The sequence below is a fragment of the Microbacterium sp. ZW T5_56 genome (assembly GCF_044987425.1).
Taxonomy (GTDB): Bacteria; Actinomycetota; Actinomycetes; order Actinomycetales; family Microbacteriaceae; genus Microbacterium.
The window spans coordinates 1-57,671 of the sequence record NZ_JBJDRI010000003.1; the positions used below are offsets into that span (position 1 = coordinate 1).

At 66.9% G+C, this 57,671-nt stretch carries 47 protein-coding genes (1 of these 47 running past the window's edge); 33 read left to right on the forward strand and 14 right to left on the reverse strand.

All coding sequences use genetic code 11. The features are described from left to right. Both ACI3KU_RS02200 and ACI3KU_RS02205 read left to right on the forward strand, forming a co-directional pair. Nucleotides 1-1,217, forward strand: a 1,217-nt coding sequence (locus ACI3KU_RS02200; RefSeq protein ID WP_404920649.1) for a VaFE repeat-containing surface-anchored protein, incomplete at its 5' end; no start/stop codon positions are given. A 540-nt stretch (nt 1,218-1,757) separates the two neighbouring features. After that, a complete protein-coding gene (locus ACI3KU_RS02205) occupies nt 1,758-2,942 on the forward strand; it encodes a hypothetical protein (protein WP_404920650.1) in 1,185 nt (394 codons plus the stop codon). A gap of 302 nt (nt 2,943-3,244) precedes the next feature. On the opposite strand, the gene ACI3KU_RS02210 is transcribed toward ACI3KU_RS02205, so the two are convergent. Continuing rightward, entirely contained in the window at nt 3,245-3,688 is a 444-nt protein-coding gene (locus ACI3KU_RS02210; RefSeq protein ID WP_404920651.1) for a cyclase, read from the reverse strand. A gap of 203 nt (nt 3,689-3,891) precedes the next feature. Between ACI3KU_RS02210 and ACI3KU_RS02215 the strand changes: the two genes are divergently transcribed. Next, nucleotides 3,892-6,753, forward strand: coding sequence for a PIG-L family deacetylase (locus ACI3KU_RS02215; protein WP_404920652.1), 2,862 nt, complete (start codon nt 3,892-3,894; stop codon nt 6,751-6,753). Between the two features lie 48 nt (nt 6,754-6,801). Here ACI3KU_RS02215 and ACI3KU_RS02220 read toward each other — a convergent pair whose 3' ends face one another. Next, the gene (locus ACI3KU_RS02220) at nt 6,802-7,593 is read right to left on the reverse strand and encodes an ABC transporter permease (protein ID WP_404920653.1); all 792 of its coding nucleotides are present in this window, start codon (nt 7,591-7,593) and stop codon (nt 6,802-6,804) included. Then, on the reverse strand, nt 7,590-8,468 hold the full coding sequence (locus tag ACI3KU_RS02225) for an ABC transporter ATP-binding protein (protein WP_404920654.1): 879 nt from the start codon (nt 8,466-8,468) through the stop codon (nt 7,590-7,592). The genes ACI3KU_RS02220 and ACI3KU_RS02225 overlap by 4 nt, the downstream gene beginning before the upstream one ends. 103 nt (nt 8,469-8,571) lie before the next feature. Between ACI3KU_RS02225 and ACI3KU_RS02230 the strand changes: the two genes are divergently transcribed. Then, nucleotides 8,572-9,522, forward strand: coding sequence for a TetR/AcrR family transcriptional regulator (locus tag ACI3KU_RS02230; protein WP_404920655.1), 951 nt, complete (start codon nt 8,572-8,574; stop codon nt 9,520-9,522). Nucleotides 9,523-9,831: 309 nt separating this feature from the next. Here the strand turns inward: ACI3KU_RS02230 and ACI3KU_RS02235 are convergent, their stop codons facing one another. Continuing rightward, on the reverse strand, nt 9,832-10,488 hold the full coding sequence (locus tag ACI3KU_RS02235; RefSeq protein WP_404920656.1) for a response regulator: 657 nt from the start codon (nt 10,486-10,488) through the stop codon (nt 9,832-9,834). A gap of 370 nt (nt 10,489-10,858) precedes the next feature. Between ACI3KU_RS02235 and ACI3KU_RS02240 the strand changes: the two genes are divergently transcribed. The 8 genes from ACI3KU_RS02240 (at nt 10,859) to ACI3KU_RS02275 (ending at nt 22,137) form a co-directional block, all read left to right on the forward strand. Next, nucleotides 10,859-11,929, forward strand: coding sequence for a sensor histidine kinase (locus ACI3KU_RS02240; protein WP_404920657.1), 1,071 nt, complete (start codon nt 10,859-10,861; stop codon nt 11,927-11,929). A gap of 218 nt (nt 11,930-12,147) precedes the next feature. Then, nucleotides 12,148-12,327: a plantaricin C family lantibiotic gene (locus tag ACI3KU_RS02245; protein WP_404920658.1), complete on the forward strand. Its 180-nt coding sequence runs from the start codon at nt 12,148-12,150 to the stop codon at nt 12,325-12,327. A 52-nt stretch (nt 12,328-12,379) separates the two neighbouring features. Continuing rightward, nucleotides 12,380-15,277: a type 2 lanthipeptide synthetase LanM gene (lanM, locus tag ACI3KU_RS02250; protein ID WP_404920659.1), complete on the forward strand. Its 2,898-nt coding sequence runs from the start codon at nt 12,380-12,382 to the stop codon at nt 15,275-15,277. 2 nt (nt 15,278-15,279) lie between these two features. Next, nucleotides 15,280-15,471 carry a class II lanthipeptide, LchA2/BrtA2 family gene (locus ACI3KU_RS02255; RefSeq protein ID WP_404920660.1) on the forward strand — a complete coding sequence of 64 codons (192 nt, stop codon included), beginning with the start codon at nt 15,280-15,282 and terminating at the stop codon, nt 15,469-15,471. 57 nt (nt 15,472-15,528) lie between these two features. Further along, a complete protein-coding gene (locus ACI3KU_RS02260; RefSeq protein WP_404920661.1) occupies nt 15,529-18,270 on the forward strand; it encodes a DUF4135 domain-containing protein in 2,742 nt (913 codons plus the stop codon). Next, entirely contained in the window at nt 18,267-20,450 is a 2,184-nt protein-coding gene (locus ACI3KU_RS02265; protein WP_404920662.1) for a peptidase domain-containing ABC transporter, read from the forward strand. The genes ACI3KU_RS02260 and ACI3KU_RS02265 overlap by 4 nt, the downstream gene beginning before the upstream one ends. After that, nucleotides 20,447-21,352 carry an ATP-binding cassette domain-containing protein gene (locus ACI3KU_RS02270; RefSeq protein ID WP_404920663.1) on the forward strand — a complete coding sequence of 302 codons (906 nt, stop codon included), beginning with the start codon at nt 20,447-20,449 and terminating at the stop codon, nt 21,350-21,352. Before ACI3KU_RS02265 ends, ACI3KU_RS02270 begins: the two co-directional genes overlap by 4 nt. Continuing rightward, entirely contained in the window at nt 21,349-22,137 is a 789-nt protein-coding gene (locus tag ACI3KU_RS02275) for a hypothetical protein (RefSeq protein ID WP_404920664.1), read from the forward strand. Before ACI3KU_RS02270 ends, ACI3KU_RS02275 begins: the two co-directional genes overlap by 4 nt. Nucleotides 22,138-22,500: 363 nt before the next feature. On the opposite strand, the gene ACI3KU_RS02280 is transcribed toward ACI3KU_RS02275, so the two are convergent. From ACI3KU_RS02280 to ACI3KU_RS02295, 4 genes are read right to left on the reverse strand one after another with little or no spacing between them, the layout of a single operon-like run. Next, on the reverse strand, nt 22,501-23,310 hold the full coding sequence (locus ACI3KU_RS02280) for an SDR family NAD(P)-dependent oxidoreductase (RefSeq protein WP_404920665.1): 810 nt from the start codon (nt 23,308-23,310) through the stop codon (nt 22,501-22,503). Further along, nucleotides 23,307-24,536 (reverse strand): glycoside hydrolase family 1 protein, encoded by a 1,230-nt coding sequence (locus ACI3KU_RS02285; protein WP_404920666.1) that lies wholly within the window; start codon nt 24,534-24,536, stop codon nt 23,307-23,309. The genes ACI3KU_RS02280 and ACI3KU_RS02285 overlap by 4 nt, the downstream gene beginning before the upstream one ends. 11 nt (nt 24,537-24,547) lie before the next feature. Then, on the reverse strand, nt 24,548-27,196 hold the full coding sequence (locus tag ACI3KU_RS02290; protein ID WP_404920667.1) for a family 78 glycoside hydrolase catalytic domain: 2,649 nt from the start codon (nt 27,194-27,196) through the stop codon (nt 24,548-24,550). Next, nucleotides 27,193-28,512, reverse strand: coding sequence for an MFS transporter (locus ACI3KU_RS02295; RefSeq protein ID WP_404920668.1), 1,320 nt, complete (start codon nt 28,510-28,512; stop codon nt 27,193-27,195). Before ACI3KU_RS02295 ends, ACI3KU_RS02290 begins: the two co-directional genes overlap by 4 nt. A gap of 150 nt (nt 28,513-28,662) precedes the next feature. Between ACI3KU_RS02295 and ACI3KU_RS02300 the strand changes: the two genes are divergently transcribed. Continuing rightward, nucleotides 28,663-29,265 (forward strand): TetR/AcrR family transcriptional regulator, encoded by a 603-nt coding sequence (locus tag ACI3KU_RS02300; protein ID WP_404920669.1) that lies wholly within the window; start codon nt 28,663-28,665, stop codon nt 29,263-29,265. Nucleotides 29,266-29,271: 6 nt separating this feature from the next. Then, entirely contained in the window at nt 29,272-30,126 is an 855-nt protein-coding gene (locus tag ACI3KU_RS02305; protein WP_404920775.1) for a sugar phosphate isomerase/epimerase family protein, read from the forward strand. Nucleotides 30,127-30,140: 14 nt separating this feature from the next. Here ACI3KU_RS02305 and ACI3KU_RS02310 read toward each other — a convergent pair whose 3' ends face one another. Next, nucleotides 30,141-31,757 (reverse strand): DUF5597 domain-containing protein, encoded by a 1,617-nt coding sequence (locus ACI3KU_RS02310; protein ID WP_404920670.1) that lies wholly within the window; start codon nt 31,755-31,757, stop codon nt 30,141-30,143. Nucleotides 31,758-31,910: 153 nt separating this feature from the next. Here ACI3KU_RS02310 and ACI3KU_RS02315 point away from each other — a divergent pair, with 153 nt between their 5' ends. From ACI3KU_RS02315 to ACI3KU_RS02355, 9 genes are all read left to right on the forward strand, one after another. Beyond that, complete coding sequence (locus ACI3KU_RS02315) at nt 31,911-33,743, forward strand: family 43 glycosylhydrolase (protein WP_404920671.1); 1,833 nt, start codon at nt 31,911-31,913, stop codon at nt 33,741-33,743. A gap of 140 nt (nt 33,744-33,883) precedes the next feature. After that, complete coding sequence (locus tag ACI3KU_RS02320) at nt 33,884-35,458, forward strand: ABC transporter substrate-binding protein (protein ID WP_404920672.1); 1,575 nt, start codon at nt 33,884-33,886, stop codon at nt 35,456-35,458. A gap of 49 nt (nt 35,459-35,507) precedes the next feature. Further along, nucleotides 35,508-36,449 (forward strand): ABC transporter permease, encoded by a 942-nt coding sequence (locus ACI3KU_RS02325; protein WP_404920673.1) that lies wholly within the window; start codon nt 35,508-35,510, stop codon nt 36,447-36,449. Further along, nucleotides 36,446-38,269, forward strand: coding sequence for an ATP-binding cassette domain-containing protein (locus ACI3KU_RS02330; RefSeq protein ID WP_404920674.1), 1,824 nt, complete (start codon nt 36,446-36,448; stop codon nt 38,267-38,269). Before ACI3KU_RS02325 ends, ACI3KU_RS02330 begins: the two co-directional genes overlap by 4 nt. After that, nucleotides 38,266-39,090, forward strand: a complete 825-nt coding sequence (locus ACI3KU_RS02335) for an ATP-binding cassette domain-containing protein (RefSeq protein WP_404920675.1) — start codon at nt 38,266-38,268, stop codon at nt 39,088-39,090. Before ACI3KU_RS02330 ends, ACI3KU_RS02335 begins: the two co-directional genes overlap by 4 nt. Continuing rightward, a complete protein-coding gene (locus tag ACI3KU_RS02340; protein ID WP_404920676.1) occupies nt 39,087-40,541 on the forward strand; it encodes a family 43 glycosylhydrolase in 1,455 nt (484 codons plus the stop codon). The genes ACI3KU_RS02335 and ACI3KU_RS02340 overlap by 4 nt, the downstream gene beginning before the upstream one ends. Nucleotides 40,542-40,609: 68 nt before the next feature. Next, nucleotides 40,610-42,403, forward strand: coding sequence for a beta-glucuronidase (gene uidA / locus ACI3KU_RS02345; RefSeq protein WP_404920677.1), 1,794 nt, complete (start codon nt 40,610-40,612; stop codon nt 42,401-42,403). Between the two features lie 14 nt (nt 42,404-42,417). Further along, entirely contained in the window at nt 42,418-43,473 is a 1,056-nt protein-coding gene (locus ACI3KU_RS02350) for a LacI family DNA-binding transcriptional regulator (RefSeq protein WP_404920678.1), read from the forward strand. Between the two features lie 23 nt (nt 43,474-43,496). Beyond that, the gene (locus tag ACI3KU_RS02355) at nt 43,497-44,453 is read left to right on the forward strand and encodes a Gfo/Idh/MocA family protein (protein WP_404920679.1); all 957 of its coding nucleotides are present in this window, start codon (nt 43,497-43,499) and stop codon (nt 44,451-44,453) included. A gap of 9 nt (nt 44,454-44,462) precedes the next feature. Here ACI3KU_RS02355 and ACI3KU_RS02360 read toward each other — a convergent pair whose 3' ends face one another. The 3 genes from ACI3KU_RS02360 to ACI3KU_RS02370 all read right to left on the reverse strand — a co-directional run bounded on the left by ACI3KU_RS02360 (nt 44,463) and on the right by ACI3KU_RS02370 (nt 47,374). Beyond that, nucleotides 44,463-45,497 carry a LacI family DNA-binding transcriptional regulator gene (locus tag ACI3KU_RS02360; RefSeq protein WP_404920680.1) on the reverse strand — a complete coding sequence of 345 codons (1,035 nt, stop codon included), beginning with the start codon at nt 45,495-45,497 and terminating at the stop codon, nt 44,463-44,465. 141 nt (nt 45,498-45,638) lie between these two features. Beyond that, nucleotides 45,639-46,316 carry an ABC transporter ATP-binding protein gene (locus ACI3KU_RS02365; RefSeq protein WP_404920681.1) on the reverse strand — a complete coding sequence of 226 codons (678 nt, stop codon included), beginning with the start codon at nt 46,314-46,316 and terminating at the stop codon, nt 45,639-45,641. After that, entirely contained in the window at nt 46,313-47,374 is a 1,062-nt protein-coding gene (locus ACI3KU_RS02370; RefSeq protein ID WP_404920682.1) for an ABC transporter permease, read from the reverse strand. Before ACI3KU_RS02370 ends, ACI3KU_RS02365 begins: the two co-directional genes overlap by 4 nt. A gap of 155 nt (nt 47,375-47,529) precedes the next feature. Between ACI3KU_RS02370 and ACI3KU_RS02375 the strand changes: the two genes are divergently transcribed. Both ACI3KU_RS02375 and ACI3KU_RS02380 read left to right on the forward strand, forming a co-directional pair. Beyond that, nucleotides 47,530-48,705 carry a sensor histidine kinase gene (locus ACI3KU_RS02375; RefSeq protein WP_404920776.1) on the forward strand — a complete coding sequence of 392 codons (1,176 nt, stop codon included), beginning with the start codon at nt 47,530-47,532 and terminating at the stop codon, nt 48,703-48,705. Next, nucleotides 48,702-49,325: a response regulator gene (locus ACI3KU_RS02380; RefSeq protein ID WP_404920683.1), complete on the forward strand. Its 624-nt coding sequence runs from the start codon at nt 48,702-48,704 to the stop codon at nt 49,323-49,325. The genes ACI3KU_RS02375 and ACI3KU_RS02380 overlap by 4 nt, the downstream gene beginning before the upstream one ends. 4 nt (nt 49,326-49,329) lie before the next feature. Here the strand turns inward: ACI3KU_RS02380 and ACI3KU_RS02385 are convergent, their stop codons facing one another. Next, a complete protein-coding gene (locus tag ACI3KU_RS02385) occupies nt 49,330-49,812 on the reverse strand; it encodes a MarR family winged helix-turn-helix transcriptional regulator (protein ID WP_404920684.1) in 483 nt (160 codons plus the stop codon). 82 nt (nt 49,813-49,894) lie between these two features. Here ACI3KU_RS02385 and ACI3KU_RS02390 point away from each other — a divergent pair, with 82 nt between their 5' ends. Continuing rightward, a complete protein-coding gene (locus ACI3KU_RS02390) occupies nt 49,895-50,518 on the forward strand; it encodes an NADPH-dependent F420 reductase (protein WP_404920685.1) in 624 nt (207 codons plus the stop codon). A 17-nt stretch (nt 50,519-50,535) separates the two neighbouring features. Further along, nucleotides 50,536-51,444 carry a VOC family protein gene (locus ACI3KU_RS02395; RefSeq protein ID WP_404920686.1) on the forward strand — a complete coding sequence of 303 codons (909 nt, stop codon included), beginning with the start codon at nt 50,536-50,538 and terminating at the stop codon, nt 51,442-51,444. A 60-nt stretch (nt 51,445-51,504) separates the two neighbouring features. On the opposite strand, the gene ACI3KU_RS02400 is transcribed toward ACI3KU_RS02395, so the two are convergent. Beyond that, a complete protein-coding gene (locus ACI3KU_RS02400) occupies nt 51,505-52,224 on the reverse strand; it encodes a GntR family transcriptional regulator (protein ID WP_404920687.1) in 720 nt (239 codons plus the stop codon). Nucleotides 52,225-52,384: 160 nt separating this feature from the next. Between ACI3KU_RS02400 and ACI3KU_RS02405 the strand changes: the two genes are divergently transcribed. The 6 genes in view from ACI3KU_RS02405 to ACI3KU_RS02430 are tightly spaced (at most 39 nt apart) and all read left to right on the forward strand, a layout consistent with a single transcriptional unit that may run on beyond the window. Then, nucleotides 52,385-53,734 (forward strand): ABC transporter substrate-binding protein, encoded by a 1,350-nt coding sequence (locus ACI3KU_RS02405; protein ID WP_404920688.1) that lies wholly within the window; start codon nt 52,385-52,387, stop codon nt 53,732-53,734. Between the two features lie 4 nt (nt 53,735-53,738). Then, a complete protein-coding gene (locus ACI3KU_RS02410) occupies nt 53,739-54,710 on the forward strand; it encodes a carbohydrate ABC transporter permease (protein WP_404920689.1) in 972 nt (323 codons plus the stop codon). Between the two features lie 2 nt (nt 54,711-54,712). Continuing rightward, nucleotides 54,713-55,519 carry a carbohydrate ABC transporter permease gene (locus ACI3KU_RS02415; protein ID WP_404920690.1) on the forward strand — a complete coding sequence of 269 codons (807 nt, stop codon included), beginning with the start codon at nt 54,713-54,715 and terminating at the stop codon, nt 55,517-55,519. Nucleotides 55,520-55,558: 39 nt separating this feature from the next. After that, nucleotides 55,559-56,347 (forward strand): 6-phosphogluconolactonase, encoded by a 789-nt coding sequence (locus ACI3KU_RS02420; protein ID WP_404920691.1) that lies wholly within the window; start codon nt 55,559-55,561, stop codon nt 56,345-56,347. Continuing rightward, nucleotides 56,344-57,264, forward strand: coding sequence for a BadF/BadG/BcrA/BcrD ATPase family protein (locus tag ACI3KU_RS02425; protein ID WP_404920692.1), 921 nt, complete (start codon nt 56,344-56,346; stop codon nt 57,262-57,264). The genes ACI3KU_RS02420 and ACI3KU_RS02425 overlap by 4 nt, the downstream gene beginning before the upstream one ends. Then, a protein-coding gene (locus tag ACI3KU_RS02430) for a hypothetical protein (RefSeq protein WP_404920693.1) crosses the window boundary here: on the forward strand, nt 57,261-57,671 show its beginning. The gene runs 948 nt beyond the window's last position; 411 of the gene's 1,359 nt are visible here — the first part of the coding sequence; it begins with the start codon at nt 57,261-57,263; its stop codon lies off the right edge, out of view. The genes ACI3KU_RS02425 and ACI3KU_RS02430 overlap by 4 nt, the downstream gene beginning before the upstream one ends.

Sequence of the window (57,671 nt, forward strand, 5' to 3'; positions counted from 1 at the left end):
AGTACACCGTGACCGGTGAGCTGATGCTCAAGGGTGACGGCACCGCGACGGGAATCACCGGCACGACCACGTTCACCCCGACCGCGGCGGACGGCACCACAACGGTGACGTTCACGGTTCCGGTTGGCTTCGGTGGCGAGGTGCTTGTGGCCTACGAGACGCTGTTCGAGTCTGCTGACATGGGCACGCCGATCGCTGAGCATAAGGACATCAACGACGCGGCTCAGACCGTGACGGTTGACACGCCTCCGACGGTGGAGGAGCCGGCGATCGGCACGTCCCTCGTGGACTCTGCCGATAGCGACCATGTGCTCGGTTGGAATGGTGGCACGGTGATCGACACGATCGCGTACCAGAACCTCACGCCCGGTACTGAGTACACCGTGACCGGTGAGCTGATGCTCAAGGGTGACGGCACCGCGACGGGAATCACCGGCACGACCACGTTCACCCCGACCGCGGCGGACGGCACCACAACGGTGACGTTCACGGTTCCGGTTGGCTTCGGTGGCGAGGTGCTTGTGGCCTACGAGACGCTGTTCGAGTCCTCTGACCTGAGCACGCCGATCGCTGAGCACAAGGACATCAACGACGCGGCTCAGACCGTGACGGTTGACACGCCTCCGACGGTGGAGGAGCCGGCGATCGGCACGTCCCTCGTGGACTCTGCCGATAGCGACCACGTATTGCCCGTTGCGGGTGGTGCGGTGGTTGACACCGTGGCGTACCGGAACCTGACGGTGGGCACGGAGTACACGATCACGGGTGAGCTGATGCTGAAGGGCACCGGCTCTGCGACGGGAATCACCGGCACCGTGACGTTTACGCCGTTGACGGCTGATGGTTCGGTGGAGGTTGTGTTCACGGTTCCTGCCGGGTTTGCTGGTGAGGCTCTGGTGGCGTACGAGAGGCTGTTCGAGTCTGCGGATCTGACCACTCCGGTGGCGGTGCACGAGGACATCAACGACGCGGCTCAGACCGTGACGGTGGAGCAGCCGACGACCACCCCGACCCCGACTCCGACGGCCACCCCGACTCCCACGACGACGCCGAGCACGCCGGGTATTCCGACCGTGCCGGTGAAGCCGACGGGTCCGACGGGTCTGCCGACCACGGGTATGAACGTGGGTCCGGCGCCGCTGATCGGTGCGGTTGCTCTGCTGGGTATCGGTGCGTTCATCCTGATCGCACGACGCCGGGCGAACAGCCAGCGCTAACCGACACAAGACATGACGGGCGTGCTCCTCTCGAAAGGAGCACGCCCGTCATTGTTGTGCTGGACGATAAGAACCGTCCGTGGGTGATCCACCTCAGCGCTGTCGGAGCCTACGTGAGCTTGCGTAGACCAGCGAGCGTGGCGAGGTCGATCAGACCACTGAGCTCGGCATCGTCGACCGGGCCGGTCTCGACATAGGTGATGCTCATCGCCCCACGATACTGATCAGTTCGAGAACGCCAGGCTGACGTTGGTGCCGAAGCACTCTGTTGCTGGGGGCGTCACAGGCATACAGTGTGGTCCAGCTGTTTCACAGGTCGCATAAGGGGTGTGTGATCGCTGGGGAGAAGAAGGCAGCATGGGATCACTGCTGGAGCGTCTCCGCGCGAGGTTGACTCGGGCGGAGCGTCGCATAAGCGGCAATCGTGGACGTGGGGTCGGGTTGATCGGAGTTGCCGCGATCATTGGCATCGTGGCGACGCTGTCGTCGACAAGCGCAGCGATGGCAGCGTCGGAGCCGTCGTCGAAGGTCTGGGTCGAAATGAGCGCCTTGCCCGCGACGGGAACGGTCGTACAGTCGATGGACTTCATTCAGTATTCGATCAACATCTTCAACGGCGACGAGGTCGACGGGGCGGTGGATTACACCGTCGTTTTGTCGGACGTCATCGATGACGCGTCGCTGTCGATGCCGATCACCGCCCCCGTTCCGTCTCTTGCCATCTCGACCAGCGATGACGGCAAGGTCCGTATCACGGGAACGGCCGCGCCGCGCCATATCACCACGGTTGTCATCAACGTCGGTGTGAACTCGGACGACGAGCGAGGCAACAGCGTCTTGCGGGCACTTGTCGCACGCGCCGACGCCGTGAACCCGCAGTGTGGAGACGCTGGTGTCGCTTGTACGGAGTACATCGCGGGGGCGGTGCAATCTGAGATCACGGTCGATCCGCCTTCGGGCTCGACCGTGAATGCCGGAGGTGAGGCGACGTACACCGTGACATTCCGCAACACGGGAGCGGTCCCCGGAAAGGTGAATTCTGACGTAGTGCTGACGGGTGTATTGGACGACGGGGACGTCACCGAGCTTCCCCACGCGTCGTCAGATGTGCTTGCTGTGTCGGGAATCATCGAGCAATCGTTCGAGGGCCTCGACCAGCGGGTCTACATCACGGGGATGCTGCCGCCCGGTGAGACGGTGACTGTGCAGTTCCGGGTGGCAGCGAAACCTGACGGAGAACGCGGCGATGATCGTCTGGACGCATTCGTCGTCTCGAGATACTCAATGCCGTCCACGCCGTGCGATGGAGAGTCGCGTTGGCCCTGCACAGTGACGTACGTCGAAGCGACGCCGACGCCGACGCCGACCCCGACGCCGACGCCGACCCCGACCCCGTCCGCCACGCCCACGCCTACGCCGTCCGCCACGCCCACGCCGACCCCGTCCGCCACGCCGACCCCGTCCGCCACGCCTACGCCGACCGCCACCGCCTCTCCGGAGCCGACCGCCACAGTCTCGCCGGAGCCGACCGTGACGTCGCCAGCAGTGACGTCATCCGCGACGCCCAGCGCACCGAGAACCTCGGTTGCGGCATCGTTCTCGGTGAACTTGCCTCGAACCGGTGCCGAAGTTGGCTTGGCGCCGGTCGCGGGTGCGCTCGCCCTGCTGGCCATGGGCACGGTGATTCTGATCGCTAGTCGGAGGGTGAACAACCAGCGCCAGTGACGTGCGCTGAGTGGCGGCACGTCAGCGGCCCGCTCGTGGCGGTGCCTCAGCGGGCTCGGCTGATCCTTGTCGCGAGGAGCGCGGCCGCTGTTGCGGCTGCGAGCAGGGTGATGACCTGCCAGCCTCCGGAGACGTCAAAGCCGACGTCTCCGGGCGACTCATGATCAATGCCATGAGCCCAGCGGCGTACGCCGAACTGCTCACGACCCCCGACATGGCAGCCATCAACCGCCCCGTCACAGCCTGACCCGCAGCCGTCGACACTCTCCTGGAAAGGAACAGCAAGCGAGACGACGCGCGGCTCACCGCACCGCGTGCAGCAGAGTGGCGTTGCGGCTGCGGATGAGACGGCGGAGGTACGGGACCAGCACCAGGCGTTCCGCGAGGATCCCGAACACGGGTGACGCGAGAGTGATCGTGTCGGTCATCCGGCAGCCGTCCGCGGTGTCCTCGAACAGGTGCTCGTGCACGAAGGAGCGGAACGGACCCGCTGCCTGCTGATCCACGAACCGGTGGGGTTCGTCGAGGGCTGTGATCTGAGAGGTCATCCGGAACCAGATCCCGAAGTGGCGTGCCCGCCAGGTGACCGTTTCGCCCAGTCCGATGCGCCCCGAGCGCACGCCGGCGATCGCGGTCTCCCCGGAATCGCGCATCGACTCGAGGTGCAGATCGATGTCCAGCGACGCCGCGAACATCGTGCGTGCGGGTACCGGACACTCGGTGACGAGCGTGAAGGCGGAGACCATTCATCTATTCTGCGGGGCCGGTGATGCGATGTTCGCGGCGCGGAGCGAGGACTTATTTTCCGGCGTTGACGAACGTGGGTGCCGCCGATGGAATGGAAGCGGCCCCGATATTTTCCGAAGGAACGAAAGTCGGAGGGTCTTTCTCGCAGCCACTACGAGGGCGCCACATTGTCGTGCGCCCAGACGGAAGGATGGTCACGTCCATGGAGGTCAATGCTTCCCCCGGAGCAACGGATTCGCCGGGAGTCTCACCCAGCGACTCACCGCAGCGGCGGGGCGTCACCCGGCGCACGGTGCTGATGTCGGTCGGTGCGATCGGAATCGCGGGTGCCGCCTTCGGGCTCGGCACCTTTGTCGGCCGCACGCCGGCGTCGGCCGGGAGCACGCTCACGCCGGAGGAGGCCGCGCTGGCAGCGCCGGGCGGTGCTCACAAGCTCAACGTGCTGTTTATCGGCGCCCACCCCGACGACGAGGCAGGCAACCTCGGTGTCTTCGGCCAGTGGAACGAGTTCCACGGCATGCAGATCGGCGTCATCACGGTGACCCGCGGTGAGGGTGGCGGAAACGCGGTCGGTCTGGAAGAGGGGCCGCCGCTGGGTCTCATGCGCGAGGCCGAGGAACGCAAGGCCGTCGGCTTCGCGGGTGTCGACCGTGTGTTCAATCTCGACGGGCTCGACTTCTACTACACCGCCAGTGCGCCGCTCTCGCGTGACGTCTGGGGCGGCGACGCCGTGCTCGCGCGCATCGTCCGCGTGGTGCGGGCCACGCGACCGGATGTGATCGTCACGATGAACCCGTCCGCCGTCGAAGGCAACCACGGCAACCACCAGCAGGCCGCGATGTTCGCGGTGGAGGCGTACCTCGCCGCCGGTGATGAGAAGCGCTTCCCCGAACACCTTGAGGAGGGCTTCGCGCTCTGGCAGCCGCGGCGCATCCTGCGCGCCGGTGCCAGCGGGAAGGGTGAGAACGGACCCGAGGGGGTTGCGAGCGGATACCAACCGCAGGTGGCATCGGACGTGGTGTTCGGCTGCTGGAACGGCACCCGCAGCGAGCGGCATGCGCGTCCGTGGTCGGAGATGCTCGACAACGCGAAGTGGGCTTATGTGACACAGGGCTGGGCGGAGATGTCTGCGAGCCCCACGGACCCGGCGGAGATTCCCACCTCCTGGTTCACAGTGATCCACTCCCGGTCGCCGATCGTGGATCCCGCCTCCGGCGGTGACGCCGCACTGCGCGGTGCCGCGCTGCCCATCGAGGGTGGGCTCCCGCTCGGCACGCTGATCGACGTGCGCCCGAAGCGGTTCGAGGCGGTAGCCGGTGAGCCGCTGGAGGTCGAGGTCATCGTGACGGCCTCCTCACATCTGGGAGTGGATGCGAGCGAACTCGAACTGTCGGTGCCGGCGGGATGGACCGCATCGAAGCCCGCGTCGGTGCCCGCGCTGAAGCCGGGCGAGGCTCACACGACCGCGTTCACCGTCACCGCGGGCGATGACGAACCCGGTACTCAGGTGCGCGTCGAGGCCACATTGACAACGAACTCGGCGTCGGGGATGTCCTTCGCGCAGGTGCGAGCCGCCGGCGCGGTAGAGGCGACAATCGAACCGCTGGAGGAGATCCGCAGCTTCCGCGAGTGGACGGCCGCCCTCGGGATGAAGCATCTCGATGTTCTGGTTCCCGAGCTGTTCGCCGTGGGGCAAGGGCGCACGCGCGAGCTCGCCGTGACAGTGGAGAACTTCTCCGACGCGCCGCAGTCGGGGACAGTGCGTCTCACCCTCCCGGGCGGGTTCACCGCCCAGCCGGACGAGCAGAAGTTCGCCGAGGTGCCGGCCGGGAAGACCGGGTCCGTCCTGTTCGAGGTGCGCAACGACGATCTCGCGATCCCCACGGCGAACCGCGCCGAGAACAAGGGGGAGTGGCCGGTCACGGTCACCGCCACGAGCGGTGCCGGGGCGGCGGAACGGGCGGTCACGATGAACCTCGTCCCCACTTATGTTGTCACGCGCACCAGCACGCCGCCCACCATCGACGGCGTGCGGCACGACGGAGAGTACCCCGGAGAACCCCTCGTGATCGACACCGTCTGGGACGGTAAGCCCCTGGGCGGCACGACGCCATCCATCAGCGCGCTGACGTGGATCACGCACGATGACGCCAACTTCTATCTGTTCATCGCGGTGAAAGACGACGTGCGCGGCACGATCCTGCCCGCCAGTGACAACAAGCGGCAGCGGCGAACCGACTCCGTGGAGATCTACGTCGATCCGCGCGGCACGGCACCGAACACGGCGCATACCTTCATCGGCGGCATCATGCCGTCCATGGACTCCTTCACCGGTGCCCCCGGTGTCGGACGTGACCGTGACAACTGGCAGGGCGAGGCGAAGGTCACGGCGCCCGGAATGGAGGTCGCCGTGGTCGAGGCGACTGATGCCGCCTCGTACACCGGGTACGACCTGGAGGTGAAGATCCCGTTCGCCGTGCTGCCCGACAACCTCGACCCCCAGCATGTCGGGTTCAACATCGTCGTGAACGACTCCGACACGCAGAACAAGGCGGCACAGAATCGTGTCGGATGGTCGACATTCCCCGGAATGCGGGCCGACCCGTGGCGCTGGGGCATCGTTACCCTCGACGGCATCGACGATGCGGGTGCCCAACCGAAGGAGCCCACCCTGCCCGATACGGCCGCTCGCTCGGTGGAGTCGCCGCAGTCGATCCTGCAGTCGGCGATCGACGGCGTGCCGCTCGGCGGATTCCCCTCCGGCTCGAACCCGCTGCGGATCCTGGCTTCCTCGGTGGCGCTCGGAATCGTCACCGCGGAGGTCGACGTTCCGGCGTCAGGGACGGCGCGGATGTTCCTGTGGGATGGAACGCAGTCGGTGGGCGAGGCCAAGACCGAGGTGGCCGCCGGTCGGACCACGCTGTCGTTCAAGGCGCGCACCGCGGCGACTGGCACCCCGGACAGTCTGACGGGCACCGCCGCGTCGCCGGTGATCCTGATCTCGCTGGATGCGAAGGACGCGGTCTACGCCACGCGTGCTCCGCTCGGAGGTCCATCGATCTGAGTGGGGCGCGGGGGTCGCGGATCGATGATCCGCGACCCCCGTCGTGCGTCAGCGGCGCGGGAACCGCCACGCCACAATCACTCCGCCGACGATGACGATGCCCACGCACCACACGATCGCCCACAGGGGCTGCAGTCCGGGATCGGTGCCCAACAGCAGCGCGCGAATAGCGTCCACGATGGGAGTCACCGGCTGTGCTGCGGCGACCGGAGCGAGCCAGGACGGCAGGGAGTCGATCGGAACAAACGCGTTGGACAGGTACGGCAGGAACAGCACCGCGAAGCCGTATCCGTTGGCGGCTTCCGGGCTGGAGGCGAGCAGCCCGATCGCGGCGAACACCACGGTGACCGCGATGATCCAGGCCAGCACGATCCCCACGACGCCGAGCCATTCCGCGGGCCCCGCGGAGGGCCGGAATCCCAGCAGGAATCCCACGCCCAGCACGACGAGCGTGGCGACCAGGTTCCGCAGGACGCTCGCGACCACGTGGCCGACCAGACACGCGGCCGCGACGGTTGGAAGCGTGCGGAAGCGCTGCATCGCACCGCCCGTGACATCGCGATTCACGGAGACAGCCACCGAGGCGGCGCCGTATCCGGAGCACAGCACGATGATCCCGGGGATCACGAAGTCCAGGTAGCCGCCGCTGGGATCGATCGCGCCGCCGAACACGTACGTGAACATCAGCATCAACATCACCGGCAGGGCGATGGCGAGCACCAGGCCCTCGCCGTCGCGCAGGCTGTGGCGCAGGCTCCTGCCCACGAAGACCGCGCTCGCGGACAGTGGGCCGCTGCCCGGATGAGCGGACCGAACTCGGTCCAAGGTGATCGCGGTCATGCTGCCACCGCCTCGGGCCGCTGATCGGTCAGCGCGAGGAACGCGTCGTCGAGTGTGGGACGACGAACGTCCACGCGGAGCGCCCGCTCCTCGGGAGTCAGCCCGGCCAGCGCAGCAGCCAGACCGCCGGCCGTGGCTGTCGCGGACAGGGTGCGAACGGTCCGTCCGGCATCATCAACGAGTGTCACGGTCTCCTCACCCACGCGTGCCAGAAGCTCGGTGACCGTGCCGTCGGCAACAATCCCGCCGTTCGCGATGATCGCCACGCGGTCGGCCAACTGCTCGGCCTCGTCCAGCATCTGCGTGGTCATGAGTACGGTGCAGCCCTCGGCGGCGAGGGACGCGACATCGTCCCAGATCTGTGCGCGACTGGCGGGGTCGAGACCGGTGGTCGGCTCGTCGAGGAACAGCACAGCGGGGGTGCGCATGAGCGAGGCCGCAAGGTCCACGCGTCGCCGCATTCCGCCGGAGAAGTCCGCGACGCGCCGATCCGCCGCGGCGGACAGGTCGAACCGATCGAGCATCGCCACGGCGCGCTCCTGCGCCTGGCTGCGCCCGAGTCCCAGCAGGCGACCGATCATGCCGAGGTTCTCGCGCGCGGTGAGCTGATCATCCACGGACGCGTACTGACCGGTTGCACCGATCATCCGACGCACCTGTGCCGCCTCACGAACGACGTCGTGTCCGCAGACGCGGGCTGTGCCGGAGTCCGGGCGAAGCAACGTAGTCAGGATCGAGACCAGTGTCGTCTTGCCGGCGCCGTTCGGCCCGAGCAGGGCGAAGATGCCTCCCGTGATGTCCAGGTCCAGGTCGGCGAGCACGGTGTGCTCGCCGAAGCTCTTGCGAAGTCGACGGACTTCGATGATCGCCGTCATGGCTCCTCCTTCTGTGTTTGTTGTAAACAGTATGCACAATAAACAGTAATATGAACGAAGAGTCAAGTCTCCGCGTCGAATACCGTGGGGAGTGGAGGTGGAGATGACGGATTCGGAGATCTCGCGCACGCTGGCACTCGCGTGGGGGCTGGCGGCCGCTCCGCAGCGCGGTCCCAAGCGCGAACTGTCGCTGGAGCGCATCGTGGAGGCGGCGGTGACGATCGCCGATGCCGAGGGGCTGGCCGCCGTCACCATGCAGCGCGTGGCGCAGAGGTTCGACTTCACGACCATGGCGCTGTACCGCTATGTCGCCACCAAGGACGAGCTGTACCGGCTGATGCTCGACGCCGCGATCATGCCACGGGACACAGCCGTCGAAGCGGACGACTGGAGGGCCGGGTTGCGGACCTTCCTGTTCGAGCTGCTCGACGCGTATCGCGCTCACCCCTGGATGCTGGAGACCCCGCTGTCTCCGGAGATCCACCTGATGCCCGGTCAGCTCCAGGTGGCCGATCGAGGACTCCGGGCGATGCGCCGACTTCCCGCGCCTGATGATGCGAAGCTGGCCGTGCTCATGCTGCTGTCCGCCTTCGCGCGTGGGCATGCCGCGGTCGAGCGAGAGGTGCTGCACGGGGAACCGGTGCCCGCCGAAACGCGGGCGCTGCTCGTGGAGGCGGCCACGGCCGCGCGGTTCCCGGATGCGGTGGCTTTCGTGCGGAGCGGGGTGTATTTCGGTGATCCGGAACCCGGTTCGCCCGAGAGCGCGATCGCCGAGTTTCGCGAGTTCGCGGCCGGCGCGCTGCTGGCGGGATTGGACACGTTCTTCGGCGCAGCGGGCGACGAGGATTCTCCAACACCGACGGCTCCGCTGAATGCGCAGGAGGCACTCGCGGTGGCCGAGGCGGAACTGCACGCTGCCACGCTGCTGCGCAAGGCGGCTCAACAGCGGGTGCGCGACGCGGAGCGTGCGGAGAACGCGGCCCGGAAGGAGCGGGATCGGGCGAAGGAACTCGCGAAGGCGGATCAGAAGCTGCGCGCCCGCGACGCGGGCTGAGCGCAAGCCTCGTACGGCTCCGGCCGGTTGAACCCAACATTCGCCTCCGAACACCGCCGCAGCGGCGTGCCGCCGACGAGGACCAGCAGTGCGAGGACACCGCCCGGCATCAGCAGCGACTCGCTACCCGTCGTGGGGAGTTTGCCGGGCGAGCTGGGCGCGGACGACGGAGTTACGATCGGGATGACTGGCGCGACGGTCGGAACCTTCGTGCTGGCCTCGTTCGACTCGACCGGGTGGGTGGGGCTTTCGGCACGGGCGACGGCCGTGTTGTCGATGTCCTTGCCCGTGGGGTCTGCAGCAGTGCCGCTATTGGAAACTGATGAGGCCTGCCCGCGCCGCCCGGATGAGCACTTGCACTCGGTCCCTCGCGCCCCACTTCATCATGATGCTGGACAGCTGGGCTTTGATTGTTCCTTCAGAAACGTGCAGTGCGAGGGCGATCTCCTGATTCGATTTGCCGAGCCCTAGCTCGCGTACGACGTCTGCTTCACGGCCAGAGAGCTCCTCAGCCGAGGTGAGCTGCACAACCGGCTGTCTGGCCGCCTGGACGGAATTGACCAGGAGCTCCGTGATGCTCGCGGAGAGCATCGCTGCGCCGCCGAGAACACTACGCGCGGCCGCGATAATGTCCTCAGGCTCGGCATCTTTCAGCAGGTAGCCCGAGGCGCCAGCGCGCAGGGCCGGAAGGACTCGTTCAATCGTGCCGAACGTGGTCACAGCCAGGACGCGCACATCGGGCCAGTCCGTCGTGATCCGCGCCATCGCCTCAACGCCGTCCATGACGGGCATCTGGAGATCCATCACCACGACGTCGGGATGCTCCCGTGCAACCGCCTCCACGGCTTCCGCCCCGTTGCTCGCCTCGCCGATCACTTCCATATCGCTCGGGCTCGACAGGAAGGTGACGAGCGCGCGTCTGACCAGTGCGTCGTCGTCGACCACCAGGATCCGGATATTGCTCACACCCACAGCATAGAATTGCCGCGACGAGGGCACATCGACGAATGGCCAGATGATTGGCCGAAAGTCGGAAGGGTCGCGGTCTCCGATGCGAGAAGATCGCGAGATCCCCACAGGGGTTCGACAGAAGACGGGAACGACCATGCTCACGACGCTTACATCTCTCCTTGCTCAGTACTTCGCACTCGACGGCGGTCTCGGGGACCTCTGCAAGTTCCTCGGGTTGTGTCCCTGAGCGCCCTGCCTGACATCAGCGCCTGAGGTGCGCTTGAATGTGGGCATGTCGAAAGGCGAACGAACAGAAGACCTGACGGCTTTCCGGCTCGGTCCCCTGAGTCGCGGCGTGCGGCTCAGCCGCTCAGAGCGTATTGCGTTGATCGCAGTCGTTGTCGGTTTGCTCATCTACGACATTGTGCGACCGTTCTGGGCGACGGAGACGAACGCGGCGTCGGCCATCTTCGAAGGGGGCATTACAGCAGCCTGTCTGTTGTTCGTGCGGTGGCCGCGAGTCGCTGCGCTCGCGGTGTTGGCACTGGTCCCGATCGGCCTCGCGGTCCATGCCGCACAGGTGACGGCGATGACGTTGTCCATCGTCGTCGGTCTGGTCATTCGTACGGGATCGGGCGGAATGATCGCAGTGTTCGCACTTGGCATGCTCGTCACGTTCGGCCTCGCGAGCGCTGAGCTCGCGGCGGTCGATCCCGCGGCGCTCGGCACCGTATTGCTCATCACCGCAGCCTGCAGCGCTGTCGGGATGGTCTCCCGGCTCGCATTCGCGAGGGAAAGACGTTTGCGCTCTTCCCTGCGTGACCGCGATCTGGCACGACTTGAGGTGCGCAAGACGGAGCGTCAGCGCATCGCAGACGATCTGCACGACGTTATCGGCCATGACCTCACCGTCATCGCCATGCATGCCCGCGCCGTCGAGTACGCCCGGGACGACGAGACGCGCGCGGCGTCGATCGTAGCGATTGGAGATGCGGCTCGTAAGGCGTTGACAGACCTTCGTCGGGTCGTCGGCACCACCGAACTGAGGGATGCCGACGAGTTGGCGAGTCCGGCGGGGCTGCCCGGCGCGATCGCCGACGCCAGCCGCGAACTGTTGGCCGTCGGGATGCCCCTTTCTGTCACCGGCGACCCGACCGACCCGCGCATTTCTCGCCTCATCTCCGGCGCCCTCGCTCGTGTGCTCCGCGAGAGCACGACGAACGTGCTCAAACACGGATCTCCCGGTCCCGTGGACCTACACATCGACTGTGCGGATCAGACGGTGACGATGACGGTTACCAGCCGGATGCGCCTGAACCACGACCTCGCTCCGCTGCCTTCCGGCGGGTACGGCACCGTTCGCATGCAGGAGCGAGCAGAGCAGCTGGGTGGCACTTTCCGTTCCGGCCGGGACGGCGATACCTGGTGCACCTCAGTCGAGCTGCCGCTCGCCTGAGCCGTTCCCCGCCTTACCCGCTTGGACACTCTGTCGTCAGCGTCCGTCCGGCGACAGGCGCTCGGCGACGAAAGTCCATCGGCTCTTCCCGAACGTCCACGTCCTCGGACGTTCGTCGCTTTCTTCCTTCTCGGGGGTGTTCGTACCTTCATCCGGAGATGGTTCCGTACGCAGCGCCGAAGGGGTGCGCGGGGACCGAGAGTGAAGGAGAAGAACGCATGTCACAGACGACTGTCTCTCTCGTCGAAGAAATCGCGGAGCAGGATCAGACGCGAGTCAGCGGCGGACAGGGTTGGACCACAACCGTGACCAGTTTGGGCTGTTACGGCCTGAGCTGGGCTCTGGGAAACAACGGTGAGTTCTGCACCGCCACCGTGGAGTGTCAGACCAACTGCTGATTGGTGACCGGCGCGCACCCGTGCGCGCCGGTTCCGAACTGGAACGAGAGTCATGAACAGAACAGTCGTGGATGCGATTTCCCCTGACATGATCGCGCTCGCGCTGCCCCGAGCAACAGATGCCGAACGGGCACAAGCCCTCACCGTGGCGCAGGCGATTCTGGTCGAGATGGATCCTTCGCTCAGTCCCACTGATCTTGCGGCAATGCGCGCAGGCCTCAGCGATGACCCGATCATCGACCTCGGGATGGCCGTGACCCACGTCGTCCGTGCCATCGCCGATATCGAGGGGATCGCGGCGTTGGAGATCGTGGCCGGCCAGCGCGCCGTCATGGACGCCGTCCTCGGCCATCTGCGCTTTGAAGCAGCAGACGTACTGGGAAGAGTGCTGGTTTCGCACTCGTTGTCGGACGCCCTGACCGCGCATCCCCGCGCCTTCGCGATTGCGGCCAACCGGATTCGATGCGCGGAGTCAGCGATCCGAGAGATGCTTCTCCGCGTGGCAGCCGATCGCCCGATGCTTTCCGACATCGCCCCTGATTTCGATCCTGACAGTGCCATCGCCGGACTGCATCTCGGTGCGGGGGACACTCACGCTGACGGTCGCGCCGTCGCGATCATCGCGTTCACGGATGGGACGCACATCGTCTACAAACCGCGATCTCTCGCGTGTGATGTGGGATTCGCTCATCTCATCCGGTGGATGAACGAGCGGCTGGGGACAGGTCTCCATGCGGCTCGAACCATCGACCGCGGTACCTACGGCTATGCCGAGTTCATTCGGACCTCCGAGCACAGTCAGCAGCCCGAGGCGGATTGCGAGGCGATCGGACGACTGCTTGCACTTCTGCATGCCCTGCGCGCTTGCGACATGCATTACGAGAACATCATTCTCAGTGAGCGTGGACCGATCGTGGTCGACGCGGAGACTCTTCTCACCCCGATCGTGGACGCCGCGTCCGACTACGCAGCGGGGTCCGCTTCACGTGCGGCTGCGGTCCGCATTGCTGATTCTGTGTTGGGTATCGGGTTGTTGCCGACCCTCATCGGTGATCCGGCCGCCGCGCGGGGATTCGACGTCGGATTCCTCGGATACCGCGCCGGCCAGCGAAGTCCCTATCGCGCCGTCACGGTCTCGCCTGGCGTGGGGACATCGCTCCAGTTCGGAACGGCATCGACCGCGGCTCCGACTCGAGCTTTGGACGATCTTCCAACGCATCGGCAGCGAGACGGCGTGCGTCGGGGCTTCGACCGACTGGCGCGAGCCATCGCCGCAGACTCGGATTCCTTCCTGCGCGCTGTCGGACGGTATCTCTCGCGAACGACCGTCCGTGTCGTCCCGGCTCCCACCGTGACATACCGGCAGCTTCTGACGATGTCTTACCACCCGGATGCTCTCGCGGACCCACATCTTCGAGCGGCCGTGCTGGCTCGCGTCGTCCTTCGGGACGGCCGACCAGGCTCAGGGGAACTCTCCGTCGCGGAAGCGCGGCAACTCGCGCGGGGAGACATTCCCGTATTCACCTGCGCGGTCGAGGATAGCGTCCTCGTCACCCACGTCGCAGGCGAACGGCTGGCGATTCCGTTCGGCGGTCGTTCTCCCCTGCACCACGTGCGCGAGTACGTCCCCCGAATGAACGAGGATCGGGGGCGACAACTGCGGTTCATCGATCTTGCGTTCGTCAGTTCGCTGGACAAGGACGACGATCGCACCACCCCCGGTGAGGTGGCACACAAAGACCCGCTGGACTCGACACGCCACCGATTGGCGCGACTTGCCGACGAGATGATACGCGGTACCACGTCGCGGTTTCCTGCGACGTGGATCGATCCCAGCGTCACTGTGCCTGATCAATCGCAGTGGCGCCCTGGAAGCCTGGGGTACGACGTGTACGGGGGTGCACCGGGAATAGCACTCGTCCTTGCGGCAGGATCCGTGGTCTTCGGCGATGAGGGCTTTGCCGAGTCGGCGGCCGCCGTACTGCGGCCCTTGTCAGACCAGCTGACCAGAGGGGCGTTGGGGGGCGTCGACCCAGCGGCCGGCGGGCTGACCGGTGCGGGGAGCACCGTCTATTCGCTCGCACTTGCCTCTCGATACCTCGGCGCCGACAGACTTCCGGTGGATCGTGAAGCCATGTTGTCGTTGCTTGTCCGCGCGGCCGAGGACCCGCGTCAATCATGGGACTTCGTCGGAGGCATCGCGGGTGCGTTGGCCGCAGCGGTGGCAGTCGCAGATGAAGAACGCGCTGGCTCAGCGATCGAACGCCTTTCGGAACGCGCGCTCCGGGCTATCGACGACGTCGCGTGGGACCAGGCATACACGGGCTATGCGCACGGGGCTGCAGGTGCGGCGATCGTTCTCTTGCGTGCCAGCACCGTGTGCAATGACGAGCGTCTGCGACGGCGGGGGGTCGAGATGCTCGACCGAGTACGCGAGACGATCCGTGGCGGCAGGGTTCCCCGCACCTTCGTCGCGGAAGACCGGCAGGAATCCGTGGCATGGTGCCACGGAGCAACCGGAGTGATGTTGGCCCTGCTCCAGGCGCGTGAGGTGGACCGCGCCCTCGCTGACGAGAGCGAAGTGCAGTCTCTGGCGCAACATGTCTGTGAACGAGGTTTCGGCAACAACCCGACGCTGTGCCATGGCGATGCCGGCTCTCTCGACGTGCTCACCAGCGTCGTGGGTCAGCTACCGACCCTGTCGATCAAGGGCACGCCATTGATCGATCAGATGGCCTCGCTCACCGCCCTGGTCTCGCGATCCGCGGAGAACGCGCGCAGGCAGCGACGGAATCGCTATGGCTTCGTCAACTCCGTGATGGTGGGCGCCGCAGGCACCGCATGGGCGGTCATGCGCGCAGGCCATCCCTCGATCATGCCGAGCTTGCTCGGGCTCGCCGACCTCCCGCCCAAGAGGGCTGTGGAGCACAAGAAGAAGAAAGCAGGTTGATCATGTCGAACGTGCTCACCGCTCGCACCGGCTTCATCGCCGAAGACGAGCTGGTCCAGATGTCTGCACAGGAGCAGAGCGTCGAAGCAGGAGGTACGACGACCGTTCCGTGTGGAGTCATCGGACTCACGATCGCAGCGTCGGCAGCCCTCCCGGGATTCTGCCCGACCGGAGCGTGCACCAGTCGATGCTGACCCGTGTGGGCACCTCGTAGCGACGGGGTGCCCACACGGCACAGGGAAGGAACGAGGATGACTCTGATCGATCCGAGCGCTCCGCCGCACCCGCGGGAGGCAACCATCCTGGCTGCAGCGACGAGCCATCTGGCCGGACGGTTCCCGGGATTTCACGCTGATCTGCTGGAGCAGTCGGAGAAGAACCTGCGGTCAGTCTTCGCCCGCACCAGCGCGCCGGATATCGTTGACGTGGACGGTGTCATCGGTCAGCATCTGCACGATCTCGTCGATGCGCTCGACGCGCTGAGCATTCGCACTCTCATCACCACGTTCGTGACGGAGCACGACGCCGCAGGAACCACGTACGAAGAGCACGAGGCGCATGTCTCGACTTCGGCGGGGCGTCAGTCGATACTCGACGCGTACCCGGAGCTCTCCCGTCTGCGCACGCTCCTCGTCGAGCGCAGGGAACGCGCGCTCGACGAGTGCCTCGAAAGCCTGCGCGCCATACCGCACGCACAGCGGACTGCTCTGGGGCTGGCGCGTGTACGTCGAATCGAGCACAGCGGCAGCGACACTCATCGCAGCGGTCGGGGCGTGCTGTTCGTCGACACCGACGGCGGTCGGGTGGTGTTCAAGCCGAGCGCCTCTGAGGCATCCGACTTCTTCCTCCAGGTACGAGAGGTCCTGGATCTCGACGGAGACCTGCTTGGTCCTCTTGTGCCTGAGGTGCTGGCGCGAACGAATGCCGGGACCTGGTATCGCCTGGCTCGTCAGTCCACCTTCGATTCGAACAGCGCGCACGTGTACTTTCGACGGTTCGGTGCGCTCACCGCGCTCGCTGCCGCTCTGGGCGTGACAGATCTTCACCACGAGAATGTGCTGGCCACGCGCGACGGGCCGATGGTGGTCGATGTCGAGACATTTACGAGTATCGTCCCCGACGAGCTTCCCGGCACAGCGCATCAAGTGCTCATGCGGTCTCTGCAACACAGCCCGTTGCGCTCGATGCTGCTGCCGTTTCGTTTCCTGGGCGCGTCCTTCAACCTCGATATTTCGGCACTCGGATCAGGCAAACGTGGCCGCGTCCTGATCGTGCGCGGCACACGCGTCTCGGGTGCGGGAACCGAAGACATCGGATTCGAAGAAGGTGACGTGGAGCTGGCGATCGGGCATGCGGTGAGCGACGCGATCGGCAACAGGTTCGACCCTCGCGACCATCGAGCGGCGCTCATGGAGGGATACTCGCGGATGCGGGCGGTGATTGCTGAGCGGCGACGAGAACTGTGCGCCGTCATCGCACGGTCCGCGCCCGCTGCTGTTCGTGTGGTGCCGCGCCCCACTCGGGTGTATGCGCGCTTTCTTGAGGCATCTACGCACCCTCACTACCTGAGCGACACGGCAGACCGTCGAAGTCTCCTGCAGCGGCTGGGACCTTGCGTCCTCCCTCTCGATTCACCTGAGCAAGAGCGGCTTCTCGACGCGGATGTCGATGCGCTCATCGACCTGGACATCCCTTATTTCTCCGCGACACATCGGGGTGACCTCATGGCGGATGATGGCAGTTTCCTCCGGCAGATCGCCCGCGTACGCAGCCCGATGTCGTCGATGACCATCCACCTGAAACGGTGGTTGGAGAGGCCGTTGGCCGTCGATCTGGCAGAGATCGACCTCGCACTGGAGACGTCAACGGATGACGTCTGGGTAGGCGAGCATCGCACACGGCGACGTTCGGCTCGATTCCCCGCACGCGCGATCCCCGCCGCTGAACACCACGTCGTGGGCAGCGACGGGAGAAGCTGGCTGACGGCGGTCGGTATCGGCGATGGGCTGCGCATGGCGCCCGTGACGCTGGCGCTCTACGAGGGAGGCGGGACCATGGTCTCCGCCGTGCATCAGAGCGACCGAACCATCCCAGAGGTGATGACCGCTGTGCCCGCGGCTGTGCGCCATCTGCCAAGCACGGGACTGGAGACACCAGCGTTGGCGTCGGCGTTCATCGGCGCTGTCTCCGAAGAGGCCACCCTGTGGGATCTGCATCGCGCGGGCGTCGAGGTGGCGCCGCGGAAGCTTCCTGTCGCGGCTATCCCGCCGATCGCTCGCGCTGACCTCGCCGGCTTCGACTTCCTCGGCGGCTTCGGCAGCTACCTCGCAGCCCTCGCGCGATATCCATCGGAAGCGATCGATCCCACGCAGTTGCGAAGTTGCATGCACCAGTTCCTCGACGCACACGAAGACGGGCTGCTCGACCAGCGGGATCCCGGGCTGGCACACGGCATGGCAGGCTACATCAGCGCGCTCGCCGCCGCAGACCGCCTCCTCGGCGGTGATGAACGGCTCCGGGCGGTGATCGGCCGACTTGTGCTGGCGATCACTCCTCGCGCTGGCACTGTGCTGGACCCCGGTGCTGCTCATAGCTGGTGCAAAGGGTATCCAGGTGTGCTCGTCGCGCTCGCGGACGCTCTGCGGTGTACCGATAGACCGGATGTAGCACTCGAGAGCATCCAGCAAGTACGACGCCGTCTGTGGAAGCGTCGTACGGATGGGCCCGCGGACATCAGCATCTGTCACGGCCTCGGGGGAGAGGCAATCGCGCTTCGCTCAGTCGCGGACGCACTCGACGACACCGGTCTGCATGAAGCAGCCGAAGAGTCGTTCGCGCTGGGACGCGTCGCGATTCATAGTGGTCAATGGCGCACCGGGCTTTTCGGAGCACCCCGGCACAGCTCCTTCATGCTGGGAACCGGCGGGTGGGGCGCTGTGGAGGCTGTCATGGCGGGTGCTGTGCCCGTACTCATGCTGGGCGTGATCCGATGAGCACCGAGACGTCGCGCATCAGACGGAACCGGACTCCCCTCGTATCTCAGTTCCTGCAGACCGAATGCGGGCTCTGCTGCTGCGCCATGATGCTGGCCGCGCACGGCTCGCCGCGCCAGATCGGCCCACTGCGCGCGGAGACGGCAACCGGCCGAGACGGGTTGTCGATGGCGGACCTGTCGCGCATTCTCACAGAGCGGGGAATGCGCGTGCGGGTCTATCGCGCCGGCGTGGGCGCAGCGTCTTCGGTGCCGCTCCCCGCGATCGCCTATTGGGACGCGCAACACATGGTCGTGCTTGACAAGGTCAAGCGGGGGCGCTGGTATGTACTGGATCCTGCCGCAGGCAGGCGGACCCTCACCCGGGACGAATTCGCGTCCCACTTCTCCGGAGTCATCCTCACTTCGCAGCCCGGTCCCGGATACCTGCGCAGAGTCGGGCCTCGGGGTCGTACATGGCTCGTGCTCCTCAAGATGATGAGTCAGTCGCGCGCGGCGGTGGCAGGCGTACTCGCCTTGTCTGCGATGCTCTATGCACTCACGCTCGCTTTGCCGCTGGCCACCGAGAGGATCATCGACACGACCATGCGCGATACGCATGCATCGTCGATCGTCGTCGGGCTGTGCATGGGCGTGGCCGCATATCTCATGCTCTCCGTCGCACGTTCGTGGGTGACGAGCCGTATCGTCTCGCGCCTCGGCATGAAACTCACCTCTTCCGTGTTTGGCACCCTCCTCACTCTCCCTTTCTCGTTCTTCGGGACGCGCTCACGGGGGGAGCTGATGTATCGGCTGTCGTCGCTCACGGTGGTCCGCGACACGCTGTCGGGCCACCTCACCTCATTGATTCTCGATACCGGAACGCTCGCCGTCATCCTCGTGTTCGCTTTCTCACGATCGTGGAGCCTGGCGGTCATGGTGGTCGGGTTGCTGCTGATCATGGCGCTTGCCACATTGCTCGGCTCTCGGGCTACTCGCCGACTGACAGAGCGCGAGATCTCGGCCAACGCGGTTTCCACGGGCATGCAGATGGAGGCCGTTGCGTCGATCGATGTGCTTCGTGTGGGCGGGGTGACGGATTCCTTCCTCGACGGATGGCAAAAGGAGTTCGAGAGGGCGATCTCCGCCATGCGACGTCGGATGAACGTTCAGGGGGCGGTGGCCGCTGTAACAGGTGCCGTCCAGCTGTTCGGACCGTTCCTCCTGCTGCTCTACGGCATCTCCCTCGCGGACAACTCAGCGGCCTCGCTCGGCACGGTGATCGCCATGCAGACGCTGACCGCAACAGGACTGGGGGCCGTGCAGTCGCTCAGCATGACGACGATGCAGCTGTCACAAGTGAGCATGTATGTCTCGCGGGTGTCAGACATTCTGGAACACCCGCGAGACGATGTGTTCGGGGACGCCACGGTGCGCTTGGAGGGCTCGGTCACCCTCGAAAACGTCACATTCGCCTATCCGGGTTCGCAAACTCCCGCCGTTTCCGAGATCACGTTGTCGGTGGCTTCGGGGGAAAAAGTCGCGATCGTCGGGCGAACCGGCTCAGGGAAGTCCACAATCGCCCAGCTCATGCTCGGCTTGCATCGACCTGACTCAGGTGCCATTCGCATCGACGGGCGTGACCTCTCGGAGATCTCCGCTGAATCGCTGCATGACATCGTCGCGTGGGTGCCGCAGGAGGTGAAGCTGAGCAACCGCTCGATCGCCGAGAACATCGACTTCGGCGCGGCGTCCGTGCGGATGGAACAGGTCGAATTGGCCGCCGCCGCAGCTGCGCTCGACAAGGATGTCGACCGCATGCCGCTCGGATACCACACCCTTGTGACGGAAACCGGCAGCGGCCTCTCCGGCGGGCAGCGTCAGCGGATAGCGCTCGCACGAGCACTGATGCGAAATCCGCGCCTGCTGGTCTTGGACGAAGCCACGAGTGCTCTCGACACGGTGAGCGAAGCAAAGGTATCGGCCGCCCTCGAAGCAATCGCGTGCACACAGGTGATCATCGCCCACCGTCTGTCGACCATCGCCCGTGCCGACCGCGTGGTCGTCATCGATGATGGGCGGATCGTACAGCAGGGGTCGCATGACGAACTCATCGCCGTTGCAGGGCCCTATCAGGATCTGGTGCGAGCACAGGTGGACGTTCATGTTGACGCAGTAGCGCACAGAAGGGATCCCGCATGAAAGAAGCGTCGGTAGTTCAGGTGCATCACGCGACGAAGAGGTTCGGAGCCGTCACGGCGGTGAGCGGCGTCTCTTTCGAGGCCGTCGCGGGGCGGGTCACGGGGCTCCTCGGTCCCAATGGATCGGGGAAGACGACCACCCTCCGGATACTCCTCGGTCTGCAACGTGCCGAGGTCGGGTACGCCCACATCCTGGGGCGGCCCATCGCGGATCTTGATCGCCCCGGAACGATCATCGGTGCGTCCATTGACAACGCGGGATTTGCTCCGGGGCGAACGTGCCGCAATCATCTGCGGATGATCGCCCCGTTGGTGCGGGCGGACGACAAACGGGTTGATGAGGTGCTCGAGATGGTGGGACTCGCCGAGCAGTCGCGTCGTCCCGTGCGAGGCTTCTCCCTCGGAATGCGGCAGCGGCTCGCGCTCGCGGCGGCGCTGCTGGGCTCGCCGCGCGTACTCGTTCTTGATGAGCCCGCAAACGGGCTGGACCCCATCGGGATCACCTGGTTGCGCAACACCATGACCGCCCTCGCCGCTGCTGGTACTGGGGTGCTGGTCTCGAGCCATATGCTGGCCGAGCTGGACCGGGTGGTGGAGGACGTGGTGCTGCTCCATCATGGTCGCGTCGTGTTCGCAGGAGAACGGGACGACTTGATCGTCGATCGCACGGCCGTCGCGATTGCGGAGGGGCCTCGTCGCCGCGCGATCGAGGCGCTGCTTACTCGAGTCGCCGCTGTACAGCCGTTGCCTGACGGACGCACCTGGGTGGCCGCGAGCCCTCGAGAGGTAGCGCGCGCTCTCCGAGATCATGGAATCGACCATGGTGAAGCTGTGGTGTCGCCGGCGGATCTCGAAGCAGCGTTCATGGCTCGGACGACCACCAGCATGGCGGTGGCGCAATGAGATTCGCTGCCATCCTCAGGACGGAGACTCGCAAGTTCCTCAGCCTCAAACTGTGGTGGTTGGCGGGAGGGATCGTCCCGCTCGCGGCCTTGGCTGCTACTGCCGCACTCCTGTTCGTCGTCGGACTTTCCTCCCGTTCGCCGATGAATCTCGACTCGCCCGACCATCTCCTCGCGGCTGCCAACCTCCTGGGGTCAGTGGGTTACGTGGTTCCGCTCGGCGTGGGAGTCCTCATCTACACGTCCGATGTCGCCCATCGGACTCTTGCCGTCACATTGATCGGAGAGCCGTCACGCACCCGTATCTACGCATCGAAGGTAATCGTGGCGGCTGGTTATGGCGCGGCGCTCGGCGTCCTCACCGCAGTGGGCGGTGCGGTTGGCACGTCGGCCGGACTTCGCGTGAGCGGAAGCGCATCTTCGGGGGACGTCTTCATTGATTCGCGGGTGTTTCTCATCACCGTCACGTTCTCCCTATGGGCTGTCTTGGGGGTGGGCCTCGGTTCGCTCATACGTTCGTCGCTCATCGCAATCGTCGGCGCTCTCGCGGTGACCCAGTTGCTCGAGCCGCTGGCCCGGCTCGCGCTTTCGACGCTGGGATATCAGTGGGCAGTGCAGGTGCTGCCCGGTGCCGCCAACGATGCCGCGATCGGCGGATCCCTTGTCAATCTGGCCATGGGGGGCGCCCCGGCGTCCGTATCAGCGGGCATGGCAGTGCTTGCCTGCTACGCCGTTCTCGCCGTCGCGGCCGGGGCCGTGCGATCGGCACGGTTCGAGGTGGCGTAGAGACTAGACGTTTGTCTAGATGACTGACCGAAGGTTCGATCTGCTACCAGGGGTGAGTTCGTATGGTCGAAGCATCCCGGAAGGAGACAGAATGTCCGCCAAATTCTCACGAGCGCAGCTGACCGTGGCGATATGCGCCGCTGCTGCACTCATCCTGGGGCTGGCCGTCGCTCCGATCATGGCGCCTGGTAGTATTCCGGCGACCGTGGTCCCGGTCGCGATCGCGGTGTTCTTGGGTTGGCAAGCAATGCATATGCGGAACAGACAGCAACGAGAGCAGGATCAACGCCGGCGATGATCGCTGAACCGAGCAGATGACGACGCCCGCGCCCTGACGGACGCGGGCTTCGTGATTTGTTTCGGTCAGGCTGTGTGGCCGGCGTCGGCGAGGAGCGTGCTGCCGGTCATCACGAGCGACAGATCGCTGGCGCAGAACAGCACCACGCGCGCGATGTCGTCGGGGGTGCCATGGCGTCCGATGAGCTTCGGCTGCATGATGCTCAGCGGATCCATGCCCGTGGGCAGTGCTGCTGCTGCTGCTGCGGCGAGGTTGCCCTCGGTGGGCACGAACGACGGCGCGACACCGAGCACCCGGATGCCGCGGGGTGCCAGTTCGATCGCGAGCTGCTTCGTGAGTCCGCGGGCGGCGTGCTTCGAGCCGACGTAGGCGGCCAGCCCCGGAGCGGTGCCCTCGAACCCTGCCGTGGACACGATGTTGATGATCACACCGCCGTCCACCATTCGACGCGCCGATTCGCGCGCGCCCAGGAAGACGCCGCGGGCGTTGACGGCGAAGACGTCATCCCACTGTTCGGCCGTCATGTCGGTGATCGGAATGCTGGGAAAGACGCCCGCGTTGTTGACCCAGACGTCCAGGCCTCCCCACTCCGCCATGACGTCATCGGCGCCCGCCGAGATGCTCGCGACGGATGCGACGTCCATGCCCACACCGAGCGTGGGGACGCCGTGGGCGGCGGCGATCCGATCCGCGGCCTCGCGGGCACGCGAGAGATCGAGATCGGCGACCGCCACCGCGGCGCCCGCCTCCGCCAGACGCAGAGCGATCGCGTAGCCGAGTCCCTGAGCCGCGCCCGTCACCAGAGCGCGGCGACCGCGCAGCGACAGCAGGTCGGAGAGGGGAGCATCCGAGACATCCGCGAACGGGAACGTCATGCGTCCACCTCCTCGACCACGCCGTTGCGTCGCGCCACCTCTCCCAGCCACGCGAGGCTGGGCTTCGGCGTGCGCGCGAAGGTCTCACGGTCAACGGCGATGAGGCCGAACGTGGGCTCCCAGTGGCCCCACTCGAAGTTGTCCAGCAGCGACCAGTGCAGGTAGCCGCGCACGTCGATGCCCTCCGCCATGACAGCCTGCAGCCCGCGCAGCGCCTCGTCGGTGTAGCGGATGCGCTGCGTGTCATCGGCCGTGGCGATGCCGTTCTCGGTGACCAGGACGGGAACGCCGAGCGTGGTCTCCCAGGCATGGGAGACGGCCATCGCGAGCGCGTCGGGGCGGAACGCCGTGCCCACGAGCGTGTTGTCGGGATGCGGCGCGTGCGGGACGAGACCCTTCGCGTCGACCTCCTGGCTGGAGTACGCCTGCACGCCCACGAAGTCGTCGCCGCGGCTGCCCTCCCAGTACACGTCCTCCTTGCCGTAGCGGATCTCGCGCAGCTTCTCCTCGCCGCCCGGTGCGGCCGTGAGCGCGCCCGCCGCGATCGTCCAGCCCACCTTCGCGCTGGTGCGAGCGCGGAGAATGTCGCGCGCGGCGCGGTGGATCGCCGTGAACGTGCGCCCGATCTCCGGGTCCGCGTAGGTCAGGAACTCGCTGTGCGACTGCTGCTCACCGTCACCCTCGACGGTGGGGCTCTGCCACTGGCCGCCCGCGGCCTGCTGCATCCGACGCATCGCCGTCATGATCGCGGCCTGCATGTTCGGCTCGTTCATCGTGACGACCCACTCGACGCCGTCGAGGATGGTGGTGGTCTCGGTGACGTAGCGCGAGAACAACTCGGAGGCATCGGGTGCCAGCCACCCGCCGCGCTCGGCGAACCACTGGGGCGTGGTGAAGTGCTGCAGCGTGACCACGGGGGTGACGCCTCGGGTCAGGCACGCGTCGATCACGCGTCGGTAGTGCGCCAGCTCGGCGCGCGAGAACCGACCGGGTACCGGCTCGATGCGCGACCACTCCAGGCTGAAGCGGTAGGAGGCGAGTCCCGCTTCTGCGAGCAGCGCGATGTCCTCGTCGTAGCGGTGGTAGCTGTCACAGGCGTCTCCGGAGGGTTCCATCCCGGGCATGGTGAGCTCGCGAGCCCACCAGTCGCTGTTGACGTTGTTGCCTTCGATCTGGTGGCCTGCCGTGGCGGCGCCCCAGAGGAAGCCGTCGGGGAAAGTGGTCATCTGTGTGTCCTTCATCGTTGCGGAGCAGTGGTGGGAAGTACGGTGAAGCGGTGCGTGCCCGCTCCGGCGTCATATGTCGTGCCGTCGGGCAGCAGGATCTGCGCGGTCGTCAGCGGGGGAATCGTGATGTCGAGCACGAACTCCTCGTCACCCTGCGTCCAGGAGACATCGATGCGGCCGCGTGGGCCATCGTGGTGGCCGCGGGCCCAGGTGATGTCGGGGCCGGGCGTCGGCGCGATCACGATGCGCTCCCACCCGATGGAGTCCTGCTGCTGGCGCAGCCCCAGCACGTGCGTGTGCAGGAAGCGGATCACCGCGCCCTTGCTGTAGTGATTGAGCGAGGCGTGGGCGTCGCCGTTCTCATCGATGCCGTGCCAGTCCTCCCAGATGGTGGTGGCACCCCGGTCGATCATCGTGAGCCAGGACGGCTCGCTGCGCTGGAAGAGCAGGTCGAACGCGACATCGGCCCGTCCGTGATCGGCGAGGACAGGCAGCAGGTCTCCGGTCGCGAGGAATCCGGTGCCGAGGTGATCTCCGGCCTCACGGATGAGCCGTACCAGACGGTCGAGCGCAGCTTCCCGGAGATCGTCGGGGATGAGACCGAACGTGAGAGCGCGGACGTACGCGGCCTGCGTGTCCTGGACCGTGGTCCCGTCGGGGCGAAGGTACGCCGCGCGCCACGCGGCCAGCACACGATCCGCCAGCTCGTCGTAGCGCAGCTCCTCCTCCGGCTTGCCGAGGATCGCGGCGATGCGGGCGAGCGTGCGCGCGGAGCGGTGGAAGTAGGCCGTTCCCACCTCTCCCTTGTCTGCCAGGAACCAGACCATCGGGTTGTCGGAGATCGGATTGATGCGCTTGCCGTCGGCATCGCGCTGCTGGGGCTCGGTCCACTCGCCCCAGTGGAACGTGCCGTCCCAGAGGTAGCGTTCGAACGGCTCCGGCTCGGGGGACGCCTGCGCTCGCGCGTGATGGCGGGTGGTGGCAGCCTTCTCCTCGACCCAGCTCACCCAGCGCGTCATCGCCTCCCAGTTCTCCGCGAGCACCCGCTCGTCGCCATAGCTCGCATACAGCTCCCACGGCACGGCGACGATCGCATCGCCCCATCCCGAAGAACCGGTCATCATCGCGAACTGGTCGTCCAGGTGATGCTTGATGCGCCGTCCGTCGGGGGAGAAGTTGGTGATGCGTCCGTCGTCCAACTGGTCGTCGCGCACGGACTGCAGCCACTTCCGGCTGAAACCGAGCACGTCATATAGCCGCGTGGCCGTGGGGGCGAACACCTGATAGTCACCGGTCCAGGCGAGCCGTTCGCGCGTAGGGCAGTCGGTGGGTACGTCCACGGCGTTGCCGCGGAAGCTCCAATCCGCGATCTCGTGGAGGCGGTTGAGGTCCGTGTTGCTGCTCGTGAACGAACCGGTCCGCTCCAAGTCCGTGTTCACCACCTGCATCACGGCGCTGGCCGGGTCAAACGGCGCACCGGGGCGCGTGACGCGGGCGTAGCGGAAGCCATGCACGGTGTGTCGTGGCTCGAAGACCTCACCGGCGGCGCCGGATGACACCACCTCGTCATGCTGCACGAACGTCTTAGCGGGCTCGCCCGGGCGCTCCGAGTCGAGGTGGGAGGTGGAGAGGTCGCCGTCACGGCTGAGGTACTCGCCGAAGTCGATGGCGGTGCGCGTTCCGCGTTCGCCGAGATCGGTGAGTCGCACCCAGCCCGAGGCGTTCTGGCCGAAGTCGAGCACCCAGACACCCGCGCGGGGCTCAGTCACGGCGACGGGAGCGAGGGCCTCGGTCACGCGTACCGGTGGGGCCGGCGACCAGTCGATCGCCGGTGCCTCTACACGATCCACGAGTACGGGCGACAGCTCGCCAGTCTCCGCGGTGTAGTCGACGCGTTGGCCTTCCATGAGGTCTGCGGCGATGATGCGCGATGTCCGACTCTGCCAGGATTCGTCGGTCCGGATGATCTGCGTGTCGCCGTTGGCCAGGCGCAGGTGCAACTCGGCGCGCACCCCCAGCGTGTCGCCCCACTGCGACGGGATCCGGAACGCTCCGACTTGTCCGCGGAACCAGCCGTCGGACAGCTCGATGTCGATCCGGTTCTCGCCGGTCGCGACGAGGTCCGTCACATCCACCGCCTGTGCGTAGAGGGTGCGGTCGTAGGAGGTCGATCCGGGTGCCAGCTCCGTCGTGCCGACTCGCCGGTCGTTGAGGGTGGCGGTGTAGACGCCGAGGGCTGTGGTGTACAGGCGTGCAGCGCGCACCGGACCCGCGAGCTCGAAGACAGTGGAGAGCACATGGGCGGGCCGGTGACCTGGTCGCATCGTTCCGGACTCGACGGGCGTGATCCACCGCGCGCGCCAGTCCGCATCCTGCAGTCCGGCTTCAAAGGATGCCCATGTGGACCAGGCGGCGTCCGCAGTCGCCGGGCGCACGCGCCAGCGGACCGCGTCGCCGCTGCCGAGCGGTGCCGTCGGCCATGCCAGCTGCAGTCCCGTGACCGGCACGATCTCGGGCCCTCGATCTGCGATGACGAGCTCGACCTCGAAGGTGTCGGTTGCGACGTCGCCCGGGCGCCACGACAGCCGTGGCGTCGCAGTCGTGACGGGGAAGCCGTCGCCGCCGGCATCGGTGCGGAGGTCGTAGGGTGCGGAGGTCATCGGACAGCCTTCACCTTCAGGAAAACGATCAGACCGCCGACCAGCGCGAAGGCTGCGCCGATCAGGTACAGCAGGGTGTAGTTCTTCACATCCGTGACGGCTCCGATCGTGATGATGACGGAGGCGAGCAGCGGGGCGACCGCGCTGGGGATCTTCTGAGCGAAGGCGACGATGGCCATGTAGCGCCCGGTTTCGCTGCGGTCCGGGATGATCGCGAAGATGATCGCCTGGTCCACGGTGGCGAACACCGCGATCGCCAGCTGCATCAGCACCGCGCCCATGATGAGCTGCGGCAGCGACCAGGCCGTCGCCTCGGCGAGAGCACCGCCGACGAACAGCACGGCGGCGATCACCACGAACAGGCGCCGACGCTTGAGCTTGTCGGAGAGGAATCCGCCGAGCAGCGCGCCACCAGCAGCGGCCACGACGCCGAGCATCCCGATCGTGGCGACGACGCCAGCCACCTCTTTGACGGGCAGATCCAGACGCTGGGCGTAGAAGAATGTGCCGAAGGTGGTGTTGAAGTACAGGCCGATGAAGAAGATGAAGCGGCCCAGCCAGTTCCAGGCGAAGTCGGGGTACTTGCGGACGTTGAAGCCGTAGCCGGCGAACACGGCGCGTGCCGTGACCCGCTCGCCCTGCGGCAGCTCGCGGGAGCTGCCTTCCGGCTTGATGAGCGGGAAGAGGGCGAGCAGCACTGCGCCGATGATGCCGGGCACCACGAAGACGAGCATCGTGCTGGAGGACACGGCATAGGCCACGCCGATTCCCAGCACGGGGGCGATCTGCGTCATCAGGCCGGTGAGCGCGGACACCTTGCCACGCTGTTGCTCCGGCAGCTTGTCCGCCTGGATGTTCTGGATTGCGGCGCCGGAGATCGACCAGCCCGACATGCCCAGCACCCAGCCGGCACCGACGATCAAGAGGGAGGGGGCGAGGCCCATGATCACGAGGCCGACGAGACCGATGGCGGTGCCGAGGAAGATGAAGGGCGTCCGTCGGCCCCAGCGTGAGCGCACACGGTCGCTCCACATGCCCACCAGCGGGCTGATCACCAGGAAGATGGCCTGGGCCGTACCCGTGATGTATCCCAGGACCTCTTCGTGCCCCGGCGCGAGTTCGCTGATGCGGACGGCGATGCCGTAGGACAGCGGCACCATCATCGCCATGGAGGCGCCGAAGCTGGCCAGCATGAGCCAGAAGATGTACGAGCCGCTGACGCGCGCCTCGGGTTCGGCTTTCGGGTTTTCCGGGGCGCTGTTCGCGGTCTGCACCGGGGCGGCGGGCTGGGCCGGTGGCTGTTCGATGCTCACCATGACTCCTTTATCGGGTGGTAGGTCGGCCGAGAGGCGACGGGGCGCCCGCGTCAACGCGGATGCAAACCGTAACCATCGTGGTCACTTTTCCAAACTGTAACCAAAGCGGTTAGAGTTGGCAAGGTCCAACGCGAACGACAGGGGAGGGCGATGAGCGAGCAGGCAACCACCACGAAGCGACGAGGACCCTATGCGGGAACGGCGGCGCGGCGGGCTGAGATCGTGCGCGCCGCGCTCGCGGGCTTCGCCGAGCACGGGTATGAGCGCGCCTCGCTGCGGGACATCGCCGCGCGTGCGGGGGTGACACACGCGGCGCTGCTGCGTCATTTCGCGACCAAGGAGGATCTCCTGCTCGCCGCGCTCGCCCAGCGCGACGCCGACGACGAAGAGCTCGCGCACCGCATCATGCTCTCGAAGGTCTCGGCCGAGCGCGTCCTCTCCAGCGTTCTCGCCGACGAGTTCGCGCATCCCGATCACCAGCGCAACTGGCTGGCGATCACCATCGCCGCCACCAATCCCGATCATCCCGCCCATGAGTTCTTCATGGCCCGCCGCGTGCGGATGCGCAAGTACCTCAACGGCGGACGGCTGGCGCTCGGTGATGACGATGAAGAGCTGTCGGCAGACGACAAAGTCACGATGGTGCTGGCCATGATCGACGGTCTGCGCATCCAGGCGCTGCTGGATCCGGGCCGACCCGTGCTGGCGCTGTTGGAGCGGTTCGTTCGACTGCTGTCCACGGCGCAGGACTGAGTGAGCATGCGGCCGCTGCGGGCTGTCCAGCAGATTCAGATCGGCTCGATCGCGTCCACCCACGAGCGCGCCCGTGCGGTGCTGGAGCAGCTGGCGGCGTGGGGGTATGAGGCCATCGAGCTGAACGGCTTCATGACCCGGCCCAGCTCGCTCCTGGTGCGTGCGCTCACCCGGGCCGCCGGGATGCCGGTCGGGCGGGCCGGGCACGTCGACTGGGCCACTCTCGTTCCTGCTGCGGGGCTGCGCGTGGTGGCGCTGCACGAAGACCTCGGCACCATCGAGCGCGATGCGGATGCGGTGGCCAGGCACGCGGATCGTCTCGACACGGATACGGTCGTCATCACCGGCATGTACCGCTTCGACTACAGCGACCCCGCTGCGCTGGACACGCTGGTTCGCCGCCTCAACGCTGCCGGTGTTGCGCTGGGAGAACGCGGCCTGCGGCTGCTCTACCACAACCACAGTGTCGAGTTCCGACGCCTCCCCTCCGGTCGCTCGGCCTTCGACCTGATCGTCGAGGGCACCGATCCGCGCGCCGTCGGTTTCGAGCTCGACTGCTTCTGGGCGGCAACCGCCGGCGCCGATCCGCTGGCGCTGATGCGCCGGCTGGATACGCGCGTGGAGCTGTGCCACCTGACGGATCGGGGAAGCAGGCGTACGGGCTCCGCGCTCACCCCCATCGATCGAATCGACAGCGTGGAACTCGGGCTCGGCAACCTCGACATCCCCGCTCTGGTGGCGCAGGCTGCGTCTGTGAACGCGCGCGCGGTGATCGTGGAGACGCACAAGAACTGGATCGACGGATCGCCGCTGCGCAGTGCCGAGGTGAGCGCCGCAGTGTTGAACCGTCTTCTCGTCTGAAGCGGCGAGCATCGTCACGAGCCGGGCAGGGGAGTCGCTGATCGCACGAGGAGTCGGTAGCGAACGACCCGTAGATCGTTGCTCTGGAAGGCGAAGTAGCGCTCGTCGCCGTTGAGGGTGCGCCGCGGCACCCATCCCTCGGGGCCGTAGGTGCCCTCCTGCAGGTGATCGACCTCGACGACGGCATCGGCACGCGCGAAGGAGACTGACGCATGTCGGGCGACGACCGTGAACTCCTCCGGTCCGGTCTGCAGGATCAGTCCGTAGCCGGCCAGAGTCTCTGCCGCAGCACCTGTGCCTGCTCCGAACAGCCCGAACGTGTCGTGAGCGCCCCGGATGGTGACGTCGAAGTCGCCGATTCGTGCGTGCTGCTGCTCTCCCGTTACGACGCTGAAGCCATGGATACGATCGCGCTCCTGCGCGTCCAGGATGAGGGGGGTCAGGGGAGTGAGGGTTCGATAGCACCGGAACACCTCATGATCCGTCGGCAGGTCCTCGATACCGAACGGGCTGAAGCCCAGTGCGTGATAGTTCCCCACTGCGAGGAGCGCGTTCGCTGCGGACGGGATGGCCTCCGGTATGAAGATCGGGTTGTCGGCGCGCGCATATGCGTCGAGGGTTCCCGTGAAGTCAGTCACATAGATGTCGGGTGCGAGCAGTGACAGCGAGGGCGCCCCGATCTGCCAGATGTCGATCATGCGAGAGACCGGACCGCCGCTCGGATACTGACCGGGGAGGTCGGCACCCGGCTGCGGCCCGAGCCAGGCATTGGCGTAGTGAGGAAGGGGATGAGCGGCGATGCCCGCGCGAGCGACTCGTTCGACATAGGTGCTGAACGCCCACGCCATGAAGATCTCCTCCGCCAGCCGATCCTCTCCGAAGACCTCCGCCCAGGTGCCCGCAGCGAGAGATCCCTGACGAGACCACAGGTCGCGAACCCAGGGATCGAGGCTCGCGGATCGTTCCGCGAGCTGATCGAGGAGTCGTGGCGGCACGGGGCCGCGCCAGGCTGCGTCTGCAAGAGGTGAGCGGTCGCGGCTGTCGCCGAGAAGCCCCACCTCGTTCTCGACCTGCACCATGATGACGGTGTGCTCGGTGTCGGTCTCGGCCAGATGGCGCATGAGTGCACCGAAGGCACGCGCGTCCGCGTCGGCGAGGGCGTCGCTGAAGACGCTGAGGATGGGGCCATCCACCGCGAAGCGACCGGAGACGGCGCGCAGTGGATCGCGTTCAGCGCGGGGGAAGCGGGTCTCGTCGCGCCGCACCCAGCTGGGGGCATATGCCGAATCTGCGTTCTTATAGGCGCCGAACCAGAGCAGTACGATCCGTATTCCGCGTGCGCGGGCCTGACGCACTTGGTCGTCCACGGTGGTGAAGTCGAACTCGCCTTCCTCGGGCTCGATCAGCTGCCAGGTCGCCACGCTCACCACCGTGCCCACCCCCGCCGTCTCGAGCCGATCCCAGACGGGCTGCATGTAGGCGGGGCTGGAGGCGCTCGAGTTGTGCAGCTCGCCGCCGAGCATCAGGTAGGGACGGTCGTCCACGATGAGCTGCGCCGCCGCACCTCGGCGTTCGATCCGCGGGAGAGCGGAGGGCCCTCGGGTGGAGGTGGGCGTCGTTGCTCCGGACATGTTCTGCTCCTCGGTGAACAGATGGCAATCGGATGCCATACTTTGACTCTTAGGAAGAGTATCGCTCATTGTGCGGAAGATTGGCAAGCGATTGCCTAACCCGGTAGATCCGCGTCCCATGAGACCGACAGCACCAACGGAAAGGTTCCTTCGATGACGAAGCCCGCGCGCTACTACAGCAACCCCCTCGACCTCGCCTATCGCTATCAGGACGTCCGATTCACGGGAGTCGTCCGCGGAGTGACGATTGGCCAGCCTCGCCGCAGCGTGCACCGCGAGGCCGCCGATCCCTCCATCGTGCGGTTCCGTGGGCGCTACTTCCTGTTCGCCTCGATGTCGGCGGGGTTTTGGCATTCGACCGACCTGGCGGACTGGCACTTCGTGGCCACCGATCGGCTTCCGGCATTCGACTACGCCCCCGACGTGCGGGAAGTCAACGGCGCGCTGATCATCTCGGCGTCGCGCAAGACGGATTCCCCGTTCTTCCGAAGCGAGGATCCGCTTGCGGATGACTTCACAGAGATCTCTCCTGGCACCTTTCCGTTCTGGGATCCCCACGTCTTTCAGGATGACGATGGCCGGGTGTATCTGTACTGGGGATGCGACAATCAGACGCCGATCCGCGGGGTCGAGATCGATCCGACGTCCTGGCGGCCGCGTGGCGAGCCGGTCGAGCTCATCTCGTCCGATCGCAGCCGACGGGGCTGGGAGAACGTCGGCGAGAATCACCGTCGCGCTGAGCCGCGCACTCCCGAGGAGCGCCTTGTCGCCCAGTTCTCGAGCGACGATCCGTACATCGAGGGCGCCTGGATGACGAAGCACGCAGGCGTCTACGTGCTGCAGTACGCGGCACCGGCGACCGAGGCGAACACATACGCAGACGGATACCTCACCGCAACGTCTCCGCTCGGGCCCTTCGAGTACTCGCCCCACAGCCCGTTCTCCGCCAAGCCCGGCGGATTCATCACGGGCGCAGGTCACGGCAGCACCTTCACTGATGAGCACGGCAACTGGTGGCATGCGGCAACGATGCGAATCTCTGTCAACGACGTCTATGAGCGTCGGATCGGTCTGTTCCCTGCCGGCTTCGATGCCGACGGCGGGCTGTTCTGCAATCAGGCGTTCGGCGACTGGCCCACACTCATCCCCACCGGACCTGCCGATCCGTGGACGCCCCCGCCATGGATGCTGCTCTCGCACGGCGCGGCGGTGTCCGCATCGAGCTCGGCTGCCGATCACGGGCCCGAGCTTGCCGTGAACGAGGATGTCCGCACCTGGTGGGTCGCGGGATCCCGGGACCCCGGGGAGAGTCTCACGATCGATCTCGGGGCCGTGATGTCGGTCTCGGCCGTGCAGGTGAATCTCGCCGACGAGGGGTTGGCCGAGCTGGTGGACCCAGCGCCGGGCGGGGCGGATTTCGGCTACTCGTGGCGTGCGATGTACGGCGCGGGTCGGCCGACGCAGTTCCAGGTGGAATCGTCAGCGGACGAGAAGAGCTGGCAGACGGTGCTCGAGGTGGATCAAGATCGACCCCATGCGCTGGCAGTGCTGGACTCTCCGCGCGATGCGCGCTACGTGCGTGTGACGGCGGGTCGCCTCCCGTTCGAGGCCCCGTTCGCCGTTTCTGGCCTGCGCGTGTTCGGCCGAGCGGACATCCCGCTGCCCGAGGCCGCCGTGGTGTCGGCGTCGCGCACCGGAGAGCTCACGGCGCTGATCGGGTGGCAGCCGGCCCGCGGAGCGGGAGGCTATGTGGTCCGGTATGGCTCAGCGGCGGACAAGCTCTATCACAGCTGGCAGGTGCTCGATGGGACCGAGCTCGACCTGCGCGCGCTCAACGCGGGCGTCGAGTACTGGGTGCGCGTGGATTCGTACAACGGGGCCGGGATTTCGGAGGGGAAGGTCATGCCCATCAGCCGGCCGGCGCGGATGTCGACACAAGAGGACGAAACGCCGCAAGCGACCGCGCCAGATCAGCCGCTCTCATAACGGTCGTGTCACATCGTGGCAATCGGTTGTCATGAGAGATCCGTTCGTGCTTTACTGACCGCGAGGCACCACGCTTGATCCTCCCGAGTCTTCTTGACAAGCGATTGCCGACGCTGTTTCATTCAAAGGAGTTTGAACACATGTCCACATTCACTGCGACCCGCGGCGCACGCCGAACGCTGCTGTCCGCGCTCGCTCTGGTGGCCGCCCTCACCGTGACGGGCTGCTCCAGCGCTGCGACACCGGAGGCCGGCACGAGCCCGTCGGGATCGGCTGCGGCACCTGCTGCGGAGAAGGACCTGTCCATCGCCGCGGTGTCGGCACCGAACTCGCTGGATCCCGCCCAGTTGGTTGACGGACAGCAGATGTTCGTCTGGTCCTCCATCCTCGACACGCTGCTGCGCAAGGATCCCGACACGGGAAAGATCCTCCCGGGCGCGGCCGAGTCGTGGGCGTACAACGAGGACGGCACCGAGCTGACCCTCACGCTGCGTGACGGAATGACCTTCAGCACCGGCGACCCCGTCACCGCGGACGCCGTCGCGAAGACCATCCTGCGATCGAAGGCCGCCCCGGGCAACGTGCAGAGCCGTCTGTCCGCGGTGTCGGATGTCACCGCGCCCGATGAGTCCACGGTCGTCGTGACCTTCAGCACCTTCGACCCGCAGTTCCTGGACAACCTGTCCTCGGGTGTGGGAGCCATCGGCGATCCGGCCACCATGGATACCCCGCGCACGGCCACCGATCCGGTTGGATCTGGGCCGTTCACGCTCGACGTCGCCAAGACGGTGCCGGGAAGCAGCTACGTCCTCACCAAGCGCGATGACTACTGGGATGCTGCGAACGTCCCGTTCCGCACCCTCACTGTCAAGGTCATTCAGGACCCGACGGCGAGTTTCAACGGGCTGCAGTCCGGCGAGCTCAACGCCGCCACCGTGCAGTCGCAGATGGTCGGCCAGTTGAACGCCGATCAGTGGCACATCGCCACCAACGAAGCCACGGCGATCGGCTATCTCAACATCCTCGACCGCGCGGGCGAGAAGTGGCCGGCCCTGGGAAACAAGGACGTCCGACAGGCGATCAACATGGCGATCGATCGCGAAGGCATCCTGAAGGGTCTGTACAGCGGGGTGGGCAAGGTCACCGAGCAGGTGGTGAGCCCCTACGGCGCGATCTACGACGAGTCGTTGAACAAGACCTACTCGTACGACATCGAGAAGGCCAAGAAGCTCGTTGCTGACGCCGGCTTCGCGGGCGAGAGCTTCCAGATCCCGAGCACGTTCCTCACCACCACGATCGAGCCCGTCCTGACCCAGGCGTTCTCGGACATCGGTCTGACCCTCGAATGGGTCACGGTTCCGCCGCAGCAGGCACAGGGGGCGGCGCGTTCGGGAGACTACGGCCTGTACTACCAGATCGTCGGCTTCAACTCAGACACGGCCGACCTCGCCACCATCTTCGGCAAGGAAGGCACCGCCAATCCGCGTGGCTTCACCGACGCGAAGCTGGACGAGTTCTTCGGCGTGATCGACTCCACGGTCGATTTCGACAAGGCGCTTGCCACCTACAAGGAGCTGAACGAGTACGTCGTAGACCAGGCGTTCGTCGTGCCGATCAACTACATCGGCTCCACGTGGGCCAGCGGAGACGGCATCAGCTACATCGGCAAGGCGAACACGCTGTCCACCTACCGTCTGTTCACCGTCACCGACTGACCCGATCCGGGGGCGCGCGCCCGTGCGCCCCCGGATCACAGGAGCCCCCATGCTCGGATACATCGCGAGACGACTGGGAGCGGGAATCGTCCTCGCCCTTCTGGTCACCTTCATCACGTTCGCCCTGCTGAGCACGTCGTTTCACGACGTGGCCCTCACCATCCTCGGTCCCGCCGCCACCCCGGACGTCACGGCCGACCTCATCGCCTCCCGCGGTTGGGACAGGCCGCTGCTCGTGCAGTACGGCGACTGGCTCATCCATGCCCTGCAGGGCGATTTCGGGGAGTCGGTGTACACCTCGTTGCCGGTTGCCGCCAGCGTGCTGCAGCGACTCGTCGTGACGCTGTCGATCATCGTGCCCGCGCTGCTGCTCACGGTGGTCATCTCCACTTTCCTCGGAGTGTGGTCCGCATCGCGCGGCGGCATCGTGGATCGCATCGCCCAGGGGATCTCGTTGATCGGCTACGTCGTGCCCGGGCTGCTGTTGGCCATCGGCCTGGTGGTTGTGCTGGCCGTTCAACTCAAGTGGCTTCCGGCAACCGGCTACACCCCGTTCACCGAGGACCCCGCGGCCTGGGCTCGCAGCATCACGATTCCGGTGATCGTGCTCACCATCGGCGGTGTCGCAAACCTTGCCGCACAGGTGCGCGGCCGCATGATCGACGAGCTGCGCCGCGACTACGTGCGCACCCTCCGCACCCGCGGCGTCTCCACAGGGGCCATCGTCATCCGACACGCGCTGCGCAACGCGGGAGGTCCCGCACTCACCGTGCTGTCGCTGGAGTTCATCCAGATGTTGGGGGGCGCTCTCATCATCGAGAACGTGTTCGCTCTGCCCGGCTACGGGAGCTTCGCGTTCAACGCATCCCTTCAGGGGGACATCCCCGTGATCATGGGCATCGCCGCATTCGGCGTGCTGCTGGTCACCGTCGTCAACCTCCTCACCGACCTGGCGAACGGTTGGCTGAACCCGAAAGCGAGAGTCCATTGAGCGACGAACGCCCCACCCCCGCCCACACCGAGACCGTGACCGCCCCGAGCACCGAACTGCTGGTCACCCTGGCAGCTCGCGCGACCGCTCGCACCTCCACCTGGCGTCGCATCCTGCGGGACCCGCAGGCCATCGGCACCCTCGCGCTGCTGGCGATCATCTTCGGTCTGGGCCTGCTCACCCCGCTGCTGACCAGCCACGGCCCCAACGACGCCACCCTGTCCATGGTGAATGCACCGTTCGGCACTGCCGGGTATCCGCTCGGCGCCGATGAAACCGGCCGCGACATCTGGACGCGCATGCTGCACTCGATCAACACCGCGGCAGTGTCGGCGATCATCGGCGCCGGCGTCGCGCTCGTGGTGGGGATCACCGCGGGGCTCATCGGCGGCTATTTCGGCACGGTCACCCGCGCCACCACGGAGTGGCTGTTCAACCTGATCATGACCTTCCCGGGCATCCTCCTGCTCATCATCCTGATGCCGGTGACCGGAGGCGACTACCGCTTCACGATGCTGATCTTCGGCGTGCTGCTGTCACCGGGCATCTACCGCATCGTCCGCAACCTCGTCCTCGGGGTGAAGAACGAACTGTATGTCGATGCGGCACGGGTGTCGGGCCTCGGCAACCTCCGCATCCTCGCCCGCCATGTGCTCTTCGTGATCCGCGGACCGATCATCATCGCGGGCGCGTTCCTCGCCGGATCGGCGATCGCCGTGCAGTCGGGGCTGGCGTTCCTCGGTGTCGGATCCACCCAGATCCCGAGCTTCGGCGCCATGATCTCCTCGGGGTTCCGCAACCTCTACATCGCGCCCACCCAGTTCCTGTGGCCGAGCCTCATGCTCGGAGTGATCACCGCCTCGCTGGTTTTGCTGGGCAACGCCCTGCGAGACATTCTCGAGGGCTCGCAGCCCAAGCCCGCGAAGGTGGGCAACGGGCAGCGCGCGCTTCAGGCCGCTGATGCTGCGGCGGTTGACGGCGACGCACTGCTGCAGATCACCGACCTGGCCATCGCCTACCCCCGACCCACCGGGGGCCTGATCGACGTCGTGCGCGGTGTGAATCTCACGATCCGTGCGGGTGAGGTGGTGGGGCTCGTGGGCGAGTCCGGATCGGGCAAGTCCCAGACCGCGTTCGCCTCCCTGGGCGTGCTGCCCAACGAGGCGGTCATCTCCCGAGGCTCGATCCGCTTCGACGGGCGTGAACTCGTCGGGCTGACTGACGCCCAGATGCGTCCGCTGCGTGGCAAGGAGATCGCCTACATCCCGCAGGAGCCGATGTCGAATCTCGATCCGTCATATCGGGTCGGCGCACAGCTCGTCGAGGGCGTGCGCTCGGCGCTGTCGCTGAATCGCAACGAAGCGCGCGCCCGCGTGCTGGCGCTGCTCTCCCGCGTGGGCATCGCCGACCCGCAGCGCACGTTCGACTCCTATCCGCACCAGATCTCCGGCGGCATGGCCCAGCGCGTTCTCATCGCCGGCGCGGTAGCGAGCCGGCCGAAGCTGCTGATCGCGGATGAGCCGACCACCGCGCTGGATGTCACCGTTCAGGCCGAGATCCTCGACCTCCTCCGCGACCTGCAGCGCGAGTTGAACATGGCGGTGCTGCTGGTGACCCACAACTTCGGGGTGGTGGCCGACCTGTGCGATCGGATCGCCGTGATGCAGCACGGCGCGATCGTGGAAGCCGGCTCGACCGCTCAGGTGTTCGCCGATCCACAGCACGAATACACCCGCATGCTGCTCGACTCGATTCTGGACGAGAGCACGCTGCGAACGGACCCACCCGTGGCGCACGGGGCAGGCGGGAGCGAACGATGAGCCTTCTCGACGTCACGGACCTCCGGGTCTCCTTTCCCGGGCGAGGCTGGCGCGCGCGACCGGTCGAAGTGCTGCACGGCGTCTCCTTGAGCGTGGCCCCGGGCGAGACGCTCGGGCTGGTGGGCGAATCCGGATCCGGAAAGACCACCATCGGTCGTGCTGTGCTCGGACTCGTGCCGACCTCCGGTGGCGACATCCGCTTCTCCGGCAGCTCTCTGATCGGCGCATCGCCACGGGAGCGCCGCCGCCTGGCGCGAGATATCCAGGTGGTCTTCCAAGATCCGTACACATCGTTGAACCCGTCGATGACCGTCGGCGACATCCTCGCCGAGCCGCTCGTCATCCAGGGCGCGACCGCGAAGGATGCGCGCTCCCGGGTGCGAACGCTGCTGGATCAGGTGGGCCTTCCCGCGGACGCCAGCGAACGGCTGCCGCGCGAGTTCTCCGGGGGTCAACGCCAGCGAGTCGCGATCGCGCGCGCCCTGGCTCCGCGGCCGCGCCTCATCGTGTGCGATGAGCCGGTGTCGGCGCTGGATCTGTCGACGCAGGCGCGGGTTTTGGACCTGTTCGTCGAGATCCAGCGCGCGACGGGGGTGGCGTACCTGTTCGTCTCGCACGATCTGTCGGTGGTGCGTCACATCAGCCACCGCGTCGCGGTGTTGTATCGCGGGGATCTCGTGGAAACGGGGCCGGCGGATCACGTCACCTCCGCACCCGATCACCCCTACACGCAGCGCCTCCTGCTGGCGGCACCAGTGGCCGACCCGGTCAAGCAGCGCTCTCGCCGAGAGCAACGCCGACAGGTGCTGGAGGCGTCATGAGCATGAATCCGATCATCCCGGGCTATCACCCGGATCCGTCGCTGTGTCGCGTCGGGGAGGACTACTTCCTGGTCAACTCAAGTTTCGAGTATGCACCAGGGGTGCCTCTGCATCACTCCCGTGACCTCGTCACCTGGACGCAGATCGGCAACGTCTTGGATCGTCCGACGGACCTCACGGTGCGGATGGGGATCGAGGGAGCAAGCGGCGGGATCTACGCGCCGACGCTGCGCCACCACGACGGAGTGTTCTGGATGATCACCACGAACATCCATGAGGTCGCGCGCGGACATCTGCTGATGCACGCCACCGATCCGCGCGGTCCCTGGAGCGAGCCGGTGCACATCGCCGGGCTGATCGGGATCGACCCGGACATCGCCTGGGATGACGACGGCACCTGCCTCGTGACGTGGAGCGACGTCATGAGCGGTGGCATCTCACAGGCCGCGGTCGATCCGTGGACGGGGGCCGTGCTCTCCGATCCGCGCCGGCTCTGGAACGGGACAGGCGGAGCGCACGCCGAAGGGCCCCATCTCATCCGCCGAGGCGAGTGGTGGTACCTGCTGGTGGCGGAGGGCGGCACCGGGCCCGGGCACATGGTCACCATCGCCCGCTCCGCGAGTGCTCACGGCCCTTTCGAGCCGGCACCATCCAATCCGATCCTCACCCACCGCAGTACCGGCGATGCTGTGCAGTCGACGGGCCACGCGGATCTGGTGGAGCTCGCGGATGGGTCCTGGGCACTCGTGTTTCTCGGCACGCGACCGCGCGGCACCTTTCCACGCTGGCACACGAACGGCCGCGAGACATTCCTCGCGGGCGTCGACTGGGTGAACGACTGGCCGATCGTGGTGGAGGACAGATTCCTCGCTCCGGCACGGACGTCCGGATTCACGGACGAGTTCCGTGAGCCGCACCTGCATCCGCGGTGGATCTCTCCCGGCATCTCGCCCACGGCGTTCGCGACGACGGGCAACGATGGGCTCACGCTCGCACGCGGACGAGACATCGAGTCCGCTGCAGCCGCGAGACTTCTGGCGGTGCGCGCCGAGGATGAACTCTGGCGCGCGACGGTGGAGGCTGACGGGGATCTCGCGCTGTCCGTGCGGATCGACGACGCCCATCAGATCAGCGTGGAGCGTGGCGGGGGTGAGGTTCGCGTGCGCGTGGTGATCGGCCCGCTGGATCAGATCGTCGTACGTCAGCCGACGACCGCCGCGGTCACACTCGTCGTCGAGGCCACGGAGTACCTGGCCGACCGGGGTGCTCGCCGCGGTCCCGACCTCATTCGAGCGGGCTATCTCGAAGGCGAGCGGATGGTCGAGCTGGCCACCCTGGATGGTCGATACCTCAGTACCGAGGTGGCCGGCGGGTTCACCGGGCGCGTCATCGGCCTCGAAGCGCTCGCCGATGACGTCCGCATCCGTCGATTCGACTACCTCCCCGCATAGCTATCGACAGTCGTGCTCGGCCTGTCGATCTGAATCAATCACCGCACGTAAGCGCAAGGAACCCATTGATGTTGAAGCCCATCGCCACCCCCACCCGCGACCTCGTCAACCTGGACGGGGTGTGGAGGTTCGCCATCGACTCCCGACTCGGCGCGGAGCCGTGGCGTGATCGCCTGGAAACTCCGCTGGAGGCTGCCGTCCCGGCCAGCTATAACGACCTGTTCACCGACCCCGCGATTCGTGGTCACGTGGGCTGGGTGTATTACCAGCGCGGCGTGCAGGTGCCTCGTGGCTGGGATGGCGAGCGTATTCTCCTCCGCTTCGATGCGGCAACGCACGCGGCCCGCGTCTACGTGGACGATGAGCTCGTCGGTGAGCACGTCGGGGGCTACACGCCCTTCGATATCGACATCACCGACACCGTATCGGCGGGTGCTGCCTTCCGGCTCACGGTCGCGGTGAGCCCCGACCTGACCAATACGACAATCCCTCCCGGGAAGATCGAGGTGGGGATGACGGGCGGGCGCACCCAGACGTACTTCCACGACTTCTACAACTACGCCGGGCTTGCTCGTTCGGTGTGGCTGTACTCGTTGCCGCAGCGTCATATCGATGACGTGACGGTGGTCACCGGGTTCGATGCCGACACCGGCTGGGTCGATTACCGGGTCGAGACGGTGGGCGAGGCCGACGTGAGCGTGCGTCTGGCGGACGAGGACGGTCGCATCGTCGCGGAGGCGGACGGATCGGTGGGACGGCTCGTCATCACGGACGTCACTCTCTGGCGCCCGGGTGCCGCATACCTGTACACCCTCACCGTCGACGCGGTGGAGGATGACCGGGTCTGGGACTCCTACTCCCTCGCGGTCGGCGTGCGCACGGTCGAGGTGCGCGGTGCGGAGTTCCTCATCAACGGGGAGCCGTTCTACTTCACCGGCTTCGGCAAGCATGAGGACACCGCTGTGCGTGGCAAGGGGCATGACGATGCCTATATGGTGCATGACTTCCAGCTCATGGAGTGGACCGGTGCCAATTCCTTCCGCACGTCCCACTACCCGTACGCCGAAGACGTCCTCGACTTCGCGGATCGTCATGGTGTCGTGGTCATCGACGAAACAGCGGCGGTCGGGCTCAACATGGGGGTGGTCGGCGGGCTGTCAGGCACACCGCCGTTCCCCACGTTCTCCGAGCAGTACGCCGGTGCCGAGACGCAGGCGGCACACGCCCAGCACCTGCGCGAGCTCGTCGGTCGCGACAAGAATCACCCGTCCGTCGTGATGTGGTGCATCGCGAACGAGCCGGCCTCCAACGAGGAAGGTGCTCGTGAGTACTTCGAGCCGCTGGTGAACCTCGTTCGTGAGCTTGACCCCACCCGCCCGCTGACCTACTCCATGGTGATGTTCGCCACCTTCCAGAACGATCGGATGATCGACCTGTTCGATGTCGTGAGCCTGAACCGCTACTACGGCTGGTACATCAACGCGGGTGACCTCGCCACCGCTGAGCTGTATCTGCAGGGCGACATCCAGGGGTGGATCGATCGCACCGGCAAGCCGATCATGATGCTCGAGTACGGCGCAGACACGATGCCCGGGTTGCACTCGGTGTGGGATCAGGTCTGGACCGAGGAGTACCAGACCGATCTGCTGGCGATGTATCACCGCGTGTTCGACCGGTTCCCGCAGTTCGCCGGGGAGCAGATCTGGAACTTCTCCGACTTTGCCACCACCAATGGCCTGCACCGCGTCGGGGGCAACCGCAAGGGGGTCTTCAGCCGTGATCGTCGGCCGAAATCGGCGGCGTTCGCTCTGCGCCGGAGATGGCTGGGACTGGAGGGCCGCAAGCCCTCCCAGGATTCCTGACCGGGGGAAGGAACGTGACGGATGAGCACACCGATCCGGGCGACGCCATACCCGCTGAGATCGCCGGACGCATTCGGCGACGAGGTGGCACCGCCACGATCTACGACATCGCGGATCTGGCGGGAGTGAATCCGTCGACGGTCTCGCGCGCGCTGGGAAAGCCCGGGCGCGTGAGCCAGCCCACCGAGGCGCGGATCCGGGCGGCTGCCGATCAACTCGACTTCCACGTCAACCCCATGGCCCGCGCTCTCCCCACTGGTCGCAGCCACACGTTGGGGTTGATGGTGGCAGACATCACCAATCCCGTGATCTTCGACATCGTGCGTGGTGCAGAGCAGGCGGCCACCGCGGAAGGCTACATCCTGGTCATCGCGGAATCGCAGGAGTCCGGGGCGACGGAGGACGAGGCGGCAACGCGGCTGCTGCTCAGCGTGGACGGGCTCATCCTCGCCACCACTCGACTGCCCGATGAGCGAATCGCGGCGTTGGCCCGGCGCAAGCCGGTGGTGTTGATCAACCGGCTCGTCGCAGGCGTCGGCGGCGTGCTGCCCGATGTCGAGTCCGGCGTGCACGAGCTGATCACCCACCTCGCCGATCAGGGGCATCGCTCGCTGGCCTACCTGTCCGGTCCGACCACGTCCTGGATCAGCAAGCGCAGGTGGCGGGCCATGGCGGCGCTGGCCGAGGCGCGGGGTATCGCACTCGTGGAGATCGGTCCGCTGGCTCCCACCATCGACGGAGGACGCGATGCACTGCACCGGGTGCGCGTCTCCCGGGCAACCGCGGTGATCGCCTTCAACGATCTGATGGCCATCGGGTTGATCCAGGCGGCCACCGCGGCAGGACTGGCGATACCGGACGAGCTGAGCATCGCCGGTTTCGATGACATCTTCGGCAGCGAGCTCATCGTCCCCGCGCTCACGACCGTGCGCGCCCAGTTGGAGCTCGCGGGACAGCGTGCCGTGAACCGGCTGCTGCAGGCGCTGGCGAACACGCACGACGACAGTGATCATCACCCCCTCGCAACGACCCTCGTTGTGCGGGGGAGCACCGGTCCTGCACCGGCATGAGGCAACGAGAACAGGAAGCACGGATGCGCTGGGGAATCATCGGGACCGGAGACATCTCGGATCGTGTCGCGGCGGATCTGATCGCGACCGGAGGTGAGATCCGGGCGGTGTGGGGCCGCACCCTGCCCCGCGCCGACGCCTTCGCCTCGCGCCACGACATCGCGGTCGCCACGACATCACGTGAGAGCTTGTTCGAGCGAGCCGATGTGGACATCGTCTATGTGGCAACGCCCGCGCATACGCATGCGGAGATCGTTCGTGAGGCACTGGACGCGGGCAAGCACGTGCTGGTGGAGAAGCCGATCGCGACGTCAGCATCGGATGCGCACGAGCTCTTCGCGCGAGCGCATGCCGCCGGACGCTTCCTCATGGAGGCGATGTGGATGCGCTTCAACCCGCTGTATGTCGAGATGATCGATCGCGTCGCATCCGGCGAGCTGGGCGGCATCAGCAGCGTCCGCGCGAGCTTCGGCACGCCGTTTCACCCGCGCCCGGGCAAAACGCGTCCCCAGGACGGGGGGAGCATCCTGCGTGACCGGGGGATCTACCCGGTCACGCTCGCGCACTGGTTCCTCGGTGCTCCGAGTGACGTGCATGCACACGCGGCCATCGTGGATGGGGTGGATGTGGACGGTCGCGCGGAGTTCGACTACGGCGAGGCCTTCGCCCACCTCGCGTGGTCGGGCACCCGCTTCCTGGACCTGTCCGCCGCGGTGAGTGGCGAGCGCGGCTGGATCACCCTGGAGCCGATGTTCTGGGCAGGCACGCGTGCGCGGGTGCACGCGGGCAGCGCGGAGCGCATCTTCGCGGATCCTGAGCTTGTGCAACACCGTCGAGAGGGCAACGGCTATGGGCCGATGCTTCGAGCGGTGACGACGGCGGTGCAGGACGGCGCGCTCGAACACCCCTGGCACAACGCCGCCGCGACCATCTCGATCGCTCGGAGCCTGGATTGGATCCTCACCGCTTCGAGACGATGAGCGGGCCGTTCATCCCGCCGGCGGGGGAGCGGTCGACTCGCGCACGACGAGCTGGAGGGGGAGCACAGTGTTGGACGCCACGCGATTCGCGTCTGGATCGATGAGGATGTCCATGGCGCGCTGGCCGATCTCTCCCAGCGGCGAACGCAGGGTGGTCAACGACGGAACGGCGAGTTCCGCGCTGAAGATATCGTCGAAGCCCACCACGCTGAACGCGCTCGGAACCGGGACACCGGCAGCGCGGGCGGCTCGCAGCAGTCCGTGCGCAACCAGGTCGTTGTAGGCGAAGACCGCGGTGACACCACTCGCCCTCACGCGCCCCAGCACATCGGCACCCGCTTGTACGGTGGGTGCGGCTGCGGTGATCTCCACGATCGACATGCCGCGCTCTGCGGCAAGCTCCGCGAGGATGTCCCAGCGCGCGGTGTTGATCTGGACGGATGAGGCGCCCACGTACGCGACCCGCTTGTGCCCGAGCTGGTGCAGGTGGTTCATGGCCTGTTCCAACCCCGGACGCAGATCGGGTGAAACGCTGGGCAGCTCCGGTGCGGCATGGTTCGCGCCGACGATCGGCTTCACGTCGGCGAGTGCGCGCAACTCCTCGGATGCGAGTCGGGAGGCGATGACCAGGAGGCCGTCGACGGAGGCCTGCAGCTTCTCGATGATCTCGCGTTCATTCTGCGCGGATCCGGCCGATTCCGAGATGACGATCGTGAATCCGTTGGCTCGCGCCACGTGCTCCGCTGCGCGGATGAGCTCGAAATGCACGGGATTGGTGATGTCGGGGAGCACGATGCCGAAGGTGCCCGACATCCCGGTGGGAAGCGCACGGGCCAAGGGATTGACCCGGTAGCCCATCTCTGCCGCGACCGCCCGGATGCGATCGACGGTCGCCGCGTTGACTCGTCCCGGCTTGCTCAGCGCCCGAGACACCGTGGACGGATTCAGGTTCAGACGATCCGCGATGTCATAGATCGTGGGACGGCGCCCGAGGGCGGAGCCGGTGCCGTCGGCAGCGGAACCATCGGTCGCCGTGTCTTTCATCCGGTGACTCCTCCGATCGAGCAGGGAGCGCACGCGGCCCACTCGATTCGGGACGCGGCGTTCGCTGCACTCAGGCTACCGCCCGCGGTTCTGGCGGCGGGGACACGCGGCCGCGATTATCCGCGGCCGCGTTCCCGTCGCCTACAGGTGGTTGGTCAGCCGCCCGTCCTTCATGTACAGCATGGTATGCAGATGCGGGGTGAGCGAGAGATCGTGCGTGACCAGGAGGGTCGCGATCGAACTGCCCGTCGTCAGCTCCACCAGCAGCTCCATGATCTGCTGACTGCGCTCGCTGTCCAGTGCGCTGGTGGGCTCGTCGACGATGAGGACGCTCGGGTCGTTCGTGAGCGCCCGGGCGATGTTCACCCGCTGGCGCTGGCCGCCCGAGAGCTGGTGCGGGCGCTTGTGGCGGTGATCGGCGAGCCCAACGCGGTCCAGGAGCTCGTCGGCGCGCGCCGCCACCTCGGTCCTCGCACCACGGTTGCCGCCGAGCTCGTTCATCACCGTGAGCTGCTCGCGAGCCGTGAGGGAGGGGAGCAGGTTTGACTGCTGGAAGATGAGGCCGATTCGCTCCCGGCGCAGCTTCGCGGCACCAGCGAGATCGAGCGTGGCGGTGTCGACGTCGTCGATCACGACCGTTCCGCTGTCCGGACGGATGAGCGTTGCCGCGACGGCGAGCAGGCTGGACTTCCCGGATCCGGACGGACCGGTGAGGCCCATGATCGTGCCGGGGCGGACGGTGATGCTGACATCGTCGACCGCGCGGATGCGGGAGGCGCCGTCGGGGAACGTGAGGGTGACGGAGTCGAGGGTGATCATCGGTTGCTCCCGAGGGCGGTGAGGGGGTCGGCGGTGGTGACGGCGCGCAGCGAGAACATCGCTCCGGCAAGCCCGACGACGATCATCAGCGCCGCGGGCAGCAGGGTGGTCAGGGGGCTCAGGATGAACGGCATGCGACCCTGCAACGCGAGTCCGGCAGCGGTCACGATCGCGAGTCCCAGGCCGGTGCCGATCACCAGCACCACCAGGGCCTGCCCCAGGGCGTCCACGCGGACAGAGCGGTTCGTGGCGCCGAGCGCCTTCAGGATGGCGACGTCGCCTCGCCGCTGCATCGACCACACCGTGAAGAACGCGCCGATCACGAGAGCGGAGATGCCGAACAGCAGTCCCACGATCAGCAGCAGCGAGCCGATCTCCGACCGGAATGCCGGCAGGTTCATCAGGGTCGACAGCGGGGTGGCCGTGACGGTGCCCGTGTCGGCATCCAGCTGAGCCGCATCGGGCGAGCCGGTCACGAGCAGGGCCGTGGCATGCGCATCAGGCACTCCCATCCGGGCGCTGACGGCCTGCCAGTCGGCCAGAGTGGTGTGAATGACAGGGGTGTGGCTGTACCAGTCGTCACCGGCGACGCGCTCCACCGTGTAGTCCTCGCCGACGAGGGTGATCGTGTCGCCGACTTCGGCCCGCAGCGCGCTCGCGGCCCCCTGCGAGAGCACCACCTCACCGTCGGCGGACGGTGCCGCTGCACCCGCGACGCCGCCGAACAGCGTGACTCCCTCTCGGTGATCGGGGCTCTGCGCGCGCACCTGGCTGATGCCCATCGGCGTCACGGAATCAGCGCCGGCGGCGTTCGTCCACGCATCGGTCTGGTCCGGGGCGATCGTGGAGTCCGACAGGGTCGGTGTGGCATCGGCGGCCGACGGTGCCAGCACGATGCGGTCCGTCGGCAGCGCCAGCACTCCCGACACGTTCTGCCAGGCGAGCCCGCCGGTGAGGCCGGAGAGGAAGCCGACGAGCACGCTGACGAGCACGACGACGACGGTGATGAGGGCGAAGCGTCCTCGAGCGAAGCGCAGATCGCGCCAGGCGACGAACATGAGTGATCCTTCCGATCGAATGTCCCCACTCTCGTCGCGATCAGGTGCGCTGACATCGGCTGACGGATCGGTCCTCTCCGGCCGTTGGGGCGATGTTCTTCTCGATCTTTTGGGGGATGTGCGGCGCGGTACGCGAGGTCTAGCGTGAGGGGGTGATGCCCGACGCCCACCCACCCGTGAACCGGATCGTCGTCGGCATGCGCATCGGACTGCAGTTCGTGTTCCTGGCGCTGCTCGTGTTCGCCGTGGCCATGACCGTCGCGCCCTCGGCGCCGCACGCCATACCGGTGGTGGGTCTGGGGGTTCTGATCGCGGCGACCTACCTGGCGGCGATGTTCGTGCACGGGTTCGACGCGGTGCGCCTGCATCCCTCGTGGCGATCGATCTGGGTGCTGGCGCTCACCGTGGAGTGGGCGGTGCTGGTGTGGCTCACCCCGCACGCCGCCTACCTCGTCTTTCCGATCTTCTTCCTCCAGCTCGAACTGCTGCGTCCCCCGCGGGGTGCGCTGTTGGTCTGGCTCAGCGCGGTGTGGGCGGTCGTGGCGCTCGGCGTCGTCGGTGGGTGGTCTGTCGGGGGCGTGATCGGTCCGCTGATCGGTGCGGCCGTCGCGGTGCTGCTGGGGAAGGCGTACAGCGCGCTGCGCGCAGAGGCTGCCGAACACGAGCGGCTCTACACCGAGCTCTCCGGTACCCAGCAGCGGCTCGCGGCCGTCGAGCGCGACGCCGGGGTGGCGCAAGAGCGGGCGCGGGTGGCTCGCGATCTCCACGACACGGTGGCGCAGAACCTCTCCAGCATCGTGATGCTGCTGACGGCGGCGGAGCGCGAGGGCGACGGCAGCGGCACAGTTCGACTGGCACGACAGACCGCGAGCGAGACGCTGGCGGAAACTCGCGCCCTGATCGGCGCGCTCACTCCGCCGCTCCTCGACGAACACACCCTCGGCGGTGCGCTGCGTCGGTTGGCGGCGAACACCTGGCGTGCACCGGGGCTGGAGGTCGAGATCCGGGTCGCGGATTCTCTCGAACTGTCGATGACGCTGCAGACGGCGCTGCTGCGGATCGCGCAGGGCGCGATGGCCAACGTGCTGCTGCACGCCGACGCCTCGCTGGCCTGGATCGAGATCACGCGCGATGAGCGGGCGGTCCGAATGGTGATCGGCGATGACGGCGTGGGCATGGACCCCGCTGCGGTCGACACCGCTTCCGCCGTGCAGCGCGGTGGGTTCGGCATCCGCGCCACGCGGGAGCGGGTCGGCCAGCTGGGCGGGTCGATGCGCATCGACAGCGCGCCGGGTGCAGGAACAGTGCTCATCGTGGAGGTTCCGGAATGAGCGTCCGCGTGCTCATCGTCGACGATCACGCCATCGTGCGTGCGGGTCTTCGGGCATTGCTGGCCGCAGACGACGGCATCGAAGTGGTCGCCGATATCGAGGCGGCCGAGGACGCCGCGGGCCTCGCCGCAGAACACGCGGTTGACGTCGTGCTCATGGACCTGCAGTTCCACGGTCGAAGCGCCGGTGTCGACGCGACCCGGGCCGTTCGTGCCCTGCCTCATCCCCCCGCCGTGCTGGTGCTGACCAACTACGACACGGACTCCGACATCCTGGCGGCCATCGAGGCCGGGGCGAACGGGTATCTGCTGAAGGACGCGCCGCTGGACGACCTGCTCGCGGCGATCCATGCCGCCGCCCACGGGGAAAGCGCGCTGGCGCCGGCGATCGCATCGCGACTGATCGAGCGCATGCGCACGCCGCAGCGAACGCTGACCGCGCGCGAGCTTGCGGTACTCGAACTGGCGGGTGCGGGTCTCAGCAACCGCGATCTCGCCCAGCGCCTGCACGTGACGGAGTCCACGGTGAAGACGCACCTCGCGAACATCTACGCCAAGCTCGGCGTGGCCTCGCGCACGGCCGCGATCGCCGCGGCGCGCGGAAGCGGGATGATCCGGTAACGCCTCAGGCCGCGGGGAGGGGGCCGGTTGTTGTGTCGAGGCGATCACGGATCGCCGTGGTGATGTCGGCGAGAGCGACGAGCTGCTCGGGAGTGAGCGCATCGATCACGAGACGTCGCGCGGTCGCGATGTGCTCGGGCATGGCGTGCACCAGTGTGCGGCGTCCCTCGTCGGTGAGGCGGACGTTGGTGGCGCGGCGATCCTCGGGACATGGGAACCGCTCGACGAGTTCGCGCTTCTCGAGGCGCGAGCACACGTGGGAGAGGCGCGGCAGCGTCGCGCTCGTCGCCTCGGCCAGCGCGGTCATCCGCAGCGTGCTGTCCGGCGCGAATCGCAGGGCCGTGAGAGCGATGAACTCGAAGTGAGTGAGCTGCGCATCGCGCTGCAACTGCGCGTCCAGGGCGGTGGGCAGCAGCTGGGCGACCGTGATCAGCCCGAGCCAGGCCGCCGACTCCTGATCGTTCATGCGCGGTACGCGGAATGCCATGGCCCCATCCTACGTTACTTGTAGCAACAACTAATTAGGCGTACATTACTTGTACCAACAACTAAGTTCCATGGAGGTCATCATGTCTGCAGTCACGATCGTCGGCGCCGGAAGCCTGGCGGGTGCGGTGGGTGCACTCGCCCGCAACGCCGGTGCGGAGATTCAGGTGCTCGCTCGCGACGGCGAGAAGGCCAGCACCCTCGCCGCGGAGCTCGGCGGCAGCGGTGCGACGCTCGGAGCGGACATCACCGGCGAGATCGTCGTGCTCGCCGTCCCCTACGACGCTGTGGCCGACATACTGACCCAGTACGGCGAGGCGCTGGTTGGAAAGATCCTCGTGGATGCCACCAACCCCGTCGACTTCGCCACCTTCGACGGCCTCGTGGTCCCGGCGGATTCGTCCGCGGCCCGTCTCATTCAGGACGCCGCTCCGCAGGCACGCGTGGTCAAGGCATTCAACGCCAACTTCGGCGCGACCCTCGCCACCGGCACCGCGGGCGCCCAGCCGACGACCGTTCTCGTCGCGGGCGATGATGCCGAAGCCAAGCAGGCGGTCGCCGATCTGGCCGCGGCGGCAGGTCTGCGGGCGGTCGACGCCGGCGCGCTGAAGCGCGCACGTGAGCTTGAAGCGCTCGCCTTCCTGCAGATCACGCTGGCCGCCGCAGGGAAGACGCCGTGGACCGGCGGCTTCAGCTTGGCGAGCTGAAGCGGGATCGGGGAGTGATGTCAGGCGTCTCGATGCCGGAGTGGGCTGCACCCGCGATCTCGACCGCGGGTGCAGCCCCGGACGGCACGCGGATGGACACCGTCGAGCTGCTGGTGCGAGACCTCGACGCGATGACCGACTTCTATCAGCGGGCGGTGACGCTCGACGTTCTTGACCAGTCCGGTCCCACCGCAACTCTCGGGCGGGGCGGCGTTGCGGCCGTCGTGCTGCGCCAGGAGAAGGATCTGCCCGGAGCCGATCGCCGTGGCGCGGGGCTCTATCACACGGCTCTGCTGTTCCAGGATCAGTCGCGGCTCGCCGGCGCGCTCGCATCGATGGCGGAGCATGCCGGTCGCCTCTACCAGGGCAGTGCCGATCACCTCGTGAGTGAGGCGTTCTACTTCGCCGATCCGGAGGGCAACGGTCTCGAGCTGTACCGCGATCGATCGCGCGACGAGTGGTCGTTCCAGCCCGACGGCAGTCCGCTGATGGGGTCCGAGCCGCTGGATCCGAACGTGTTCCTGCGGACCTGGTACGACCCCGATGCGCCGATCGGAGCCGACGTGACGGCCCTGATCGGGCACGTGCACCTGCAGGTGGGAGACGTGCCGTTGGCGCGTGCGTTCTATGAGGGTGTGCTCGGTTTCGATGTGACCGCCGACATGGGTTCCGCGCTGTTCCTCTCCGCGGGCGGGTACCACCACCACATTGGCATGAACACGTGGCACAGCGCCGGGGCCGGGCCACGCGCGGCGACCCTCGGGCTCGGCGACGTGCGCATCCGAGTCCCGGGGCGTGACGACATCGCGGCGCTGGCGGATCGCCTTCGCCATCGCGGCATCGCCTCCGCGGACGACGGGCGGACGCTGCGTTTCTCCGACCCGTGGGGCACACGCCTCGCGGTCAGCCCGGAGGGTGATCGCTGAACCGTCAGGCGCGCATCGCTCCTCTCGTTGTCAGGAGCGATGCGCGCCACGTGCGGGCTCTCAGACCCGACGGAAGAGGTCCGCTTCGAAGCGGTACGCGTCGCCGCGGTACTTGTTGGTGCCGAGCAGCACCGGGGTGCCGTCGGCGGTGTAGGCGATCTCGTCGCCCACCAGCACGGCGGCGCCGACGGACGTTCCCAGCAGGCGGGCGAGCGCGGCATCAGCCACGGCCGCCATCACGGTGTAGGCGCTGCGATGGATGGCTACGCCGCACTGTTCCTGCAGCGTCTCGTAGAGGGAGGCATCGGTGAGGTCGGCGGTCGCGATGCCGGGTGCGCGCTGCTCCGGGATCACCACCACGTCGTAGCAGACCGGGGTGCCGTCCATCCCCCGCAGTCGATCGATCTGGATCACCGGTGACGTGGGCGCGACATGCAGACGATCCGCCTCTTCCAGTGTGGCCGGTCGCGAAACCTGTTGCAGCACCCGCGTCGTGGGGCGCAGCCCCCGCGCTCGCGCCATCTCGGTGAAGGATTGCAGGGTGCTCGGCGGCTCTCCGATCACCTGAGTCGGGACATACCACCCGCGCTGCGCGGAGCGCTGCAGCCGTCCCTCCGTCTCCAGGGCTGACAGTGCGACGCGCAGCGTGGCGCGACTCACGTGCAGCGAGCTCGACAGCGCACGCTCGCCCGGCAGGCGTGATCCCGGTGCGTACAACCCGACATCGAGGTCGGTGACCAGCTGGTCATACGCATGAAGTGCGGCGGCGGGAAGATTCACGGCGTCAATGTACCACATGCGCAATCTGGGCCTTCCAGTCGTGGGTTTGGATCACATACTGGTTTAACTGGTTCACCGGTGGTAGCGTTCCAGCCATGAACGCGGGGTAATGCGTTCATCCCCTGAACCAATGCTGTTTCTCAAGCCCAATGGAGTGAGCATGCTCGCGAGAAGGACCCGCACGGCACTGGCCGTCGCGACAAGTGTGACCGCAGTGCTGGCGATGACCGCCTGCGCACCGGGCGGCGGAACCGCTGCCCCGAGCGCAGCGCCATCGGCGGTGTCCGACGATGTGGCCGGAGCCGGTGACGTCACCCTCAAGCTCTCCGACTTCTGGGGATCGGCCGAGGAGCAGTGGATCGAGAAGCTCGTCGACGAGTTCGAGAAGAAGTATCCCAACGTCACCATCGAGCGCACCCGCGAGGACTGGGGTCAGCTCACCAGCACCCTGAACCTCCAGCTGCAGGACGCAAGCGGTCCCGACATCGCCTCCGCCAACAACGGGTGGTCCTCGCTCGGAACGCTGGCCAAGGGCGGCCTCGTGCTGAACCTCGACTCCTACGCCGATCTGTACGGCTGGAAGGACCGGGTGCCCTCCACCATCGCGCGCCAGAACGAGTTCACGACCGACTTCGCCACCATCGGCGAGGGCTCGTGGTTCGCGACACCTCTGGCGCGGACCTCGCTGATCGGCGTCTACTACAACGCCGACAAGCTGAAGGAGCTGGGCATCGAGGTGCCGACGACTCTCGACGAACTGGAGAGCGCGGCAGCGAAGGCCAAGGAGGCGGGGGAGATCCCCGTCAACTACAGCGGACTGGACGGCAACACCGCCGTACTGCTCGGGCTGCAGGCGCTGTACGGCAGCGAGACGAACATCAACGACTTCGTCTACGGCAAGGGTGAGGTGACGGCCGAGCAGACCGGAATGACGGATGCAGCCACGACGCTGCAGAGGTGGAACGCGAGCGGCTGGCTCACCCCGAACTTCGAGGGCATCGACTACCAGACCTCGCTGGCCGACTTCCTCGACGGCACCGGCGTCTTCCGCTTCGACTACACCGGTGCCCTCGGGCTGAGTGGAGACCAGCTCAACCAGTTCGGCTACATCCAGCTGCCCCAGGCATCGGGCTCCGACACCGTCGGCGTTGGTGCGGCACCAGGCGCGATGGTGATCTCCGCGAAGACGAAGTATCCGGATGTGGCGGCGGCCTTCCTCGACTTCCTGATGTCCGATGAGGCCAGCCAGGCTGCCGCCGACCTGGGCCTGGTGCCGATGCTGAACCCCGACGTGAAGATCCCTGACGTGCTGAGCCAGAAGGACGAGGCTGCGGCGGCCAAGACGCTGGACGCCGACAACGGCTACGTCCCCTACTTCGACTGGTCCAGCCCCACGATGCTGGACACGCTGACGCAGAACACGCAGCTCCTGCTCGCCGGCAAGGTGAAGCCGGAAGAGGTCAGCGCGGCGGTTGACGCCGATCGGGACGCGTTCCTCGCGGGTTCCTGATCCCATGAGCGCGCTCAATGCGGGCGCCGTCTCCTCCGCTCGCGCGGGGGAGGCCGGCGCCCCGGCCACACGTGCGGTGACCACCAGCGGCCGGCGTCGGCGCGAGGCGCCCGCTCGCCGGCGCTCCCGCCGCATCGGGTTGCTGTTCGCGGCTCCTGGACTGATCCTGTACGCGGCCATCGTGCTGTGGCCGATGATCCAGTCGATCCAGTACTCCTTCTACAAGTGGGACGGCGTCACCGCCGCGGTGTGGGTGGGCGTGCAGAACTACGTCAACTTCTTCACCGACCCGGTGCTGCGCTCCACACTCGGCAACGTGGTGGTGCTGCTGGTCTTCTTCGCCCTGCTCCCGATCGCGCTCGGTCTGGTGTCGGCGGCGCTGATCACGCGAGGCAAGCAGCCGGGCATGGCCGTGTACCGGTGGATCTTCTTCCTGCCGCAGGTGATGACCAGCGTGGTGATCGCGCTGTTGTTCAAGCGGATGTACGCCCCCGAGGGGCCGATCAACGAGGCGCTGCGGGCCGTGGGGCTCGATGCGCTCGCGAAGAACTGGCTCGGAGACTTCACCTGGGCGCTGCCCGCGGTGGGCCTGATCGGCACGTGGGTCACCTTCGGATTCTGCATGGTGCTGTTCGTGTCGGGTGCCTCGTCGATCTCTCCGGACCTGTTCGAGGCAGCGCGGATGGACGGCGCCGGCCCCGTGCGCGAGTTCCTCTCCGTCACCCTGCCGGGGCTGCGCGGACAGATCGCCGTGGCGCTCACGCTCACCATCACCGGTGCGCTGCGCGCGTTCGACCTCATCTGGATCACCACTCGCGGTGGCCCCGGAACGTCCACGCAGACGCCGGCCGTCGCGCTCTACAAGGCCGCGTTCGTCAACCCGAACGTCGGTCAGGCTGCCGCCATCGGCGTCGTGATGGCGGTGTTCTGTCTGATCATCGCGCTCGTGATCACCCGCGTCTCGGAGAAGGAGTGACCATGACCTCGCGCGCAGAGCGGATCTGGAACTATGTGATTCTCACGCTGATGGCGGTCATCGTGCTGTGGCCCGTCGGCACGTTCGTCGCGGCATCCGTCAGCCCCGATCGCGCGGGACGACCCTCCGCGGATCTGCAGTGGGGAAACTTCGTCACGGCCTGGCAGCAGGCGGAGTTCGCACAGTCGATGACGGTGTCGTTCATCATCGCGACCTCCGTGGTGGTGCTGAGCGTGGTGCTCGCGCTGCTCGGCGGTTACGCGTTCGGTGTGCTGGGTGTGGTCGGCGAGAAGTTCCTGTTCCCGCTGATCCTGCTCGGCATGATGATCTCGCTCGAAGTGATCATCGTGCCGCTCTACTACCAGTTCCGCACCCTCGGCCTCACCGACAACCTCCTCGGCGTCATCCTCATCCACACCGCGATGGGCGTGCCGTTCGGTATCTTCTGGATGCGGGCCGCGTTCCGCGCTCTCCCACGAGCGGTGTTCGAGTCCGCAGAACTCGATGGTGCCGGAGCGTGGCGGATGCTCTGGTCCATCGCGGTGCCGAACATCATGCCGGCGGTCTACACGCTGATCCTCCTGAACTTCATGTGGACCTGGAACGACTACTTCCTCTCCCTGGTCTTCCTGCACGGCGACAACCAGACGGCCACCGTGGCGCTCGGCGTCTTCCAGGGCAAGTACGTCACCCAGATCAACCTCATGGCGGCCGGTGGACTCATCGTCGCCGCGCCGGTTCTCATCCTCTACGTGATCTTCCAGCGGAAGTTCATCTCGGGGATGCTCGCCGGCGCCATCAAGGAATAGTCCTCCGCTCGTGCGGAACGAAACGAAAGCAGTACCACCGTGCAACTGACCCCCCGCATCCTGGACGATGCCGCGGCCGTGGGCGATGTGGTCGCCGACCTGATCGTCGAGCGTATGTCCGTCGTGGGCGACCGGCCCTTCCTGCTCGGCTGCCCGAGCGGGCGCACCGCCGTGCCCGTCTACACCGCCCTCGCGCGCCGTGCGGCCCAGGGGGCCGACCTGTCCCGTCTCGTGATCGTCATGATGGACGACTATGTGGTGCCGTCCGACGACGGCGGTTTCCGCATCGTCGATCCGGCGGCGTCATACTCGTGCCTCCGCTTCGCGCAGGAGGAGATCCTGCAGCCGCTCGCTGCTGCCGCAGCGTCCGCGGGGATGGCGGCACCCGATCAGATCTGGACCGCGGATCCCGATCAGCCCGCGGCGTTCGATGACCGCATCGCTGCGGCAGGGGGAATCGACCTGTTCCTGCTCGCCTCGGGCGACAGCGACGGACACGTGGCCTTCAACCAGCCGGGAACGCCGCGCGACGCGCGCACACACCTGGTGGAACTCGGCGAAGCGACCCGGCGCGACAACATGGACACGTTCCCCGAGTTCACGCGACTGGACATGGTGCCGCACAACGGCGTCACCGTCGGCATCGACACCATCGCCCGACTCTCAGCGGAGGTGGTGATGATGCTCATCGGCGAGCACAAGCGTCGTGCTTTCGAGCGCATCACCGCCGCGCAGGAGTACCAGCCCGACTGGCCCGCGACCATCGTCACGGAGTGCCGCGGTGCGCTGCTTCTCGCCGACGCGGCAGCGGCGCGGGAGGCATCGTGATCGCGGCGATCGGTGTGGACGTCGGCGGCACCCGCACGCGTGTGATGTGGGACGGCGATGAGTTCTTCGACATCCCCAGCTCGCAGTGGCGCGTGTCCCTCGACGACCCGCGCGCCGATGCCGACGCCCTGAGCCGGCTTCTCCTCTCACGTCTGGATAGCCAGGCGTCGACAGCCTCCCTCGCCGTGGGTGCGCATGGCTACGACAGCACACGCCAGTGCCGGGAGCTGGAGGCGGCGCTGAGTGCGTCGTTCTCCGGTCCGGTGCTGGTGGTCAACGACTCCGAGCTGATGGCACCCGCCATGGATCGCGAAGGAGGGATCGGCCTGGTGGTGGGCACCGGGTCGATCGCCACCGGCCGCGACCAGCGCGGTGAGCTGCTCACCGCCGGGGGATGGGGATGGGCTCTCGGCGATGAAGGCAGCGCCGCTGGACTGGTGCGCGAGGCGACCCGCGCGGTCCTCGCGCACTTCGACGAGGGCGGGAGTCCGGACTCCCTGGGGCGACGACTCCTCGACCGATTCCAAGCGCGCGACGGCGTGGAACTCGCGTTCGCGGTGAGCGCCGCGACCTCCGCAGAGGAACGCGGAGAGCACGCCCGCGACGTGTTCCTCGCCGCCGATGAGGGCTCGGTGCTCGCGGCATCCGTGATCGACGACGCCGGAGCTCGCCTCGCCGACCTGATCGGGATCCTGCTGCGTCGCGGCGTCCACGCCGACACCGTCGTGGCGGGTGGTGCCGTGGTCGAGAACCAACCGCGACTGGCCGCCGCGCTGGCATCAGCGATCGCCGACCGCGGCCTGCCCATCACCCTGCAGATCCTCACTCGCGCACCCGTCGTCGGTGCTCTGACCCTGGCTCGACGCGCGACGCGACCGAGCACCCCGATTCCCTCTGAACAGGAGATAACAGCATGAAAGTCACCCTCATCGGCGCCGGAAGCCGGCAGTTCGCCGGAACGATGATCCGCGACCTGCTGTTGAGCGAGCCGATCGCCCAGCAGGGTCTGGACATCGTCCTGATGGATATCGCCGCGGAGCCGCTCGCGGAGATGGAGTCGTACACGCGCGCGGTGATCGCCCGCCTGGGACATGCCGCGACTGTCTCGGCCACCACGGAGCTGGAGGAGGCGGTCAGCGGTGCCGCCTTCATCATCACGGCGATCGAGGTGGACCGCTATCACTACTGGTCGCAGGACTTCACCATCCCGCGTACTTACGGGTTCAAGCAGGTGTATGGCGAGAACGGCGGCCCCGGCGGGCTGTTCCATGCGCTGCGGCAGTTCACGCCGCTGCTGGAGATCGCGCGCGCCATCGAGAAGCAC

Excerpts from the sequence above, each read along its gene's own strand:
- ACI3KU_RS02205 (WP_404920650.1), top strand. The coding sequence starts at position 1,758 with ATGAGCGCCTTGCCCGCGACGGGAACGGTCGTACAGTCGATGGACTTC.
- ACI3KU_RS02210 (WP_404920651.1), bottom strand. The coding sequence starts at position 3,688 with ATGGTCTCCGCCTTCACGCTCGTCACCGAGTGTCCGGTACCCGCACGC.
- ACI3KU_RS02215 (WP_404920652.1), top strand. The coding sequence starts at position 3,892 with ATGGAGGTCAATGCTTCCCCCGGAGCAACGGATTCGCCGGGAGTCTCA.
- ACI3KU_RS02220 (WP_404920653.1), bottom strand. The coding sequence starts at position 7,593 with ATGACCGCGATCACCTTGGACCGAGTTCGGTCCGCTCATCCGGGCAGC.
- ACI3KU_RS02225 (WP_404920654.1), bottom strand. The coding sequence starts at position 8,468 with ATGACGGCGATCATCGAAGTCCGTCGACTTCGCAAGAGCTTCGGCGAG.
- ACI3KU_RS02230 (WP_404920655.1), top strand. The coding sequence starts at position 8,572 with ATGACGGATTCGGAGATCTCGCGCACGCTGGCACTCGCGTGGGGGCTG.
- ACI3KU_RS02245 (WP_404920658.1), top strand. The coding sequence starts at position 12,148 with ATGTCACAGACGACTGTCTCTCTCGTCGAAGAAATCGCGGAGCAGGAT.
- lanM (WP_404920659.1), top strand. The coding sequence starts at position 12,380 with ATGAACAGAACAGTCGTGGATGCGATTTCCCCTGACATGATCGCGCTC.
- ACI3KU_RS02255 (WP_404920660.1), top strand. The coding sequence starts at position 15,280 with ATGTCGAACGTGCTCACCGCTCGCACCGGCTTCATCGCCGAAGACGAG.
- ACI3KU_RS02260 (WP_404920661.1), top strand. The coding sequence starts at position 15,529 with ATGACTCTGATCGATCCGAGCGCTCCGCCGCACCCGCGGGAGGCAACC.
- ACI3KU_RS02265 (WP_404920662.1), top strand. The coding sequence starts at position 18,267 with ATGAGCACCGAGACGTCGCGCATCAGACGGAACCGGACTCCCCTCGTA.
- ACI3KU_RS02270 (WP_404920663.1), top strand. The coding sequence starts at position 20,447 with ATGAAAGAAGCGTCGGTAGTTCAGGTGCATCACGCGACGAAGAGGTTC.
- ACI3KU_RS02275 (WP_404920664.1), top strand. The coding sequence starts at position 21,349 with ATGAGATTCGCTGCCATCCTCAGGACGGAGACTCGCAAGTTCCTCAGC.
- ACI3KU_RS02280 (WP_404920665.1), bottom strand. The coding sequence starts at position 23,310 with ATGACGTTCCCGTTCGCGGATGTCTCGGATGCTCCCCTCTCCGACCTG.
- ACI3KU_RS02285 (WP_404920666.1), bottom strand. The coding sequence starts at position 24,536 with ATGACCACTTTCCCCGACGGCTTCCTCTGGGGCGCCGCCACGGCAGGC.
- ACI3KU_RS02290 (WP_404920667.1), bottom strand. The coding sequence starts at position 27,196 with ATGACCTCCGCACCCTACGACCTCCGCACCGATGCCGGCGGCGACGGC.
- ACI3KU_RS02295 (WP_404920668.1), bottom strand. The coding sequence starts at position 28,512 with ATGGTGAGCATCGAACAGCCACCGGCCCAGCCCGCCGCCCCGGTGCAG.
- ACI3KU_RS02300 (WP_404920669.1), top strand. The coding sequence starts at position 28,663 with ATGAGCGAGCAGGCAACCACCACGAAGCGACGAGGACCCTATGCGGGA.
- ACI3KU_RS02305 (WP_404920775.1), top strand. The coding sequence starts at position 29,272 with ATGCGGCCGCTGCGGGCTGTCCAGCAGATTCAGATCGGCTCGATCGCG.
- ACI3KU_RS02310 (WP_404920670.1), bottom strand. The coding sequence starts at position 31,757 with ATGTCCGGAGCAACGACGCCCACCTCCACCCGAGGGCCCTCCGCTCTC.
- ACI3KU_RS02315 (WP_404920671.1), top strand. The coding sequence starts at position 31,911 with ATGACGAAGCCCGCGCGCTACTACAGCAACCCCCTCGACCTCGCCTAT.
- ACI3KU_RS02320 (WP_404920672.1), top strand. The coding sequence starts at position 33,884 with ATGTCCACATTCACTGCGACCCGCGGCGCACGCCGAACGCTGCTGTCC.
- ACI3KU_RS02325 (WP_404920673.1), top strand. The coding sequence starts at position 35,508 with ATGCTCGGATACATCGCGAGACGACTGGGAGCGGGAATCGTCCTCGCC.
- ACI3KU_RS02335 (WP_404920675.1), top strand. The coding sequence starts at position 38,266 with ATGAGCCTTCTCGACGTCACGGACCTCCGGGTCTCCTTTCCCGGGCGA.
- ACI3KU_RS02340 (WP_404920676.1), top strand. The coding sequence starts at position 39,087 with ATGAGCATGAATCCGATCATCCCGGGCTATCACCCGGATCCGTCGCTG.
- uidA (WP_404920677.1), top strand. The coding sequence starts at position 40,610 with ATGTTGAAGCCCATCGCCACCCCCACCCGCGACCTCGTCAACCTGGAC.
- ACI3KU_RS02355 (WP_404920679.1), top strand. The coding sequence starts at position 43,497 with ATGCGCTGGGGAATCATCGGGACCGGAGACATCTCGGATCGTGTCGCG.
- ACI3KU_RS02360 (WP_404920680.1), bottom strand. The coding sequence starts at position 45,497 with ATGAAAGACACGGCGACCGATGGTTCCGCTGCCGACGGCACCGGCTCC.
- ACI3KU_RS02365 (WP_404920681.1), bottom strand. The coding sequence starts at position 46,316 with ATGATCACCCTCGACTCCGTCACCCTCACGTTCCCCGACGGCGCCTCC.
- ACI3KU_RS02370 (WP_404920682.1), bottom strand. The coding sequence starts at position 47,374 with ATGTTCGTCGCCTGGCGCGATCTGCGCTTCGCTCGAGGACGCTTCGCC.
- ACI3KU_RS02375 (WP_404920776.1), top strand. The coding sequence starts at position 47,530 with ATGCCCGACGCCCACCCACCCGTGAACCGGATCGTCGTCGGCATGCGC.
- ACI3KU_RS02380 (WP_404920683.1), top strand. The coding sequence starts at position 48,702 with ATGAGCGTCCGCGTGCTCATCGTCGACGATCACGCCATCGTGCGTGCG.
- ACI3KU_RS02385 (WP_404920684.1), bottom strand. The coding sequence starts at position 49,812 with ATGGCATTCCGCGTACCGCGCATGAACGATCAGGAGTCGGCGGCCTGG.
- ACI3KU_RS02390 (WP_404920685.1), top strand. The coding sequence starts at position 49,895 with ATGTCTGCAGTCACGATCGTCGGCGCCGGAAGCCTGGCGGGTGCGGTG.
- ACI3KU_RS02395 (WP_404920686.1), top strand. The coding sequence starts at position 50,536 with ATGTCAGGCGTCTCGATGCCGGAGTGGGCTGCACCCGCGATCTCGACC.
- ACI3KU_RS02405 (WP_404920688.1), top strand. The coding sequence starts at position 52,385 with ATGCTCGCGAGAAGGACCCGCACGGCACTGGCCGTCGCGACAAGTGTG.
- ACI3KU_RS02410 (WP_404920689.1), top strand. The coding sequence starts at position 53,739 with ATGAGCGCGCTCAATGCGGGCGCCGTCTCCTCCGCTCGCGCGGGGGAG.
- ACI3KU_RS02415 (WP_404920690.1), top strand. The coding sequence starts at position 54,713 with ATGACCTCGCGCGCAGAGCGGATCTGGAACTATGTGATTCTCACGCTG.